Raw genomic sequence first — 57671 nt, forward strand, 5'->3', positions numbered from 1 at the left:
AATAAGCTCTGCCCAGTGGTTAGATGCAGCATGATAGGCAGCGTGACAAGCACCACCAAAAATACGCACAGCGCATGGAATAGAAAGTAGAGGCTGCGCCAGCGGTCGGCAATCTTGAAGTAGATGGGGTCGATAATCGATAGCACCGCCATCGCCACCACTAATAGGGCAAATAGGCTTTGCCCACTGTTCCAAACGGTGGTGATTAAAATAAATGGCAATGTGAAAAACAACGTTTCCTGGTGGATCATTTGGGCAATAAACGCAGCAACTCCTTTGGGGAGCGTTGGATATCCGCGGTTAGCGAGCCAGCGGCCCACTAAACTTTCTGAGAGTAGCAATAGCCAAGCGAACACCAGTCCCAGCGCTAGCACTGCGCCTAACCATTGCTGCCGATCCACGAGAAAGAAGCTACCTAAGCCTGCCGCAAACGCCAAGGGAGGCCATAGCCAAGTCCAAGGTTTTAAACGAATGACGAGTCGTTCAACGAACGATTGTAGTTTGGCGATGCGCGCCTGTGTGAGCAGCGTGCCCATAACAAAATAACCCAGGTGATCAAGGAGCCATGATCCTAACAGTCTGAACGCATAGCGGGGAGCGCTGGTCGAAGAAGTTTACATAATTAGCCGAAAGTCAGGGCTTGACGTTCTTGGGTAACTCAACCAAGCTTACGCAATCAAACGACCGTATGAAATGCGTGGCGTGTCCCAGTGCATGGGCCAGCCCGAACTTGTGGAGAGAGCGCGGATGATCTATCAAGGCAACGCCATCACGGTGGAGCGTCGTGACACCCAAGGTGGCAATGACATCGCAATGCTCACTTTCGATTTGAAAGATGAGTCCGTCAATAAACTGTCCAGCGCCGTAATAACAGAGCTGGCAGACGCGGTAAAAGCACTTCAGGGCGAAAGTGGTTTGCAAGGGTTAGTGATTGGCAGTGCCAAAGAGGCCTTTATCGTCGGTGCCGACATTACCGAATTTCACAGCCTGTTTGATAAAGGTGAAGAGTACCTAGTGGAAATGAACCTCAAGGTACACGATATTTTTAATGCCATTGAAGACCTGCCTTTTCCCACCGTAGCGGCGATTAACGGCTTGGCGCTGGGCGGCGGTTGTGAAGTGCTGCTGACCGCCGATTTTCGCGTGATGAGCGAGAAAGCCAAAATTGGCCTTCCGGAAACCAAACTGGGCATCCTGCCAGGCTGGGGCGGTTGCGTGCGGCTGCCACGCCTTATCGGTGCGGATAACGCAATCGAATGGATTGCTGGTGGCACTGAAAACCGTGCCGACGCTGCGCTAAAGGTTGGCGCGGTAGATGCCGTTGTCGCCCATGAACTGCTTGAAAGCGCTGCGCTGGATATACTTGATCGCGCCAACAGCGGTGAACTTGACTACCAGACACGTCGTGAGGAAAAGACAAGCCCGCTGAAACTCAACGCCATTGAGCAGATGATGGCATTTGAAACCGCCAAGGGCTATGTGGCGGGCAAGGCAGGGCCGCATTACCCCGCGCCCGTTGAAGCCATCAAAGTGATTCAGAAGGGCGCGGGTGAGACCCGTAGCCGGGCTCAAGCAATCGAGGCAAAGGCCTTTGCCAAGCTGGCACTCAGCAGCGTAGCGTTTAATCTTGTCGGCCTGTTCTTGAATGACCAAGTGGTCAAGAAAAAAGGCAGCAAGTACGAAAAACAAGCACAACCGGTGAAGCAGACCGCGGTGTTGGGCGCGGGTATCATGGGCGGCGGTATCGCCTATCAAAGTGCCTCGAAAGGCACGCCCATCCTGATGAAAGATATCAAAGACGATGCCATCGAACTGGGCCTCAAAGAAGCGCGCAAGCTATTTGCCAAGCAGGTTGAGCGTAACAAGCTGACCACCGAGCAGATGGCCGAGAAGCTCACCAATATCCGCCCCACGCTGTCTTACGGTGATTTCGGTAACGTCGACCTGGTTGTCGAAGCGGTCGTCGAGAATCCGAAAGTCAAAGACGCTGTGCTTACGGAGGTCGAGGGGATGGTGGGTGAAAACACCATTCTTACCTCTAATACCTCGACAATTTCGATCAACCGACTGGCGCAGAACCTCAAGCGTCCGGAAAACTTCTGCGGCATGCACTTCTTTAACCCAGTGCATCGCATGCCACTTGTTGAAGTGATTCGCGGTGAGAAAACCTCAGACGCCGCCGTGGCTGCCACGGTCGCCTACGCACGTGCCATGGGTAAAACCCCTATCGTGGTTAACGACTGCCCTGGTTTCTTGGTCAACCGCGTACTGTTCCCCTATTTTGGTGGCTTTAGCTTCCTGGTAGAGCAGGGCGCTGACTTTCAGCACGTTGACAAGGTGATGGAGAAGTTTGGCTGGCCGATGGGCCCTGCGTACCTGCTGGATGTGGTCGGCATGGATACGGCGGTGCACGCCAATGAGGTCATGGCCGAAGGTTTTCCTGATCGCATGGCCCGCGATGGCAAAACCGCGATCCAGGTGATGTACGACAACGAGCGTCTTGGCCAGAAGAACGACAAGGGCTTCTACGCCTACGAAGAAGATAAAAAGGGTAAGCCCAAGAAGGTCAGCGACGATCAGGCTTATGCGCTAGTAAAAGACGTGGTCAAAGAGCAGAAAGCGTTTTCCGACGACGACATCATCGCCCGCATGATGGTGCCGCTGTGCCTGGAGACTGTTCGCTGCCTGGAAGACGGGATTGTCGAGACGCCCGCTGAAGCCGACATGGCGCTGATTTACGGCATTGGTTTCCCGCCGTTCCGCGGTGGCGCACTGCGCTACATCGACGCCATGGGCGTGGCCGAATTCGTCAAGTTGGCCGAAGGCTTGGCCGAGGAGCTGGGGCCTCTCTACGCGCCTACTGAGAAGCTGCGTCAAATGGCTGAAAAAAATGAATCTTTCTATGCCGCTGGCGCCCAGGCCTAAGTCACCACGTACAGGAGAAATATGATGAGTTTGAATCCGAGAGATATCGTGGTGGTCGACGCCGTACGCACCGCCATGGCAAAAGCCAAGAACGGCGCGTTTCGTCACGTGCGGGCAGAAAATCTATCAGCGGCCGCCATGCAGGCATTGTTTCAGCGCAATGCCAACCTGGATGCCTCAGAAGTCGACGATGTGATCTGGGGCTGTGTGAACCAGACGCTTGAGCAGTCGATGAACATTGCGCGCAACGCCGCCATCATGACCGGCATTCCTCGCTCGGTACCGGCACAGACCGTTAACCGTTTGTGCGGCTCTTCAATGAGCGCGCTGCACATCGCAGCGGCCAATATCAAAGCCGGTATGGGTGATTTCTACATCATCGGCGGCGTCGAGCATATGGAACACGTGCCGATGACCCACGGTGTTGATGTTAACCCCGCGGCCAGCAAGCACGCCGCGAAGGCTGCCATGATGATGGGCTTGACCGCAGAGCTGCTGGGCAAGATGCATGGTGTCTCCCGCGAGGATCAGGACAAGTTCGGCGTGCGCTCGCACCAGCGTGCCCAGGCGGCGATGGAAAAAGGCTATTTTGACAACGAGATCATCGGCGTTGAAGGTCACGACCAGCAAGGCTTTAAAGTCATGGTTAAAAACGACGAAGTGATTCGTCCGGATGCCAGCCTGGAGTCAATGGCTAACCTTAAGCCGGTGTTTGACCCGCGCAACGGTACCGTGACTGCAGGCACGTCTTCTGCGCTGTCGGTAGGCGCCTCGGCGATGGCGGTGATGAGCTATGAGCGTGCCCAGGCATTAGGGCTTGAACCCATCGCCAAAGTGCTGTCTACCGGCGTTGCCGGGTGCGATGCGTCGATTATGGGGTATGGCCCGGTGCCTGCTTCCAAAAAAGCCCTAAAAGCCGCTGGTCTATCCGCGACCGATATTCAGACAGTGGAACTGAATGAGGCGTTTGCTGCGCAGGGCATTCCCGTGCTTAAAGATCTGGGCTTCCTGGACGCGATGGACGAGAAGGTCAACCTACACGGCGGCGCCATTGCGCTAGGCCACCCGCTGGGTTGCTCGGGGTCGCGTATCTGTACCACGCTGCTTAACGTCATGCAGCAGCGCGACACCACGCTGGGGCTTGCCACCATGTGTATTGGTATGGGGCAGGGGGTTGCGACGGTGTTTGAGCGTTTGAAGTAAGCATCGCTTAAGTAAGAAAGTAAAAACGGCACCTCTCGGGGTGCCGTTTTCATGTCCGCAGCGTTATTTGAGACGTGGCCTTACTCTGTTTGAAAAGCCGTGCGGTGGAAGTCCGCCGCCGCTTGGACTTCGGCAATACCGCAGGTATCGGGCACCGGCACCGTGTTGCCCGCCAATACCGCAAGGACAGCTCGCGTGCCGTTGGCCAGCGATTCCAGGTTATAGCCGCCTTCTAGCACGAAGACCAAGCGGCCATCGCAGTGCTGTTCCGCAAGTTGTTGTAAAAAGCCGGTTAACGCTCCAAAGCCTTCATAGGAAACATTCAGCGCTAAATCGTGCCAGTGCGGGTCAAATCCGGCGGAGACGAGAATAATGTCCGGCTGAAACCACTCGGCCGCCGGTGCCAGGATGTCGCGAAATGCCTTGAGGAATGCCTCGTCGCCTGCACCCGCGGGCAGCGGGACATTGATGGTGGTGCCTTCACCCAGCCCGGCACCGACTTCTTCCAGATGTCCCGAGCCTGGATAAAAAGGTGCGGCGCGGTGTATATCGAAAAACATCACATTGGGTTCGGCCCAAAAAATATCCTGGGTGCCGTTGCCGTGGTGAGCATCCCAATCAACGATCAACACTTTCTCGCAGCCTAATGCGCTGCGCGCATGGGCTGCTGCGACGGCGACATTGTTAAATAAACAGAAGCCTCGTGCACGAACCGGTTCAGCATGATGGCCAGGCGGCCTTATGAGGGCAAATGCGCTCTTGGTGCGTTTTCCCATGACGGCTTCGACGGCGGCAATCGCCGTTCCGGCGGCGACTTCCGCTGCATCGACGCTGCCGGGTGAGACCGCTGTGGTATCCACATCCAGCCAGGCATTTTTACCCCTTAAGCTAAAAATGTCGCTCAGATAGGAGGTCGTGTGTACCCGGGCTAACTGTTCATGAGTGGCGGCTTTTCCACCCTCGATGATGAGTCCTTCAATGGGTGATTTTTGAAGCAGCTGTTGAATAGCGCCTAGCCGCCCTGGATGTTCCGGGTATTTCCACGGAACGGGCAGTCCGTCGAGTAGGTGGCGTATCCGCTTATCGATCCGATCAGGTAAAAAATCGGCGTCGATGTTAGGTTCGTGGGCAAGAACGCGATCATCATAAAATGCGATGACGTTGTGCATAATAGCTACCTGAAATACATGCGTTGGCTGATAGCAAGTGCACGAGTGGTATGAGGTGTTACCTCACACGACAGGCGCATGCTTTTTTACAGTAAGGCAGGCTTAGCGGCGTTATACAATGCCATTTTCCAGGCTAAGCGCTAAATACAGGCTCAACTCTTCCACCTGCGTTACAAAATCATCCTGCCAATCTCCTTGTAGAATAAGCGGCTCCTGGGCCCACCGCCAGCGCAGCCCGGTTACAATGCTTTCAACCGCTCGCCGCGTGCCGGTACCGTCGAGCCCGGCACGAATATAAAGCGCGCAAGGCAGGCCCTGTTTTTCCTCCAATACGCCGTAGTAGCTGCGGTCGAAAAAGTCTTTGAGTGCACCGCTCATGTACCCCAGGTTTTCTGTGGTGCCTAGTAAAATGCCATCACAGGCCATTACATCGTCTGGCCCGGCCTCAAAAGGTGTCTTGACCACGCAGCGCACGTTTTCAAGGTCGGCATGCGTCGCGCCACGGTAAGCCGCGTCGCAAAGCGTCTGTGTGTTGGGCGAAGGCGTATGAGCAACGATGAGCAGCTGTTTCATGAGAGATAGCCTGCGGGGTTGAGGTTTGCGTCGTATAAGTGACGTGCCACACTAGCTAATAGCTTAGCCAAGAGAGCCTATATGCCGACAAACGCCATGATCAACGTGTATTACGATGCGATTTGCCCAGGCTGTCGCAAAGATCGACGGCGTTTTGAGCGCTGGGCGGGCAAGCGTGCAAACGATATTGCTTGGTGTGATGTGACCGAGCACCAAGCGCAACTGCGGGAAAAGGGGATATCCCCCGAAGCCGCTTTACGCTCATTACATATCGAGCATGCCAATGGTCGTATTATTGAAGGTATTGATGCCTATCGATTACTCATGCAGCGTATACCGTTATTGTACCCCGCCGCGTGGCTAATCGGATTGCCGGGAGTTAAGCACGCACTACGTCGTTATTACGACCACTGGGTGAAGCAGCGCTTGAAGCGTGAAGGACGCTGGCCTCCTCAATAACTCAGTTCACCGCATCGCTCGCCTGACTGTCAGGCCACATTGACAGCGCGGCACTTTTCTACAAGTCTTTTGACACCTCTTCACTAGATGATTAAGGAGAAAAATATGGCGTTTGCCCTATCCTCAATGCTCGTCACCAGTAGCGCCTTTGCCAACCATCAGGCGATCCCCGATAGGCATGCTGCCGAGCATGAAGACGTATCGCCGGCGCTTGCATGGCAGGGTGCTCCGGAAGGCACCAAAGGCTTTGCCGTTGTTTGCCACGACCCTGATGCACCGCTGGTCAAAGAAGGCACCTACGGGTTTGTTCACTGGGTACTTTACAATCTGCCGGGTGATCTCAACGAGCTAAGCGAAAATACCGCGCTAGGCACTGCGGGCACCAATGATTTCGGTAAGCGAGGTTATGGTGGCCCCATGCCTCCGGAAGGCCACGGCAATCATTACTACTATTTTTGGGTGCTAGCGCTTGATCATCAAACGGCCCTACCCGAAGGGCTGACGCTGGCAGAGCTGCTACGCGAAGTTGAGCCGCACCTGCTAGGCATGAATCGCCTGGTTGGCACCTACCAACGCAACTAATACCCCCGCACGACTGGAGCATTTCATTCAGTCCGTGTAGGCTCCATTGCTGTCTTGTTTAAACCCGCGAACCCTCTCGCGGGTTTTTTGTGCTCAGCAACTTGATAGTTTTTTCAAATGATAATGATTGGCTTTTTTGATGTCATCGGCAGCGAACGTGCCACGAAATAACGCAATTTGATAAGGATTTTGCTTAAGGGCTTCACATCAATTTTATACAGGACTAAAATGGTCCCCAATTAAACGGATAGGCCAAATGCAACGGCTAATGGGAGTCGACATGCTTAAGCTTTCTCGGCTGACAGACTACGCCGCTGTGGTGATGGCGCAAATTGCCCGTCAGCCACAAGCATCGCATGCGGCGGCTGATCTGGCCGAAGCGGTTCAGTTGCCTCACCCCACGGTGAGCAAAACGCTCAAAATGCTCGTTAAAGCAGGACTTCTTGAGTCACAACGTGGCGCCCAGGGAGGCTACCGGCTTGCTCGGCCTGCCTCCCACATCACGGCGGCCGATATTATTTCAGCGATTGAAGGGCCTGTGGCAATGACCGAATGCAGCCAGGCGGAAGGTGACTGCGAGCTTGTTGCTACCTGTGGCGTGGCGGATAACTGGCAGCGGGTGTCTCTCGCGATTCGTACGCTGCTTGAAAGTGTGACGCTTGCACATTTGGCCGACACCACACCGATCAAGCTACCCGTACAGCTACCTATTCAAAGTATAAGTCTATCGGCAGTGACTGCATAACCAGCATGACCGATACAGGCACTTATCTCTTATTGACGGCGAGCTAACCTCGCCACCCAACTGCCCGGAGGGTATGACCATGGCAACCGAAGAAATGGAACAGTTGGTTCGTCGCGATTACAAAGAAGGCTTTGTAACAGATATTGAAAGCGACACCCTGCCACCTGGCCTGGATGAAAACACCATCGCCTTTATTTCCAAAAAGAAAGGCGAGCCGGAGTGGATGCTGGAGTGGCGTTTGGAGGCGTTCCACAAGTGGCAGGAAATGAAAGAGCCGTCCTGGGCGCATCTCGATTATCCGCCGATCGATTACCAGTCGATCTCCTACTTCAGTGCGCCAAAGCGTCCTGAGGACCGTCCTCAGAGCCTTGACGAAGTCGACCCCAAGCTGCTTGAGACCTACGAAAAGCTGGGTATCCCTTTGCATGAGCGCGCCGCCTTGGCAGGTGTTGCGGTGGACGCGGTCTTCGACTCGGTGTCGGTGGCCACCACCTTCAAGAAGCAGCTCGGCGAAGCCGGCGTCATCTTCTGTTCGATCTCCGAAGCGATCCGTGACTACCCGGAACTGGTCAAACAGTATTTGGGTACCGTGGTGCCACAGAACGATAACTACTTTGCGGCGTTGAACTCTGCGGTGTTTACCGATGGGTCGTTTGTTTTCGTGCCGGAAGGCGTGACCTGCCCGATGGAGCTTTCGACCTACTTCCGGATCAACGCCGCCAATACCGGCCAGTTCGAGCGTACTTTGATCATCTGTGAGAGCCGTGCCCAGGTGTCTTACCTAGAAGGCTGCACCGCGCCCATGCGTGATGAGAACCAACTGCACGCGGCGGTGGTTGAGCTTGTGGCGCTTGATGATGCCTATATCAAGTATTCCACGGTGCAGAACTGGTACCCAGGCGATGAAGACGGCAAGGGCGGTATCTACAACTTCGTGACCAAGCGTGGCGAGTGCCGCGGTGCGCGTTCGCGGATCAGTTGGACCCAGGTTGAAACCGGCTCGGCGATTACCTGGAAATACCCGTCCTGCATCCTGCGCGGCAAGGATAGTATCGGCGAGTTCTACTCGGTCGCCGTTACCAACGGTCGCCAGCAGGCCGACACCGGCACCAAGATGATCCACGTCGGTGAGGGCACGCGCTCGTATATCGTGGCCAAAGGCATCTCCGCTGGCAGGAGCGACCAGTCTTACCGCGGCTTGGTGAAGATCGGCCCCCGCGCCAAGGGTGCCCGCAATTTCACCCAGTGCGACTCGCTGCTGATCGGTGACAAGTGCGGCGCGCATACCTTCCCGTATCAGGAGATAGGTAATAGCACGGCCAAAATCGAGCACGAGGCGACCACGTCCAAAATTGGTGAAGATCAACTGTTCTATTGCCAGAGCCGGGGTATCACCGAGGAAGACGCGGTCAGCATGATCGTCAATGGCTTCTGTAAGGATGTATTCCAGGAGTTGCCAATGGAGTTCGCGGTCGAGGCTGAAGCGCTCCTGAACGTAACCTTGGAAGGCGCGGTGGGCTAATTGCTCCCGCACAACACCAGATAACTTTTATGAGTGTCGCGCAAGCGGCTCGCAAGCATTTGAAGGGTTTTACTATGTTGGAAGTCAACGATTTACACGTCACCGTCGAAGGCAACGAAATTCTTAAAGGCCTTTCTCTGACGATCAACGAGGGTGAAGTGCATGCCCTGATGGGTCCTAACGGCGCGGGTAAATCCACGTTGTCAGCAGTGATTGCCGGAAAAGATGGCTACGAAGTCACTCAGGGCAGCATTACCTTCAAAGGCCAGGACGTGCTGGAAATGGAAATTGAAGAGCGCGCCCAGGCAGGCCTGCTGCTGGGTTTCCAGTACCCGGTTGAAATCCCGGGGGTGAAAAATATCTATCTACTTAAAGCAGCGCTCAACGCGCAGCGCGCTGCGCGGGGTGAAGAGGAGCTGCCGGCGCCTGAGTTCATCAAGCTGGTAAAAGAGAAGCTTGGCTTGATGAAGATGGACGCCAGCTTTCTTCAGCGTGCAGTTAACGAAGGCTTTTCTGGCGGTGAGAAAAAGCGTAATGAAATTCTGCAAATGCTGGTGCTTCAACCCAAGCTCGCCATGCTCGATGAAATTGACTCAGGTCTCGATATCGACGCCATGAAAGTTGTTGCCGACGGGGTCAACAGCCTGCGCGCCCAAGATCGCGCGATTCTGCTAGTTACCCACTATCAGCGCCTGCTGGATTACATCGTACCGGATAAAGTGCATGTACTGGTCGATGGCCGCATTGTTAAATCCGGTGATGCGGAACTTGCCAAAGAACTGGAAGCCAATGGCTACGAAGGCATTGAGGAGTCTGCGGCATGAGCGATACGCAAACGTTCTTGGACACGCTAAAAGCGCGTAGCCAACAGCGCGAAGCAGAGCCAACCTGGATTGCCGCCCGCCGTCAAGCAGGCGCGGCTCGCTTCGAGGCCATTGGCTTTCCTACGCGCCGCGATGAAGAGTGGAAATATACCGATGTGCGCGCCATTGCTCAGGGTAACTTTGCTTTGGCGGAAAGCGCTGAGTTTTCCCAGGCCCAGGCAGCCGCGCTGACGCTGCCCCTGGATGCCTATCGCCTAACCTTTGTCGACGGCGTGTTTTCTGCCGCGCTTTCCGATCTGGAAGCCCTGCCCGATAGCGTGCAGGTTGTGCCGCTCTCTAAAGCGCTTAATGACAACCATGAAGCTGTTGGTGGTCCGCTTGGCCGCCTAACCAGCGTTGATTTTTCCGCCTTCGCGGCGCTCAATACGGCGTTTATGGAAGAAGGTGCCGTGGTGCGTATTGCACCGGGCACGGTGGTTGAAAAGCCCATCTTGCTGCAGTTTCTTTCCCGTGCGGGTTCGCCGGTCATGAGCCACCCACGCATCCTGGTGGAAGCGGGCGGTCGCAGCGAAGCAACGCTGATTGAGCATTACGCGGGTGAAGCCGATGCGGCTAATTTCACCAATGTGGTGGCTGAATTGATGCTGGATCGTGGGGCTATTTTAAACCACTACAAGCTTCAGGAAGCGCCGCTGGGCGATATGCACGTGGCCAGCATTCACGTGGAGCAAAACCGCGACACTCGTTATAGCTCCTACAACCTGAACCTGGGTGGGGCGCTGGTGCGCAACGACCTGATCAGTGATTTAAATGGCCAGGGTGCAGAAACCAACTTCCTGGGTCTTTTCTTTGGTCAGGGCCGTCAGCACGTGGATAACCACACCAAGGTTAACCATAATGCGCCGCTGACGTTCTCCAACGAGAACTACAAGGGCATTCTGGATGACCGTGCCCATGGCGTGTTTAACGGCAAGGTGTATGTGAAGCGCGACAGCCAGAAGATAGAAGGCTTCCAAAGCAACCAAAACCTGCTGCTTTCCGACCGCGCTCACATCGATGCCAAGCCCGAGCTTGAGATCTATGCAGACGACGTCAAATGTTCGCATGGCACGACCACCGGCCAGCTCGATGAAGAAGCGATTTATGCGCTACGTACCCGTGGCATCGACGAGGCCACGGCCCGCGGTTTGTTGACGCTGGCGTTTGCCGGTGAAGTGCTGGATCAGGTAGCGCTGGATGCCGTGGCCGAGCGCGTAGAGCTTGCCGTCGCCGGTAAATTGCCAGAGCGCTTTAACCTTGCCGGGTTGGTAGAAGCAGCGGTTGCGCTCAACGACTAATCAAGGAGCTATCGATGCCCCATACCGTGATTGAGACGCCCTTGGAGCAGGTTAGCGCACGCTATGACGTGGCCGCCCTGCGCCGGGAATTCCCGGTGCTTGGCCGGGAAGTTAACGGCAAGCCGCTGATCTACCTGGATAACGCGGCGACCAGCCAGACGCCACAGTCCGTAATTGAGGTGTTCAGCGATTATTATTCGCGCTACAACGCCAATATTCACCGTGGCTTGCACACCCTGGCAGATGAAGCCACCGCTGCGTTTGAGGGGACGCGTCAGCGAGTTAAAGGGTTTCTCAACGCGGAAGACGCACGCCAGATTATCTTTACGCGCGGGACTACCGAAGCGATTAATCTGGTAGCGCAAAGCTGGGGGCGTACCCAGTTGCATCCAGGGGATGAGGTGTTGATTTCGATGTTAGAGCATCACTCCAACATCGTCCCCTGGCAACTGTTGGCGGCCGAGCGTGGATTTACCATCAAGGTTATCCCTGTGGACGAGCGCGGTGCGCTGGACATGGGCGCCTACCAAGAGCTATTAAGTGAGCGCACCAAGCTGGTTGCCGTCAACCACGTGTCCAATGCTTTGGGCACGATCAATCCCGTTAAAGAGATGGCATCGCTGGCCCATCAGGCTGGCGCATTGATCCTCATCGATGGTGCTCAGGCCGCGCCGCATCAACCAGTGGATGTACAGGACATCGATGCTGATTTCTATGCCTTCTCGGGGCATAAGGTCTACGGGCCTACCGGCGTTGGTGTTCTGTATGGAAAAAAAGCCCTGCTGGAGGCGATGCCACCTTGGCAAGGCGGCGGTGAGATGATCGATACCGTCTCCTTTGACGTTGGCACTACCTTTGCTGCTATTCCACACAAATTCGAGGCAGGTACACCAGCGATTGCCGAAGTGATCGCTTTAGGCCGCGCCCTTGAGTGGATGGAAAGAGTCGGTGTTGAGGCCATAAGTGCCTGGGAAAGCGTATTGCTTAATCACGCCACCCAGGCAGTCAGCCAAGTCGAAGGGCTGCGTATCCTGGGCACTGCGCCAAACAAAGCGGGAGTGCTGTCTTTCGTGGTAGACGGGGTCCATGCTCAGGATATTGGACTGTTGATCGACCAGTTGGGCGTGGCGATCCGTACGGGGCATCACTGTGCTCAGCCGCTCCTGCATCATTTTGGGGTAGAGGCAACGTGCCGGGCGTCGTTTGCCGCGTATAATACTCTGGAAGAGGTAGATACGTTTGTGGCGGCGCTAAATCGCGTCATCGGTATGGTGCGCTAAGGGAGCTTATGGATATCGAGCAAGTAGCCAGTCTGCAGCGTGGGCAAAGCTTACCGCTTCAACGCGATGTGGAGGCGATCGCAATTCCGTTTGGCAGCACTGAACAGCTTGCGGAAGACAGCGTTGTCAGCGTCATGCAAGCGAAGGGCAGTACGGTCAGTGTTGGCTTTGAAGGGCGGTTGTTTTTAATTGAGGGCAGTAACCTTGATGCGTTAGGGCTCCCGCCGCTGCCTCGGCCGACGCTGCACGAGAACGCTACGGAAGACGAAATCGAACAGTTCGTCTGGGATCAGCTGCGGACGTGCTTCGACCCGGAAATACCGGTCAATATTGTCGATCTGGGGCTGGTTTACGGCTGCCGAATTGAGCGGCTGATCAGCGGAGAGCGTATGGTGACCATTCGCATGACGCTCACCGCCCCCGGCTGCGGCATGGGCGATGTTATCGCCGCCGATGCGCGTAATAAGATTCTAGGCGCGCCGCAAATCAGCAAGGTGCATACCGAGATTGTCTTCAGCCCGCCCTGGAGCCGTGACATGATGAGCGAAGAGGCGAAGCTTGAGCTGGGTATGTTTTAACCGCGGGACGGTACGCTAGATGCGTACACCGCTGATCAAATGGGTGTCGCGCATGTTAATGTCGCTAGGAGCGTTACTGCTGCTGGCGACTTTGCTATTTGTGGGTGGCAATCTGTGGGTGTTGGGACGAACGGCCCCTTACATCCATGAGCAGCTTTCCCAGTGTGTACCCGCCGAGGTGGGGGTGGTGTTTGGTACATCGCACTGGACGCGCAGCGGCATGCGAAATCCTCACTTCCATGCAAGAATGCGCACCGCCGCTCGCTTGGTTGACCAGCAAAAAGTACAACACCTGCTGCTTTCTGGCGACAACCGCACTCAGGCCTACAATGAACCGCGCGCCATGTGGCGTGACTTATCCCGCCGCGGCGTTGCCCCCGAGCAGTTGACCATGGATTTTGCGGGTTTCAGCACCTACGACACCCTGTCGAGAGCGCGCGATGTTTTTCAGTTAGACAAAGCGGTATTGATTACGCAGGACTGGCATTTGCCCAGAGCGATATATATCGCCCAGGCTTTGGGCATGCAAGTCACTGGCTGCGTCGCGGCAGAGCACGACGGAGCGGGTGGCTGGCACGTGCTAATGCGTGAGTGGGCAGCTAGGGTGGCAACGCTCGGTGATTTATATATCTGGGATCGTGAGCCTTACTTTTTAGGCCCACCTGAACCTATTCAAAGCTTGCCCGCCCGCACTGATTAGCTGCGAGTCTTGCGCTTTTGTAGCTCGTATAGCTCGCGGATAAGCTTACGACAGCCTTTCATGCACTCTTCTACAACTGGTTCAATGGGGGCCGGTAATGGATGGGTAAAGAGCGTTGATAGAGCCTGCATTAAGACACGTTCCTGCTCTAATAACTCATTGATCAGCACCTGGCTGTCGTTACCGACAAAGCTTTTTAAGCGACTCCACAGCCATAAAAAATCATCCCGCTCGACGTCGGCGTCGCGGGGCAGCATCTTTAGATGTGTCCGTGCCAGCTCTTGTAGCTGATGCATGGTTTCCAAGCGTGCGGTGTAATGCGGCTTCAATGCCTCGCGCAGGGAAGGGCGCAGGCGTTCGATATTGTCCTGAAAATAATCAATACTGTCGGCGAGCGCTTCCAGTGCGCTGTCCATCGCCACTTGGCGATTGTCGAGAAACATGAGCGTCTACCTCCTTCGGTGACGCAGATTGTGGCGGGGGCGCGTTGGATTTGCCACCCCCCTGGCGAATTATTTTTACGATGACCGATTAACCTTTAGGCTTAGGCGGTGCCTTGCGCGCCGGCATGGCATTTTTTTCAATATGCTCAATAATCATGCTGGCAATGTCTTTGCCTGTAGCGCGCTCTATGCCCTGCAAGCCGGGTGAGGAATTAACCTCCATGATCACTGGGCCATGGTTAGAGCGCAGCAAATCAACACCGGCAACCCGCAACCCCATGGCCTTAGCCGCACGGATGGCCGTCGAGCGTTCTTCCGGTGTGATCCGAATCAAGCTGGCTGTTCCCCCGCGATGTAGGTTCGAGCGAAACTCGCCATCGGCCGCCTGACGCTTCATGGAGGCGACCACTTTATCGCCGATCACGAAACAACGAATATCGGCGCCGCGTGCTTCTTTAATGTATTCCTGAACCATGATGTTGGCCTTCATGCCCATAAAAGCCTGAATGACCGATTCAGCCGCTTGGTTGGTTTCGGCTAATACCACGCCAATCCCTTGGGTGCCTTCCAGCAGCTTGATAACCAGCGGTGCACCTTTCACCATGGTGATGAGATCGGGAATATCGTCGGGGGAGTGAGCAAAGCCGGTAATCGGTAGGCCCAGCCCTTTACGCGACAGCAGTTGCAGGGAGCGCAGTTTATCCCGCGAACGCGTAATCGAGACGTTATCATTAATAACGTAGGTGCCCATCATTTCAAATTGGCGAAGTACCGCACAGCCATAAAAGGTGACGGATGAGCCAATACGCGGAATAACCGCGTCGAAAGGCTCGATCTCTTCGCCCTTATAGTGAATCGACGGGTGGTGGGAGGCAATGCTCATATAGCAGCGCAGCGTGTCGACTACCCGCGCGGTGTGTCCACGACCTTCAGCCGCTTCCACTAGGCGGCGAGTAGAGTAGAGATTGCGATTACGAGAAAGCAAAGCGATGTGCATGCGAAACTCCAGGCCTAGTCGAAGGGGTTAGTGGAAACATTGGTGAAAAAACAGCGTGGTACCTTAGGGTTCGCCGTGTAAAAACGCAGCGCCCGGCGCCACCAGTAAACGCCGCATCGCGCGGCGTCCTAGCAGCATGGGGTGGCGCATATTACTGCGGTCGGTCAGGCTTAACTCAACCGGAAAATTAAGCTCGCCCATGCGCATGGGGGTACGGATAATATAACGCCACTCAGCGTGCCCGTTCGAGCTGGTCACCCGGCGACGATCATGTAAATGCACCTTCAATCGGTGAGCGGGGGTGTCAGGCCCGCCACTATGGGTGGTAAAACTGACCCATAGCTGCCCATGCTCATCTTCATGCGCCTCAATCTCCTCAGCATGAAGTGCTGAGGTACGCGCACCGGTGTCTGCTTTGCAGCATAGATGAAGCGCCAAGTCAGGCAAATAAACCATTTCACGGCGGCCAATTACCGCTTTGGCCAGGTATGGGAGTTCTTTCAAAACCACTCCTTAGGAAGCCGATAATTAACGATCGTGCCCTTCACGTTAATCGGACGTTCCATTGCATCATCAATAATCAACCCAAGGGTTGGCCGCTTCGAGCCGAAAGGTCGGCCACGCGGGCGTGGATCGTTGAGCCGTCGGGCGCGTCACGCAGGGCCATCAGTATTGGTAAGCGTAGCCGGGGAATTAGCGCCAAGTCTCTCACCACGGCAATAAAATCGGTACGCTCGTCATCCGCCAGACGCGACAGAAAAAGCGGCAACCGTTCGCCGTCTTCCAGATGTGGCCAGCCTCGCCCTGCCATCGCGGCCAGCACGTCGGGACCACTGGTCGTCTCATCGCGAAGTAACTGGGTATACCAATTACCTGCCTCGTGAGTGACGGTAGCACCTACTGCGCGCACGCAGGCGCATAGCATTTCAAGGTCACCTGCGATGATGGCCTGTTCGCCCCTTCGACGCAATGCGGCGACCAAACCGCTGGTGAGTGCCTGATGCTCCAGACAGAGACAAAATGCCTGAGCAACCTCTGTGGGTAAATAAGCCAATTGGGTGGCCAGCCGTTCAGCAATGTCGTTATCCATACGGATAACCACGTCGGCGATGCCCTGTAACCCCAACTGCTGCCAGTCTAGCGTCTCTGGGTCGCGTAGGTAGGCGACGACGGGTTCAAAATGTTGGCTCGCAGGCAGCTTAAGGTCATAGGTTGCACGGGCATTGAGCATCGCCTGAAAATGAGCGCTCGGCGTAAAAGCGAGCGGGTTGTCCTTCATCAGGTTATCAACCTCAGGGGCTCGTTCTTGGCCTAGCTGCGAGACATTGCGGCCAAGGGTTTCGATCAACCGGTTTAAAAACGCATCGCGCTGGGCGGGCACCAGATGGCCTTCCTCGTCCAGCGGCAGGGCCAGGAACCAGATCGCCGGCTCCGGCATATCCCCAAGCCGAAACACAATGGCCACGCGCGCTTGGCTTTGCCAAGGGGCGGGCCAAGGGCTCTGCGCGTTTTCTAACTGGCGCAGCGCGTTATCTGAGCACGCCGTTACACGGCGACCCATATGATAAAACGACACGCTGGCCCCGCTGCGCTGAAAGAACTCGTCTAGGGTGCGAATTGGTTGCATAACGTCCTTTCCTGTTGCAAGCCTGCACTCTACCTTGCGGATAGCAGCCTGTCAGCCGTAGGCATTGATAATATCACGCCTTTTTTACTATCTGGTTAAAAATTAGACAGTCACCCGTAACCCGCATGAGAACCGCGGATGCGACACATTTCCATAGCTTATCCACAGTCTCTTGCAAGTTTTCTGTGAGTCTGTGAATAACGGGGGCCGTCGGTGGGTGAGTGGCAACTCGGGGACAGAGTTGGGATAATATATTTAACCCATACGACAGATTTAACTTAGGTGGTTTATGAGCGTCCATCAACAGCTTCACACTGCGCTTCTTGAGCTTGAAGCTACCTTAAAAGCCGCCAATCTATGGCGCATGCCGGCACCAGAGGCTGCGGCCTTTTCCAGCCAGCAGCCGTTCTGTATCGATACGATGTCGCTGCTCCAATGGCTGCGTTTTGTGTTTATTGCTCGGTTAAACACGTTAGCTGAAGCAGGTGGGCCAATGCCGGCCAAATGTGATGTGGCGCCGGCTATAGCGGCGCATCTTAAGCAGGAGAACGTACGAGCCAGCGATTATTTGTTGGTGGTTAGGGCCGTTGAGCGCATTGATCAGCTGGTTACCGATAACTAATGAAATCGCCCCTGACCACTTATCAGAGGGCGATGGCCGTTAGATGTACTGTCTGTCTGCCTATTTAAAAACGATAGCTGATGCCTCCCATTACCACCACGGGATCAATGTCTACGCTACCGGCTGACTCTCCGTTGATGGTGGCATCGCTGTCGATATCGATGTACCAGGCGGCTGCGTTCAACGCCCAGTGATCATCAATCAGCAAGTCAACGCCCACTTGGCCTGCAACTCCCCATGAATCCTCCAAGGACAGCGAAGCTCCGATATCGGTCTTTTCGTCAGAGAAATGTGTGTAATTGACGCCAACTCCCAGGTAGGGCTGAACGCGGGCATTGCTGCCGCCTAATGGGTAATATTGGAAGGTCAGCGTAGGCGGAAGGTGCTTGGTCGACCCGTCTGTAACGCCATCGACCTGTAAGTCGTGCTTAAAGGGCAGGGCAGCTAGCAGCTCGACACCTAAGGTGTCGTGAAAGCGGTAGCCCAGCGTAAAGGCGGGCCCGCTTTCCGAGTCTACGTGTACATCAGCGCCGCCTAGCAGCTCGCCATTATCGCTGGTGGGGGCAACCTTGGCGATGCCAAGGCGGGTGAAAAAATCGCCTTCCCCATAAGCAAAGCTGGCGCCGCTGAAGGTAAGTGTGGCGGTCGATAGGCTGATTGCGACAATGTGACGAGGTTTGATGTTGCGCATGGAGTCACTCCTGATTGCAAGGCGGGCGGCCATTCATTGGCTGCTTAACGGTGCAAACAGTTTATCGAGACGCTGCGAGTGGATTATTGATCTATGGCAAGAGTTATTAGACAACTGTGCTTAGAGTGATTCGGTATCGCTCATGGGTAGACTTTTAAGCAGTTATTGAGGCAGACCAGAGTCGCGCTGAAGGGCTTTAGATATCACCAAGAGTTTTACCGTGTGATGTAAGCTAATGGCGTCACTGAAGTGAATGAGGCCTTCCCGTGACGGTGTACCTGACACGGGAAGGCCTCATGATCAACCTATTGGCTAGGTTGAGTGCGCGGTTCGCACTCGTCTAGCGATCGATATGCTGATATTCACCGGCATCGGCAGTAGCGCTGCTTACTGCCAAAATGGCGATAAACGAAGCGATGAAGCCAGGAATGATCTCGTACACGCCAGGGCCACCCATGAATTCAGCGTTCCAGCCCAATGCAATCCAGATCATAACGGTGGCGGCACCCACCACCATGCCTGCGATGGCACCGGCGCCGTTCGTGCGCGACCACATCAGCGACAGGATAATCAGCGGCCCGAATGCTGCACCGAAGCCTGCCCAGGCGTTGCTAACTAGACCCAGAACCTGAGAGTCTTCATCAGATGCAATGAAAGCGGCAACAATGCCGACTAGTACCACGCAGACACGGCCTACGGCGACACTTTGTTGCTCAGATGCCTTCTTATTCAGGAACAGACGATAGAAGTCTTCAGTCAACGATGAAGATGCCACTAGAAGCTGGCTGGAAACGGTGCTCATGATCGCAGCAAGCAGCGCTGCATAGAGGAAACCGGTGATCAGCGGATGGAACAGTAGATCTGCCAGGACAATAAAGATGGTTTCCGGATCCTCGACATCCATGCCGTTACGGAGCGCATAGGCCCGACCGAAAATGCCCAAAGAAACAGCGCCAATCAGCGAGATAAGCATCCAGCCCATGCCAATGTTACGGGCAATCGGTACATCCTTGAGTGTCCGGATGGCCATGAAGCGCACAATGATGTGCGGCTGGCCGAAATAGCCAAGCCCCCAGGTCACCGCCGACAGCCACCCGATAAAGGTCAATCCGGACGTCCAGGACAGTAGCGTGGGGTCGGCTTCATTTAAGGTTTGTGTTGCCTGGCCGAAACCGCCCCCACCTTCGCCGAATAGCACCACCGCAGGCATGATGATCAGCGCCAGCATCATGATGCAGCCTTGCACGAAGTCGGTCATGCTCACCGCAAGGAAGCCGCCAACCACGGTATAAATAAGCACCACGCCCAGTGTAATAATGACCCCCATGGCATAGTTGCTCATATCACCGACGTTGAAAACGCCAGAGAACGCGCTTTCAAACAGCTTGCCGCCAGCCACCAGTCCCGATGCGGTATAGACCGCAAAGAAGACGACGATCACGATGGCAGACACTGTGCGCAGGGAAAGCGCCCGTGTCGGGAACCGGTTTGCCAGGAACGCCGGAATGGTAATCGCGTTGCCATAGTGAACGGTTTGTTCACGTAGGCGCGGAGCGACCAGAATCCAGTTGAATAACGCCCCCACAAGCAAACCAATCCCGATCCAGGCCGAGCCCAAACCTGAAGCGAACAACGCCCCAGGCAAACCCAGCAGCAACCAGCCACTCATGTCCGATGCGCCGGCCGATAGAGCCGCCACTTTTGGGCTGAGGGTTCGGCCCCCGAGCATATAATCTTCAGATGAAGAAGTGGCTTTGCGCATCGCGTAAATACCGATGGCGATCATTAGCGCAAAGTACGCAATGAGACTTATCCAAACACCGATGGCCATAAAAACGTCTCCTGTTTCTTAGTTATTAAGTCGGGCGTAGTGCCGACAGGTTGGTGCGCTTGCCAACAAGGCGTTGGCAGCGGTGCAGTTTTGTTTTTTTAAACCCCATTCGTATTCACGTGAGGGGCCCCTAGGTCGTCTGGCCGCGATGTCCTCAGTGAGGTTGTTGGAACGGTTGTACGTAGCTTCTCTATATCGAGAACATAACCGGCGATCCCTTTGTTATTTTTCCCCATGAGACGCTTCCTTTTAAGACGTTCAGTTTATTAGTGTGACGAGCGGCTTACTCATCGCCCAGTGCCAATAGCGACGCATTGCCCCCTAGGGCAGCGGTGTTATTGGTAATGGTTTTTTCGGTAACAAAACGCTGTAGGTAATTCGGCCCACCGGCTTTCGGGCCCGTGCCTGACAGCCCTTGGCCACCAAAGGGTTGTACACCCACCACAGCACCGATGATATTGCGGTTGATGTAAACGTTGCCGACTCGCATTTTCTGAGCTATTTCAGCGGCAAAGGATTCATTGCGGCTATGTACCCCAAACGTCAGGCCATATCCCCGTCCGTTGATGTGGTTAATGACTTGGTCGAGTTCACTGGCCTTGTAACGCACGATGTGTAGGATTGGGCCAAACTGTTCGCGGGTGAGTGAGTCGATGCTGTCGATGACGAAGGCAGCGGGGGCCACAAAGGTGCCATTGCGGGTATGCTCAGACGCCATCGGCGTTTCCGCCACAAGGCGGTTCTCAGCCTTGAGTTTTTCGATGTGCTCAAGCAAACCTTTGCGGGCGTCTTCGTCGATGACCGGCCCGACATCGGTACCAAGGTCTCGAGGGTCGCCAATATGCAGTTCGCTCATTGCCCCTTTAAGAATCTCGATAACTCGATCGGCCACATCGTCCTGCAAATATAAAACGCGTAGCGCCGAGCAACGCTGCCCCGCACTCTGGAATGCCGACTGAATCACGTCTACCACGACTTGCTCGGGCAGGGCGGTCGAGTCGACGATCATGGCATTCATTCCGCCGGTTTCAGCGATCAAGGTCGGCAGTGGTGCGTTCTCCCGCGCTGCCAGGGCACGGTTGATGATCTGTGCAGTATCCGTCCCGCCGGTGAATACCACGCCGGTAATCCGTGGGTCAGACGTCAGCACGCTGCCTACTGTTGGGCCATCACCTGGTAGTAGCTGCACCACGTCGCGGGGCATGCCGGCTTCATGCAGTAACTCGATGACACGGTGGGCCACAATGGAGGTTTGTTCGGCGGGCTTGGCCAGTACGGTGTTGCCCGCTACCGCGGCGGCCACAACCTGACCGCAGAAAATAGCCACCGGGAAGTTCCAGGGGCTAATCGCCGCAAACACACCCTTGCCCCCCATCAATAACTGATTAGATTCTCCCGTCGGGCCGGGTAATTCGATTGGCTCGCCAAACGATTCTTCTGCACGCATGGCGTAGTAGCGGCAAAAGTCCACGGCTTCCTTGATTTCATCAACACCGTCGGTCAGCAGTTTGCCGCCTTCCCGGGAACACAGCGTCATAAGTTCCGGCATGTGTTCTTCCATCAAGTCGCCCAGCCGCCGGATAATGGCGGCGCGTTCGACAACCGGTGTGGCGTCCCAACGGGGAAAGGCATTCCAGGCGGCGTCCACTGCCTTGGCGGCTTGCTCTTTACTGGTCCATTGCACGCTGCCTACGGTTTGGCGGCGATCATAGGGCGATGTGACCTTATGCGTGTTGGCGGCGTCATCGCCGACGTCAAACGCCAGCAGCGGTTTGGTCGGGTACTGTTTGTCCATGAAGGTAGCCATTTCCTCCATGAGCGGATAATAGTGACTGCGAATATTCAAATTAACGCCACGAGAGTTAAGCCGTTTTGGGCCGTAGATATCTTTAGGCAGGGGGATAAGCGGGTTGACTAACGACGGTTGCTGGCGAAGCGTATCTACCGGATGTTGGCAGAGGGATTCAACCGGCACGTCGGGGTCGACCAGTTGGTGTACGAACGAGGAGTTAGCGCCATTCTCAAGCAAGCGACGTACTAGATAAGGTAACAAGTCTTTATGGGCCCCCACCGGTGCATAAATGCGGCAGTAGGTCCCTTTGGGAGCGCGCTCAAGAGCAGCCTCGTAAAGCGCTTCACCCATGCCATGTAGGCGCTGGAATTCAAATGGGCGACTGGTGCGATGCGCCAACTCCAAGATGGTGGTGATGGTATGCGCATTGTGAGTGGCAAACTGTGGGAAAATACGCCCTGCGGTGTCATTGGATAGCAAGAACTGGGCGCAGGCCAGGTAAGCCACATCGGTGGCCGCCTTGCGGGTAAAAACCGGGTAGCCTTCCACACCCAACTGCTGGGATTCTTTGATTTCTGTATCCCAGTAGGCGCCTTTCACCAAACGCAACGGAATTTCGTCCCCTTGCTGCTCAGCAAGTCGGTTAATGTAATGCAGCACCGGTAGCGCGCGCTTGGAGTATGCCTGAACCACTAGACCAAAGTGGCCCCAGCCTTTGACGGCGTCGCTTTCATATACCGCGCGAAATACTTCAAGTGACAGTTCTAGACGGTCGATCTCTTCGGCGTCGATGGTAACAGCCACGTTTAGCTCGCGAGCTTTAGAGACCAGCTTTATTACGCTATCGACAAGCTCGACTAAAATCTGCTCACGGCGGCCGAATTCATAGCGAGGGTGAAGCGCTGAAAGCTTAATCGAGACCGATGGGGCCGGGGTTTTGTCGCCTAGGCTTTTACATGTTTTGCCCACTTGCGCAATCGCGCGGGCGTAATCGTCAAAGTAGCGCTGGGCATCATCCCGTGTGCGGGCAGCTTCGCCCAGCATATCGTAGGAATACGTATAGCCTTTATTAAACAATGGTTTCGAACGTTTTAGGGCTTCGTCAATGTCGCGCCCCAGGACAAACTGCTTGCCCATGATCTTCATGGCTTCGTACATCGCACGGCGAATAACGGGTTCGCCCATACGATTAACCATGCGGTTGATGAAGTTGGCTGGCTGTCCTTCCCGAGGATGATCCATATTGAGGACACGGCCGGTCATTAATAAGCCCCAGGTGGAGGCATTGACCATCCAGGATTCGCTTTTACCAATATGCGACTGCCAGTCGGCAGGGCCAAGCTTGTCCTCAATCAGCGCATCAGCGGTGGCTTTATCGGGAATACGCAGCATGGCTTCCGCCAGGCACATGAGCATCAGGCCTTCATGGGTATCCAAACTGTATTGCTGCAGTAACTCATCAATCGTATCAACCGCCGTATCCATTTTACGTACGTCGCGGACGAGCGCAGCAGTGTTGGCTTCGATTCGGGTAAAGTCGTCGCGGTCAACGTCGAGCAGAGTCATCAATTCGCCAACAAAGCTTTCTTCATCCACCACGTAATGGTCGCTGATACGATCCATTAAGGTAGCGAGGTCGGTTTGCCAGATGGCCGGGTCACGCAGTGTCTTGGCGTTGAGCATCGAAGCCCCCAAAGTCGGAACAGATGGGTAACAGGACGTAAAGCCTGAGATAACGCTCGAATGTAGAGCGCACTAGCCGTCGGTGTATGCCGTTTTCGCGGGAAAACGTGTCAAATTCGTGGCAAGTTCACTGTTTTTACGACTTTAGTTGAGTTTGGCAGGCTCTGCCAGCGTCCCAGAGGCGCGTCCTTTTAACGAGCCGAAGGACGAATGGGTTTGGCGAAGCTGGCGGGGAGAGAGACCATAGCCACGGCGAAACGCATGTGACAACGCACTTTGGTTGGCAAAGCCGGTTTGCAGCGCTATGTCGGTCAGCGATAAATGGCTTTGCACCACAAGCTGGTGGGCAGCATGCAACCGTTGGCGCTTGACGTATTGCCAGGGCGAGAGGCCTGTCTGTTGACGAAACCGTTCCGAAAAATGCGCTTCGCTTAAGCACACCAGTTTGGCAAGATCGGCGACGCGCAGGTCATCGGCCATATGTTGCTGAATGAAGCGGTCAAGGTGTCGCATGTTAAGGCGGCGCGAGGGGGGGCTGGGATCATTACCTAAACGCGCCTTAAGCGCGCCTAAAAACGTGGCCGCCAGACGGTCGTGTTGGAAAGGTGTAATAGTGGGAGAGGCGGTTTGGCCCAGTTCACTTTCCATGAACGCAAGGTAATGGCGTAGCGAGTCATCCAGGGCAAAAAAGCGAGGTGCATCGAACAGTGCCACCAGCTCGCGCTGCTCACCGGTTAGCGCGGGGGCATCTTCGGGTAAATCCAAAATCAGCTGTCGGTTATAGCCGCTGCCTGAATAGTAGTGCTCATGATTGGCGGGCACAATACAGCCCGAAAATGCGTTGACCCGGCCGCCTAATCCCTCGATCTCAAACTCCGAGGCACCACACAGGGTAATAACGATCTGATGAAAATCATGGGAATGGTGGCGCGTAGCGCTTTCCAAAGGAATTCGACGAATTGTACTGGGCATAGGAACCTCCGTCGCCACCTGCGTTAATGTGCATGGAGTGCGGTATGGGCGGCTAAGTGATCGCGTAAGGCTTGTAGCTCTGCTTGCCCCTCGTCGTTGAGCAAGGGTTTGCCTTGAGCCAGCTGCCAACGTCTGCCATGTTCTTCCATTAAATGGGATGCCCGTCGCCGCACCCCTTCTAAATAGTCGCTATGTCGGATTGGGTAACCGATTAGTGCGTTCCATTCCGTTTCGCTAACCTGGCTGGCCAGCGCTTTGTCAAACAGCGCTAGCAGATCTTTCGGTTCAGTGCGGTATCTGGGCGTGCGCGAGGTCATCAATACAGCGACGACACTGCCAATCACCACGAAACACACCCCAAAGACCAAAAGATAAAGTGCCATGCAGAGCTCCCTTGGGGTTGAGCGACAAATCACCGGGCGTTAAGTATACCGTTCAGACCTTTCTAAACGAAAATTTTACTTATTTTCGAACTTTTCCAGCACAGCGTGTCATAGAGTGTACAAGCAATGCAGCGATAGCAGTCGTTAATGGTGTTGCTTAGCTTATTGTTTTGATCCCTTGCTTCCGCTGCTCCATGAGTAGCGGTTTTTTTTGCCTCGATTTTATGACGTGACGACGTTGAACCGCCTAGCACATCGCCACGATAGTTGGTTTAGTGGCGGCGAATGGTCAGTAGCGCGACAAGGATATCTCGTCGTGTGACAATTCCCACTAGGCGTCGTTGTTCGACCACTGGGTAGATTTTGGGTTTCGCCCCAAGCATCTCTTGGGCTAAATCGGTAATACTTTTTGCCGGGGTAACGCTGAGCACTTCATTGCGCATCATCTCTCTGACCAAGGGCGCCTCATCGTCATGATAAATGCTGTCGAGAACCCGGCCCAATACATCCTGCTCTGAGATAAATCCGATTAAATTGTCGTGACGATCGACTACTGGCGCACCCGGCAAACGGTGCAACGCAAGCCCCTGGGCCAACGTGGTAATCGACATCTCGGGTGAGACACGGTAGCAATCGCGGGACATGATATCGCGCACGGTGTGAGGCGTAGGTTTTGGCATAGTGACTCTCCTTAAGCGTGAGCGTGACGATTGTTTAACTAGCCGTCGCACTATTTACTCTAGGTGATTCACGTGCAGATGCGATGATCATCCAACTGTATAATTCAACGCTATAAAAGCGCTTGTTAAAGAACAGCGGACGCCGCAATTGTCATATTGAATAGGTCGAATGACCGGGTGGCGTAGCGTAAGGAGGAGAGAATATGGACGCACGTGAATATTTGAACCGCAAAGGCGTACCGTTAGATCGAGATGCCGACCGTCCCAACACGCTGGAAGAAAAAGCCTGGGAGCGCGCGCGCGGGGCTGGGCAAAAACGGCCTAAGTCGGGTACGCCCCATGACTGGGAAGAATGGGAGCGCTATCACGATGATTTGGCACACGATGCTGATACCTTGGCGCAAAAAATCGACAAGGACGCCCATCGCAAAGCGACAGCGAACGATCAGGTCAAAGCAGAAACAGTGCCGTCTGGCGATAACAGCGTTGAATTTTTTACCCCTGAAAACACCGGTGGCAACGAACCCAGCATTCAGCCTCCCCCGGCCAAGGCGCTGCCTGGATCGGTTAAAGCCGCTTATTTTGCGCTGGCCGTGCTATTACCACCGTTAGCAGTGGCCTTGACGGAAGGGGGAGGGCGGCGCGTGTCCATCGCAACGTTACTGACACTGTGTGTATGGGTGCCGGGGGTTGTGTACGCGCTGGCCTGGTTGCGTCGAGAGATTTAAGACCAGCTTTTAAACGTTGCCCCTCTGGCGATCCCACAGTTTTTTGCTTAAAGGTCATTGGCAACGGCGATACGGTACGTATAATTCGCGTCAACTTTTATAAAAGCTGGGGTTTACCATGGCGTATCTCGTCGGTGTCACCGTACTGTGGGCGTTTTCTTTTTCACTGATAGGCGTTTACTTGGCGGGGCAGGTCGACAGCTATTTTGCAGTACTACTCCGGGTAGGGCTTGCCGCCTTGGTTTTTTTACCGTTCTTACGGCCGCGTCTTTTGAAGGGTAAGCAACGTTTGGCGCTTATGGCGTTGGGCGCCATTCAGCTGGGCATTATGTACACGTTCTTTTATCAGTCGTTCCTATTGTTGTCGGTGCCTGAAGTTCTGCTGTTTACCATTTTTACGCCTATCTATATCGCACTGCTTGACGACCTGATGTTTGGTCGTTTCACGCCGATCTATCTGTTAAGCGCTATCCTGGCGGTGATTGGCGCCGCGGTTATTCGCTACGACGGGGTTGATGGTGGTTTTTGGATGGGGTTTTTGGTCGTTCAAGGAGCTAATCTGTGCTTTGCTATTGGCCAGGTTGGTTACCGGCGCCTGGCCGCTGACTTACCCGCCGATTTACCCTGGCATAATGTGTTTGGCTGGTTTTTTATCGGTGCCATGGTGATTGCGCTGCCGGCCTTTTTACTGTTTGGCGATGGCGCTGCTTTACCCACCACTGGCGTACAGTGGGGTGTATTGGCCTGGCTAGGCCTGGTGGCGTCAGGCGTGGGTTACTTTGCCTGGAATCAAGGGGCCACCCGGGTGGACGCGGGTAGCTTGGCGGTTATGAATAACGCGTTGATTCCCGCAGGGCTAGCCGTCAATCTATTGATCTGGAACCGCGAGGCTGATATGTCTCGGTTACTACTCGGGGCGGGTATTTTGGCCGCTTCTTTATGGCTGAATCATTGGTGGCGGCAACGCCAGCGGGTGCACCCTGCCTAAGTCCATTTGCCCGAGCTACTTCCCCTCGCCATAATGGGGGCTGATCTTATCCGAGTCGGCCCATGACCCATCATGTTCAGGAAGCTGCTGTGCCATCGAATATACCAAAGGAGTCGGGTCGGCCATTTAATACCATCGGGTTAATTGGCCGACTGGGCAGCGATAAAGTCATCGACTCGCTGCAGCGCTTAGTCAATTACCTGGTTGAGCATCGCTACCGCGTACTGGTCGAGGATCGTACAGCAACGGTGATCCCGCACCATGGTCAGCCCGAGGCCAGTCGCCGTGCTCTGGGTGAGATGTGTGACCTGGTGATTGTGGTCGGCGGCGATGGCAGTCTGCTGGGCGCGGCCCGGACGCTTTGCCATAGCGGTACGCTGATTTTAGGCGTCAATCGAGGGCGGCTGGGCTTTTTAACTGACATCTCACCGGCCGAACTGGAAACCCGCGTTGGTGAAGTGCTGGCCGGTGAGTTCGAGTTGGAAGAGCGGTTCCTGCTAGACATGGCGCTTTACCGCAATGGCGTGATGGTGGGCTCTGGCGAGGCGCTCAATGAAGTTGTTGTTCACCCTGGCAAAGCGGTGCGTATGATTGAATTTGAGCTGTTCATCGACGGACAGTTCGTCTACAGCCAGCGTAGTGATGGTTTGATTATTGCTACCCCCACGGGCTCGACGGCCTACGCGTTATCCGGCGGCGGGCCAATCATGCATCCCAAGCTGGATGTGGTTACCTTGGTGCCGATGTTTCCCCACACCCTCTCAAGCCGGCCCATCGTGATTGATGCGGCTAGCGAAATTCGCCTGCACATCGGCGAGACCAATCAATCTTATCCTCATGTAAGCTGCGATGGGCAAACGCGGTCGGTCGCCAAGCCAGATGACGTAGTGGTGATTACCCGGAAGCCAGAACGAGTTCAGTTGGTGCATCCCATTGGGCACAATTTTTATGAGGTGCTGCGCAGTAAGCTTGGCTGGAGCAATCGGTTGGGAGACTGAGTATGGTCAACCAAATCGCCGCCAAGCCGGGGTTTGAAGGCTATGATCTGATTGGGGATGTGCATGGCTGCGGGGCAACGCTTGCGGCGCTGCTCGAAAAGCTTGGTTATCGCCAACGCAGCGGAGTATATCGCCACCCGCGTCGGCGGGTTATCTTCTTAGGGGACCTCATTGATCGTGGACCGCGTATCCGGTTAGCCGTGACTATCGCTCGACGTATGGTCGAGGCGGGCGAAGCCCAGATCGTCATGGGCAATCATGAATACAATGCGCTGGCGTATACCCACCCCGCGCCTCCAGGTAGCCATAAACGCTGGCTACGCGAGCATACGCCGCGCCACAACCGCATTATTCAAGACACGCTGGCGCAGTACCGCGACCACACCAACGAATGGGAAGATACGCTTGCGTGGTTCAAAACGATCCCGCTGTTCATTGAGCAGGATGGCATGCGGGTGGTGCACGCCTGCTGGGACAACGCATTGATCGCCAACTTTAAACGGGATCACCCGGACGGCTGCCTGGATGATGCCTTTCTTGTGGCATCTACCGATCCTTCGACCCAGGCGTTTCGCATTTTGGATCGCTTGACGCGGGGCAGCCATCTTCCGCTGCCAGACAACATCGCGATTCACTCGGGAGACGGATTTACGCGGCGTAGCTTCCGCACGCATTTTTGGGCGGCGTCGCCACAATGCTGGGGGGATGTCGCTTTCCAGCCCGATAACTTACCCGGTGATTTAGAGCAGCGACCGCTGAGTCAAGAAGAGCGCAGCACGCTGAGTTATTACGGCCCAGACGAGCCGCCATTATTCATTGGACACTATTGGTGTGAGGGCATCCCCGCGCTTCCTACTGCGAATATTGCCTGTTTAGATTACAGCGCCGTGAAGTATGGCCGATTGGTTGCCTATCGCTGGCAAGGCGAAGAAAAGTTAAATGCCGATCATTTCGTTTGGATTCAAGTGGATAGAGAAGAACAGAGCGTTTTAAATACGGTAGTGGATGACGATGATTAACTTGAATTATTATTTGATACATTACGTTACATAATTTTTGCAAAACATATGAACTAACCCTATCGCCGCCCGTCTGAATAGGTGTTCCCTTGAATGATCCCTTGCTATTTACCCGGCGGCCCCCTCCGCCGGTTTTTTTTGGTGGAAATGATAGCCACCGTATAGGCATGCTAAGACGTGCTCTATCAAGTTGGCCGCGAGGCCTACGCTATTATTACGAAGGAAGCCTATGCACCCAGTGATGCGTTTACCCCCCAACGCGGATACTCAGGCATTACGCAAAGCGCTTTGGCGTTATCGCATTGGGCACCGCATAACCGCTGAAGACAATGCCCAGGTGCTTTGGGTCGCCGATCCAGGTCAACGTGAAGCGCTGCTTGCGCTGGTTGCCCGTTGGCAGCAGGGCGAACCTCTTGAGTTAGCTGAGCAGGCTTCAACGGAACGTTCCCCCGCGCTGCTATCAATCCTCAAGCGTCTACCGGTCACCGTGGCCATGGTGGCGGTGAGTTTGGTCGTCTTTGCGCTGATAGGGATTTTTGGTGACCTGTTTATCGTGGCCCTTACCATCGTGCCGATTGGTATTGCCAACGGTGAGCTAGCTTACGGTTCGCTCTCGGATACACTCTCTAGCTTCCAGATATGGCGCCTGCTTTCGCCAGCATTTCTGCATTTTGGCTGGATGCATCTGATCTTCAACCTGATGTGGGTATGGTATTTCGGCCGTCAGGTCGAAGCCTTGCAAGGTGGACGTACGCTGCTCTTGCTGTTGGTAGTGGCGGGCGTGTTGGCGAATCTGGCCCAATACGCTACAGGCACGGTACTGTTTGGCGGTATGTCGGGGGTGGTTTATGCCTTGCTGGGGCACGTTTGGCTAATGTCGCGCCGGGTGCCGCGAAGCGGTTTTTTTGTCCCGCAAATGCTGGTTGTGTTCATGCTGGGCTGGATGGTGTTTACCATGACCGATATGGCTGGTTTGGTAGGCTTTGGCAACGTTGCCAACGAGGCACATCTTGGCGGATTGATCGTCGGTCTGCTAACGGGCTGGTATTATAGCGCGCGGCGTTTACGGTCTTAACTGAGGAGTTTGGCATGAGTGATATGACCTTCGACAAAATGATCAACCAGATGACCCCGGCCATTTACCAGAGCCTTAAACAAGCGGTGGAGTTGCGCAAGTGGCCAGATGGCCGCTACCTCACTGCCGAGCAAACCGAGCTGTGTTTGGAAGCCGTGATGCGCTTTGAGGTGGAGAACAACGTGCCCGAAGCCAACCGTGTCGGTTACCTGGAACAGCGCACCTGCGGCGCAGGCGCCACGGGGCAGGGTGTCTCGCCAGAGATGGCAGGCCTTGCCAAGGATGCTTCGCGTGACTGATGCGCTAGCACAGGGTTGCCTACGCAAAATGGCGGTAGCACCTGGCTCATCACAGGCTCGGCCTGTCAGCTACCAGCTGCGTGCGGGCGAATATCACATTGATCTGAATGAGCGGATTGGGTCACCGCTAGTGCTGCGCTGGAGTGGCGCTATTGCCTGCACCCATTGCGGTCGGGCGACCAAAAAGAGCTTTGCCCAAGGTTATTGTTACCCCTGTTTTAAGCGACTGGCCCAGTGTGATACCTGCATCGTCAAACCTGAGACTTGCCATTACTTTCAGGGCACCTGCCGTGAACCCGAGTGGGCCCAGCAGCATTGCTTTCAACCGCATATCGTTTACTTGGCTAACTCGTCGGGTTTGAAAGTGGGCATTACGCGTAAAACACAGATGCCAACGCGATGGCTGGACCAGGGCGCTATACAGGCATTGCCAATTCTGGAAGTCGATACTCGCCAGCAGGCAGGCTTTGTCGAGATGCTTTTCAAGGACCACGTAGGCGACCGGACCAACTGGCGGGCCATGCTCAAAGGCGACGTGGTGGAACTTGATCTAAAAGCCGAACGTGATCGTCTCATGGCCGCAACGGCCAGTGGCCTTGGGCAACTGAAAAGCGAGCACGGAGCCGATGCCATTCGCGAGTTGGACGCGCAGCATTATGCATTCCAATATCCGGTCGCGACCTTTCCCAGCAAAATCGTCTCACATAATTTTGATAAGCAGCCCGAGGTAAGCGGCTTACTACAGGGCATCAAAGGCCAGTATTTAATGTTGGATACCGGGGTGATTAATCTGCGTAAATTTACGGGGTATGAAGTACAAGTAATTTAAAATGGTTAGCCAAGGTACGTTTGCTTGACTAAGTTTAGGAAACTATTGCTCCTGACTTAAGTAATGCAAGGAAGCTTTGATGCCCTGGCTTAAACTGCTTCATATTGCCGCGCTAGTGATTTGGTGCGGCTCGCTGCTTTATCTACCTGCCTTGCTTAGTCAAGCCCTGCAGCTACCCAAGGGCTCGGGGTTTGCTAAGGGCACGCCGCCTATGCCCCGATTCTTTTATAACTCGATTGCGACCCCGGCCGCGCTAGTGGCTATCGCCTCTGGAACGCTATTATTTCTGGTTAACGGTTTACTGGGGGGATGGTTAGTCTTAAAACTGGGCTCGGTGGTGGCCATGGTCGCCGCCCACGGCTGTTTTGGCTGGTTAATACTGCGTCTTGAAAGGGGGCATTATCGCTGGGTAAAGCCCGCCAACTGGTCCGCGCTGTGCGTGGCATTGGCGGGTATTCTAAGCGTGCTAGCATTTGTGTTAGCCAAACCGATGGATTGGAGCTAACACCATGGCGCTAATCCTCAACGTCGACCCCCACCGCGTGTTCATACACCAGTTGCCCACCCAGAAGACCCGCCACGGCGATCAAACCAGCGGTGATCAGCGATATGGCCAGCCCCCACGGCCAAACCGCGTTGAGGTCGTTAAAGCGCAACAGCCAGTTCAGCGACGCCAGCGAAAGCATTACTACCGCTACAATGGCATGGCTCCAGCCGGTAATCAGGCGGCGAATACGCGGCACGGTGACCAAGTCAATAATACCTGCCGTACTGGCTATCCAGCCACCAAAAGCGCCCACGCCCGCCAGCCACAAACTGGCGCGCAACCAAAAGGGATCGCCGCTCAGCAAAAAGCCAATATCGCTGGCGACCAGACCCAACAATGCTGCAACGGGAAAATGAATCATCACGGGATGCAGTGGGTGCCCGGCGATAGCCGCGCGGCTAGTGATCGAGCGTTGGCGAGTTTTTGCCATAGTCACTTCCTTTGTGCACGAAAAGCAATTCAAGGGGTAACGCTAAGTATCCAACGCTTAATCCCGCAGCGGGTCAACCGGCTTACCACACCGTTAGCAGCATTGATGGGGATGCTGTTGGTCGGTTGCGCTGGCGATAACTCTATTCTAGACCCTGCAGGCCAGGCAGCGCGAGATGTGGCGCTGGTCTGGTGGGTGATGCTGGGTTTTGGCACCGCTGTATTGATCACGGTCACCAGCTTTTGGCTTTATGCTTTCAAGCGCAAAGAGACAATACGCACGCCTGCTCAGGAGCGCCGTATAGCGCGATGCTGGATCATCGGCGGCGGGATTATACTTCCGGTAGCCAGTATTACCGCGCTGTTAACCTTTGGGGTCCCAACTGGGCAGCGAATGTTAACGCTGCCATTGAGCGATCCACCGGAAGTGATTGAGGTGATGGGTCATCAATGGTGGTGGGAGGTGCGCTACCCCGGGGCGGAAGGAGGCGAGGTGGTGACCTCTAACCAACTGATCATGCCAGCGGGTGAGCCAGTTGATTTTCACGTCACCGGTGCCGATGTGATCCACGCCTTCTGGGTGCCACGGCTGGGCGGCAAAATCGATATGATCCCTGGGCGCGTTAATAAAATCCGCTTGGAAGCAGATGAACCAGCGGTATTTGGTGCTCAGTGCGCCGAGCTTTGTGGCGTAGGCCACGCCCACATGCATCTTCATGTAGAAGCCGTTGAACGCGAAGAATACGAAGCGTGGTTGGCGGCTCGTCAAACGGATGAATTGGCATCGTTAGCGGCAAATGGCCAATCGCATGAATCTGCCAGGGAGGCCTTTACGACCCATTGCGCCAGTTGCCACCGGGTGGCGGGGCTCTCAAACGCTGGAGAAGGGCCTGATCTTTCTGACCTGGGCAGTCGAACTAACTTGGGGGCTGGCGTTATGCCCATGGAAGAAGGCGCGGTGGCCCACTGGCTACAGCATCATCAACGCCTAAAGCCGGGCAACAAAATGCCACCTCAGGATGATATTGAAACGGACACCTTGGAAAACCTGGGTGATTGGCTGGAGACGCTAACCCCATGACGCCTATCAACCGAGACGTTACTCCGCCAGGGGATGTACCTGAAGACCCGCAGGGCTTGCACAATGATTTACATGAAATATGGGGCAATCCGCGTGGTTTGAAAGCGCTGACTATCGTGAACCACACCACCCTCGGCCTGAGGTTTATGGTTACCGGAATGGTGTTCTTTTTGATGGGCGGCATGCTGGCCATGCTGGTGCGTGCCCAGTTGGCACTGCCTGGCCAGGGCTTCATGACACCGGATATTTATAACCAAGTGACCACCATGCATGGCACGGTGATGATGTTCCTGTTTGCTATCCCGGTACTTGAAGGGTTAGCGATTTATATGATCCCTAAGATGATCGGTGCACGTGACCTGGTTTGTCCAAGGCTAACCTCACTCGGCTACTGGTGCTATTTGTTTGGCGGCATCATTGTAACGTTTAGTTTGGTGCTGGAAATGGCGCCTGATAGCGGCTGGTTTATGTATACGCCACTGAGTAGCAGTGAGTATTCACCTGGTTTGGGCTCAGATTTCTGGCTGTTAGGCATCACTTTTGTAGAAATCTCGGCGCTTTCTGCGGGGGTCGAGCTTGTGGTTTCGATTCTACGCACGCGGACCCAAGGAATGGCGTTGCATAAAATGCCGCTATTTGCGTGGTACATCCTCGCCATGGCGCTGATGATTGTCGTCGGTTTTCCACCCTTGATCCTTGGCAGTATTCTTTTAGAGCTTGAGCGTGCGGTAGGCATGCCGTTTTTCGATGTCGCCGGGGGTGGTGACCCGATTCTTTGGCAGCACCTTTTTTGGCTATTTGGTCACCCTGAGGTTTACATTATTTTCTTACCGGCGGCGGGTATTGTCTCTACGCTGATTCCGGTCTTTGCCGGTCGTCCTATTGTCGGCTACGGCTGGGTGGTCTTTGCCATTCTCGTCACCGGCTTTATTAGTTTTGGGCTGTGGGTTCACCACATGTTCACGGTGGGCATCCCTCAGTTGGCTCAAGCGTTCTTTTCTGCAGCCAGTATGTTGGTCGCAGTACCCACAGCGATTCAGGTGTTTGTGTGGTTGGCTACGCTGTGGCTGGGTAAGCCCAAAATGAAACTGCCGATGCTTTGGATTGTAGGGTTCCTGGTGATTTTTGTATGCGGTGGTTTAACCGGGGTGATGCTGGCGCTAGTACCGTTTAACTGGCAGGTACACGATACCCACTTTGTGGTGGCGCACATGCACTATGTTCTGGTCGGGGGGATGTTCTTTCCGCTGATTGCTGGTCTGTACTACTGGCTACCCCTGTTTTCTGGTCGCATGCCGTCTGAAGCACTCGGCAAATGGGGATTTTGGCTCACTTTTATCGGTTTTAATACCACCTTTTTGATTATGCACTGGACCGGCCTAAAGGGCATGCCGCGCCGGGTTTATGCTTATGATACGGGTATGGGTTGGGATGTTTTCAATCTTATATCGTCAATGGGTGGCTTCATTTTGTCTGTCGGTATTGCCATGGTGCTGTTGGATATTGCGCTGCACTTCCGTTTTGGCAAACCTGCAAAACATAACCCATGGAATGCCGATACCTTGGAGTGGGCCAATACTATGCCGCCGAGCGCCTATAACTTTGTCAGCCTGCCCAACGTCGATACGCGCCATCCGCTATGGGATGATCCTGATTTGCCACGCACTATGATGGAGGGTAAGCATGGGTTGGCAGTGGCTAGCCATGGCCGGCGCGAAATGTGGGGTAGCGACCCTCTGACGGGTAAGGTGCGAGAAACCGTCCACCTGCCAGGTAATTCTTGGTGGCCCTTATTCGCTGCGATGGCGCTGGCCGTGGTGTGTTTAAGCTTGCTGACAAAGTTCTATCCATTGGCGGGTTTCGCGGTGGTGGTGGCCGGGGTATTTCTGCTGCGTTGGTCGTGGGAGAACGGGGCGCACCCTAAAGCGGCGCCAGATGCGAAGGTTAACCGTGGTGACCCACCGCTACATTCGCGCACCATGGACGGCCCAGGGCTGTGGGCCATGTCGGTGACGTTGCTCGCTAATGGCTCGTTCTTCCTTGCCTATCTATTTGGCTGGTTTTACCTGTGGACGGTATCACCTGAATGGCGAATGCCTGAGTCATCGCCGCTCTCATTGGTGTGGTTAATCGTTGCCGGATTGGCGCTGACTGTTGGTGCTGGGTTACTGGAAAAGCATGTACGTGGTTTACGTCAGCAGCGCGATGTAGGGCTGGCAGTCGGTATGTATTGCATTAGCGCCCTGGGAGCTTTGCAGGTAACGCTCACGCTATGGGTACTGCTAGCGGCAGATCTCGCGGTTACTGAGACCACCCACGATGCGGTGGTAATGGTGGGGCTGGTTTATGTGTTGCTGCACGGTGGCTTGGGTGCCGTTCTTACGCTGCTTCAGGGGTTACGTGTGGGGTATGGTTATGTAGGGGCTCATGTTCCTTTCGAGCCTATGGTGGTCGCGCAGTGGTGGCGTTATAACGTGGTGACCTTCTGGGTCATCGTGGGCGCGCTTGCCGTGTTGCCACGTGTGATAGGGGGCTAAGCCCGATGACAACCACGATGAAGCGTCTGCATTTAACCCATCCGATACATTTCATTATCGGCTTAACGCTATGGAGCGCTTGGTTTGTGACTGTTTACGGGGGGCATGCGGTGGCCTGCGCTGCCATGCCTCCTGACCCAGAGCAGGGCGTTTTTACGTTAGTTAACGCTATGCTGCTGGTCGTTAGTTTGATGGCAGTTGGTTTATTGGCGGTACTCGCCTTGGGGTGCTGCCGCATCGCCCAGCACCATCAGGGGCGCTTGCGCTTTAATGCTGTGGTTTCCGCTGGGCTCTATCTTTTCTCTGCCTTGGGCGTTGTTTTTACGGCGATGCCCATTGTAGGTATACCGCCATGCCTGTGAGTGGTGCGGCTCAAGAGGACGAACAACTCTATACCCTTCAAGGTATGTGGTGCACCAGTTGTGCTCAGGCGGTAGAAGGCTTCCTCAAACAGCTTGACGGTGTACACGACGTTAGCGTGCATTACCCAAGCGCCACGCTTTGCATTATCGGCACGCCTGCCGCGACCCAGCTTTCAGCACTCGCCCCACAAGTAAAACGCTTAGGCTACCGCCTCAGATCTCTGGAGCCGGTGGTAGATGCGCACGTGCGATTGGAACAGGAGAGCCGCCATCTTACCCTCAGGCTCATGGTGGGCTCGCTGTTTGGCATGTGGACCATGCTCGCCTCAGTGTTGATTTATGCCGGTGCCTTGCCTAGTGAACGAGTTGAAGTGGTGGTGGCATGGATAGCAGGGGCCTTTTCACTGCCCGTTGTGTTGTTTGCAGGCGTGCCTTTTTATCGCGCGGGGTGGCGTACGGTGCTCGCCAAACGTCCCGGCATGGATGTGCTCGTCAGCCTTGGCGTGTTTAGCGCAGTGATCGTATCGATATGGCTTTTATGGCGCGGCTCTGTTGAGGTGTATTTCGATACGGCGGTGATGCTGGTCGTGCTTCTATTAATCGGGCGGCAGGTGGAAACCCTTTGCCGGCACCGAGGACTAAAAGCGTTGGATGCGCTGGCACTGCCCGACGTGAACATAAGGGTTTGGCAAGATGAAACCTGGAAATCGCTACCCGTTGGTGACGTGTCCACGGAAATGCGCATTGAACTATCGCCGGGCGAGTTAGTAGCACTGGATGGCACCCTTGAGACATCAGGTTGGATAGATACGGCTTCGCTCACCGGTGAAAGTTTGCCGCGCCACTTCAGTGCAGGGCAAACGGTATACGCTGGCTGCCGCTACCTTGGCAAAACTCCTATTGTGATGCGGGTAAGTGCTCAAGTGGGCAAGCGCCGATTGGATCGACTGTGTGACGAGATGCGGCGCTATCAAGCGAGAAAAGGCGAACTACAGAAGCTCGCCGACCGCTTTGCTGCCTGGCTAAGCCCTCTAGCGCTGTTGCTCGCAATGCTTACGCTGCCTGGAGCGCTTTTACTGGGGCTGGGCTGGGAAGAGGCGTTCGCGCGGGCACTTTCGGTGTTGGTCGTGGCATGCCCCTGCGCGGTCGGTCTTGCGGTGCCGCTAGCAAGCCTTGCGGGTAGTGGCCAAGCCATGCAGCAAGGCATCGCGCTGCGTGACCCCGTGGCGCTTGAAACCTTGGCGCGGATTCGCTCGGTAGCATTGGATAAAACCGGTACATTGACGACCGGCAGCCATGCGGTGCTGCACTGGCAGGCACGAGATGACGTTGATGAGCCCACCTTGAAGAAGAAGCTTAGCGCCGCAGTGAGTGGAAGCGAACACCCATTGGCACAAGCGTTAGCGCGCTGGTCAGACAGCCAACGTGGACAGTACGATCAACAGAATATTGAAGTAAAAGAGTCACCTGGCGAAGGGCGGCATGTGCAACTCAGTAGCGGTGAGTGGTTAACGGTAGGCAGTGCTCGGTGGTTTGCCAGCCAACACATAACGCTTCCTGCCCAAGCAGAAACCGGCACCATGGCTTTTGCCTCCCAAGTGATGATAGCTGATGGGACAGGCTGGTTAGCGACGTTCTATTTAACCGACCAACCTGTGCAAGATGCTGAACCTAGCGTGAAACGCCTGCTAGCGTCAGGCTATGTGGTGGCCATGATCAGCGGCGATCGGCAGGGCGCGGTTAGTTGGCTAGCTCAACAGGTAGGGCTTACGCGTGAAACTTGCTACGCGCAGTGCTCGCCTGAAGCTAAAGCGCGATTATTGCAGGGGTTGCCATCACCGACGCTGTATGTGGGTGACGGCTTAAACGATACCTTGAGCTTGGCCGCGGCAGATGTCGGTATTGCGCCACTCAGCGCCAGCGAGGCAGCCCGAGAGGGAGCTTCAGCCCAGCTAATGACCACAGGTATTGGTGGCGTAGTGAAGTTGCTAAGTATTGCCAAACGCACGCGGCGAATCATGGTTCAGAATCTGTTCTTTTCAGCGTTCTATAATACGCTGGCGCTGGGTCTAGTGTTGATTATGGCCATACCACCGTTGGTGGCGGTACTCGCCATGGCGGCAAGTTCGCTAAGCGTTACGCTCAATGCCGCGCGGCTGGCATGGGCCGAGCCGGAGGGAAGCGCTTAATCCAGCTCAGCCTTGCGCCACCTTATTTATCCTTCTTTATTGCGAATACCCAAGCGCTTGCTTAAGCCGTTCGGCGTGGCTAGCCACCCAGTGAGGGTCAATCGCGCCCCAGTTTTGAATGCGATAGCGGCCAATGTTGTGTCGCTCGCCTTTGTCTTTCTCGAAAACGCACTCTATGTCCAGCTCGGCAAGCGAGGTGATGGTGTCTTGCGCGGTGCGACGAGGCATGCCGGTGGCCTCTATCAGGGTCGGCACGCTGGCAACCCCCTGGTCAATCAAATATGCCACGTAAAGACGGCGGTAAAAACTCGATTTTGTTTTGCTCAGCGGCGCGGACATTTTGCATCCTTCTACACAGTGAAAATGTTGCCTGCCAGTCTAAATGAATAAATCTCCCTGCGCTCGCGGCGGGCGAAAGTCATGGGTGTTCAATCCCTGCTCGGTGCGTGACTGCATGTTCCATTGGCGGCTGGCGCGTTTAAACCGCTGGCCGATCATCTCGGCAAACACCCCTTCACCGCGAAAGCGCTTGCCAAAGCGCGCATCGTAATCTTTCCCGCCCCGGCACTGACGAATCAGACTCATGACCTTTGCCGCCCGCTCTGGGTAGTGGGCTTCCAGCCATGCTTCGAACAACGGGGCGACTTCATGGGGCAGGCGCAACAGCATCCAGGAGGCGGTGCGGGCTCCCGCTCGGCTAGCGGCTTCCAAAATACGCTCGATTTCATGGTCGGTGAGCCCTGGAATAATCGGCGAGATCAGCGTGCCCACGGGGATACCCGCGGTATTCAGTTCGCGGATTACCTTTAAGCGCGCCTGGGGCGACGCCGTACGCGGCTCCAGCGTGCGTTTTAGATTGGCATCCAGGCTGGTAAGGCTGACAAACACCCTCACCAACCGATGCTCAGCCATTTCTGATAGAAGCTCTAAGTCACGCAATATCAAGCTGCTTTTGGTGACGATAGTGACCGGGTGGCGACATGCCAGTAACAGCTCAAGCAGGCGGCGGGTGGTTTGGTGTTTTGCCTCAAGGGGCTGGTAGCAGTCGGTATTGCCCGAAAGGTTGATCGGTCGGCAAACGTAATGGGGATGGCAAAGCTCCTCGGTAAGCCGTTCCACCAACCCGCTGCGGGCAATCAGTTTGGTTTCAAAATCGAGCCCAGGTGACAAATCCCAATAGGCATGAGAAGGGCGCGCGTAGCAATAAACACAGCCATGTTCACAACCGCGATACGGATTCAGCGAGCGGTCAAACGGCAAATCCGGTGAGTTATTCCAGGACAGCGCGCTTTTGCTCACTTCCTCGCGCACCTCGGTGGCGATAGTCGTCGATGATTCCTCCCGCCACCAGCCGTCGTCTTCCACAACGCTGTGGGTGGGAGCAAAACGGTTATGCGGGTCATACGTCGCCCCGCGCCCTTTATAGGGAGATAGCTGGGAAGGGTGGCCAAGAGATGCCATAGGTTCACCTCTTTAATATGGTTTTATATACAGTAGTGGTGAAATAAACAGAAATCAATAGTAAGTAAATTACGTAATCTGGTAGCAGGCTAAAAGGACGCTACCCAAAGAACTATGGTGGGTTTAATGTGCTAGGTGGGTTTGTGACCAGAGAGTCAGCGAGGAGGCGCTATGTCAAAAGTAGTCATTGTGACAGGAGGAAGCCGGGGTATTGGGGCCGCAACGTCAATGTTGCTTGGTGCCCAAGGCTATGCGGTGTGTGTTAACTATCTTGCTAACAGAGAACGAGCGGATAGTGTGGTGGATTCTGTTGTCCGTGATGGTGGCCAAGCCTTTGCCTGTCAAGCGGATGTCAGCAAAGAGGCTGACGTCATCCGTCTGTTTGATGCAGCAGAAGAGCGCTTTGGCAGTGTCACTCACTTGGTCAACAATGCAGGCATACTGTTTACTCAATCCAAGCTAGCGGATATCGACCTTGCGCGCTTTAACCAAGTGCTGAATAGCAACGTGGTCAGCTGCTTTCTGTGTTCGAGAGAAGCCGTGAGACGTTTTCAACAGGGTAGTGCAATCGTCAATGTCTCGTCGCTTGCCTCGCAAACAGGTTCGCCCTTTGAATATGTTGACTACGCTGCATCGAAAGGTGCCATGGACACCCTAACAAAGGGGTTGTCTCGCGAAGTTGCTGGCTCTGGGATTCGGGTTAACGCCGTTCGTCCCGGTTTTATCTACACTGATATGCATGCCGATGGTGGAGAACCAGGGCGGGTTGACCGTTTAGCTCCCCAGATTCCTATGCAGCGTGGCGGTAGCGCCGAAGAAGTGGCTAATACCATCGCTTGGTTGCTCTCGGACGAAGCCTCTTATGTCACGGGATCATTTATTGATGTGGCAGGCGGGCGGTAATGCTGTTCTTCGCCCATATTCAAACGTTCTAAATGGATGCTGCTTTTGATAAGGAAAGGTCTTAACTCATGACACTTCAACAACACTTCGAGCAGTTAGCCACTTATAACCAGTGGATGAACGCTAAACTCTATGATGCCGCCGGTACGCTGAGCGACTCTGAACTGACGGAAGAGCGTGGCGCGTTCTTCGGCTCGATTTTTGGCACACTAAACCACATCGCGGTAGCCGACACGATTTGGCTCAAGCGGTTTGCAACACACGCCTCCTCTTCCGAAAGAACGCTTGAGGTAATGGGGGCACTACCTACGCCAGCTCGTCTTGATCAGACTCTCTTTGATGGCTTGGAGGGGTTGAAAGCGCATCGCCAATGGCTCGATACCGTGATTATTAACTGGGTAGCGGCGCTGACAGACGACGAGTTGAGTACCACGCTGAGTTATCACAACACAAAAGGAGTGGCATCAAAACGGCGCTACTCAAGCCTGGTCGTTCACTTCTTCAATCACCAAACCCATCACCGCGGGCAGACAACAACGCTGCTCTCCCAAGCCGGTGTGGATGTTGGCGTCACCGATCTGCTGGCGTTGATTCCGGAGGAGGTGGAAATATGATGCTTAACCACCTTTTTAACTTTCTAGTTCGTTGATGTTATGTAGCTGACCGTATATAGGGGCTAGGGGCAGGAATAAACGCCTTGGTTTTCTCAAGCCAAGGCGTTCGTTTTTCTCCCGTTTACCAGACTAGCCTAGCGCTTCTTCTTGGCAGGTTTCTTATCGGCAGCGGCTTGGACGCTCTCCTTCTCGTCGCTGCCGCCATCGGGGAAGTGGGCACGTACCAGTTCCAGCAGGCCCTGGGTGGAGGCGTCGAAATCGGCGGCGTTGGTGTCAATGCGCTCGCTGATTTCGCCGGCGATACGCTTGCCAAGCTGCACGCCCCATTGATCGAAGGAGTTGATGTTCCAGATCACCCCTTGCACGAACACTTTGTGCTCGTATAGCGCGATCAACGCTCCCAGGTTTTTCGGCGTTAGCTCATCCAGCAGTAGGGTGCTGGAAGGGCGATTGCCGGGGCAACTGTAGGGGTCGTGCTGGCTGAGTTCTTTACTATCGCCCTGACTACCTTCCATAAAGGCGTTGGCCTGGGCGAGCATGTTGGTCAGCAGAGCGAAATGATGGTCTTCCACGCCCGGCTCGGGCTTGAGCGAGGCGATAAAGTCGATGGGCACATAGCGGGTGCCCTGGTGCAGTAGCTGGAAGAAGGCGTGCTGACCGTTGGAGCCGGTTTGGCCCCACACAATCGGGCCGGTTTTGTAGTTCACCGGGTGGCCGAAGATATCCACCGACTTGCCGTTGGATTCCATATCCAACTGCTGCAGGAATGAGGGTAACTGGTGCAGGGCCTGGTCGTAAGGCACCACCGCCTGGGTTTCAGCGCCGATGAAATTGATGTACCAGATGCCGATCAGCGCCATCAGCACCGGCATGTTCTCTGAGAAGGGCGCTTCAATGAAGTGATTGTCCATCTCATGCGCGCCTTCCAGCAGCTCGATAAACCCTTCAAAGCCGATGGAAAGGGCGATGGGCAGGCCGATCGACGACCACATGGAGTAGCGCCCGCCGACCCAGGCCCAGAATTCGAATACGTTCTCTTCGCGGATGCCGAACTCCATCGCCGCCTTGCGGTTGGTAGAGGCGGCGATAAAGTGCGCGCCTACGTCGGCATCGTCACCGGCGTTTTCCAGGAACCAGCGCCGCGCCGTTTTGGCGTTGAGCAGCGTTTCCTGAGTAGAGAAGGTTTTGGTTGAGACGATAAACAGCGTGGTGGCCGGGTCGAGCCGGGATAGCACCTTTTGGATATGGGTGCCATCCACGTTGGAAACAAAGTGGAAGTGCAACTCCGGGTGGCGGTATTTGAGCAGCGCGCGAACCGCCATATTGGGGCCAAGATCGGAGCCGCCAATGCCGATGTTGACCACGTCTTTGATGCGTTTGCCGCTGTAGCCTTTCCACTCGCCGCTGCGCACCGCCTCGGAAAACAGCTTGATCTGCTCGCGGGTGCGGGTGATTTCCGGCATGACGTCCTTGCCGTCGACAAACACCGGTTCGTCGCCCAGGTGGCGCAGTGCGGTGTGCAAGACCGGACGGTCTTCGGTGACGTTGATGATATCGCCGGAGAACATCTGCGCGCGCCGCTGTACAAGCGCGGAGTGGTCGGCTAACTCAATCAGCTTGGCCAGCACTTCATCGGAGACATGATGCTTGGAGTAGTCGAGGAAAAGACCGCCCACCCGCAGGCTCATTTTGTCAAAGCGCTGCGGGTCATTGGTGAAATAGTCACGAATGCGGTCGTTAGCGGTTTTGTCGCGCAGGCGTTCAAGTGCCTGCCACGTCACACTGCGGGTTAGCTGGAACATAGAGAGGTCCGTTGTTGTAGGTCGGCGAGTTGCCTTGAGGTTATGTATGTAAAAATACTACATAAAACCCACGCTGTGGCAACCTTACGCGGATAAAAGCATGGCACAAGGTAATAAAACCAATAATACGCCAATGAAAAGGCGGGCAATGGCCCGCCTGACATCCGCTTAGCTGGCAACCGCCACCTGTGCGGCGCCGCGTTTTATCATGGCGTAGCCCAGTCCGGTAATCAGCGAGCCGATCACAATGGCACCCAGGTAGAGAATAACCGGCGTGATGGCGTTGGGAATCAGCAGGACAAAAATGCCGCCATGCGGTGCCATCAGTTTAGCGCCTACCAGCATGGAAAGCGCACCGGTAACCGCACCGCCCAGAATACAGGCGGGAATCACGCGTAGTGGGTCTTTGGCTGCAAACGGAATTGCCCCCTCGCTGATAAAGCACATGCCCAGCACAAATGACGCCTTGCCCGCTTCTCGCTCGGGCGCCGAGAACTTGTGGCGTGCCACGAAGCTGGCAATCCCCATGCCGATAGCAGGCACCATGCCCGCGGCCATAATCGCGGCCATAGGGCCGTAAGTCTCGGATGCCAGCAGGCCTACGCCAAAGGTATAGGCGGCTTTATTGACCGGGCCACCCAGGTCGAAACACATCATCGCGCCTAGCAGAACGCCCAGCAGCACGGCGTTGGTGGAACCCATGGTCTCGAGAAAGCTGGTCAGCGCGTTGAGGATGCCTGCAACAGGTTCGCCGACGATATAGATCATCACCAGGCCGGTGACCAAGCTGGCGATTAGCGGAATAATCAGAATCGGCTTAAGCGATTCGATACTCGAAGGTAGCTTGACGTAGCGAATAACGGCCAAGGCTACGTAACCTGCTAAAAAGCCCGCCAGAATGCCGCCGATAAAGCCGGAACCAATGCTAGAGGCCAACATGCCGCCAATCATCCCCGGCGCGATACCGGGGCGGTCGGCAATCGAGTAAGCGATATAACCTGCGAGCACAGGAATCATCAACGCGAAGGCGGTGCCACCACCAATTTCCATTAGCGCAGCAGGCAGCGAGCCTTCCTCCTCGGCGGCGTTAATGCCAAATACAAACGATAGCGCGATCAATAAGCCACCAGCCACGACCATCGGTAGCATAAACGAGACGCCGGTTAGTAGGTGCTTGTAAACGCCTTTTTCCTTGGCACTTTTGCCTTCACCGCCAGTGCTGGGCTGGTTGCTGTCTTCAACGCTTGCGTAGGTAAGGGCGGCTTCCAGGGTCGGACGCGGTTTTTTCAGTGCATTACCGGTAGACGTGCGATAAATGCGTTTGCCCGCAAAGCGGCTGGGATCAACGTCGATATCGCAGGCGAGTACCACCACATCGGCGTCGGCAATTTCCTGTTCGGTCAGTTGGTCCTGCGCGCCGACGGAGCCCTGGGTTTCCACGCGAATGGCGTGGCCCATGGCCTTGCCCGCTTCGGCCAGCGCTTCGGCAGCCATAAAAGTATGCGCAACGCCCGTCGGGCAGGCCGTCACGGCAACAATCTTTTGGCCTCCAGTGGCCGCTGGCACAGCGGTGCTGGCAGTGGGCCCACTAGCGGGCGTCTGATAAAGCGGCGCATCACGTTTTGCCGTGGTCAAGAAGGTGCTGGGATCGGCGAGCGCCTCGGCAATCGGCGCTCGATACAGGCGCTTACCTTCAAAACGCTCGGGCGCGGGAACATGCTCGGCTGCGACGACAATCAAGTCGGCGTTGGCAATCTGCTCGGCGGTGGCGGCTTCTAGCGGCGCGAGTTCGCCGTGCATTTCCACGTGAACATGCCAGCCCATTCGCTCGGCTGCCTGTTCCAGCCGCTTGGCCGCGAGGAAGGTGGTCGCCATGCCGCTGGGGCAGGCGGTAATCAGGATCAGGTTCATAGCGTAGCTCCCTCGGTGATGGTGTCGTCAAGACGCCGTACCCGGGTCTGTTGTTGGAGTGAATCGAAGTCTGGGGCTTGGGGATTGCCCACGCCCACATGGCGAACGGCCTCGGCTGACAACGCCGTGGCGAAACGAAGGGTGTGCTCGGGGTCGTGGCCGCTAAGCAGGCCGTGGAGCATGGCCGCGACGAAGGTGTCACCGGCGCACACGGTGTTGACAGCAGTGACGGTCGGCGGGGTTGAATGCCAACTGCCCTGGGCGTTAACCCACAGCACGCCATCGACACCTGCAGAGACCAGCGCGTGTTCCACGCCGCTTTGATGTAGGCGGCGCGCCGCCTGGGTGAGCGCGGGACTTGTGTCAAGCGCTGCGCCTGCCCACTCGGCAAGTTCAAGCTCATTGGGTTTGACGGCAGTGGGCTTTGCCTCAATAGCGGCGTTAAGCGCCTCGCCGCTGGTATCCACCCACAGCGGCACGCCGCTGGCCTTCAGGTGTTGGAGGAGGGTGCGAAAGTCATCCAGATTGAGCCCCGGCGGTAAGCTGCCGGCCACCACAACCGCGTGTGGCGGCGTGGTGCTGTGTAGTTGCGTATCCAGCCGCACCGTTAAGCGCTCTAGATCGTCTTGAGTGACCGGCATGCCCGGGCCGTTGATGTCAGTGACGCGGCCGCTGTGTTCGGCCAGCTTGGCATTGATGCGCGTTTCACCCGCTACGCGCACAAAATCGTCACGCAGCGCGGAATGCTGAAAGGCCAGCGCGAAAGGTGCGTCATTATCGGCGCCGAGAAAGCCGCTGACGGTGACCTCGTGGCCTAACCTCGCCAGTACCCGTGCGACGTTGACGCCTTTACCCGCGGCTTCAAGCTGTGCGTGATGGGGGCGGTTTACCGCGCCTAAAGTGAGCTGGTCAAGGCTGAATGCCAGGTCCAGCGCCGGATTGAGGGTAATACATAGCACGCGGGCCATCAGTAAGCCTCCAGCGCGTCGCGCACGTCATCGCTGGTGGCTTGAGCCAGGGCCAACTGAGCGCGGGCTTGGGCATCCGCCAGGTCAAACTCGCGCAGTCGCGCCTTGACCAGCGGGATCTGCCGGGCGCTGACGGAAAGCTCGTCTACGCCCAGGCCGACCAGCACCGGTACTGCCATGGCGTCGGAGGCCAGCTCGCCACATACGCCCACCCATTTTCCCTGGGCGTGGGCCGCATCGACGGTCATCTGAATCAAGCGCAGCACTGCGGGATGTAGGCCGTCAGCCTGGGCGGATAGCTCCGGGTGGCCGCGGTCGATGGCCAGGGTGTACTGGGTTAAATCGTTGGTGCCCACCGAGAAAAAGTCCACTTCGGCGGCAAGCGACGGAGCCAGCAGGGCACTGGAAGGCACTTCGATCATCACGCCGAGCTGCACGTCGGTGGCGCGCTGAGACGGCGAAATTTCACTCAGTAGCCGGTCATAAATCGCCTTGGCGGCGCGGAATTCGGCGATGTCTTTGACCATCGGTAGCATGATACGCAGTGGCTGATGGGCACTGGCCATCAGCAAGGCGCGTAGCTGCGTTTCCAGCACTTGTGGCTGGGTCAGCGCCAGGCGGATGCCGCGCAGGCCGAGGAAGGGGTTGTCTTCCTGAGGCACCGGCCAGTAGGGCAACGGTTTGTCGCCACCGACATCCAGCGTGCGCGCCACCAGCGGGCGGCCATCCAGCGCATCCACTGCTTGGCGGTACTCGGCAATTTGGGTCGCCAGATCCGGCGCGCTGGCGTGCGCCATAAACAGAAACTCGGTGCGCAGCAGGCCAACGCCCTCGGCGCCGCGCTCAACGGCATCTTCGGCGTGGGCGGTGTTGCCCAGGTTGGCCGCCACTTCAACCCGATGACCATCGCGGGTCTGGGCGGTTGCAAAGCGGCTTTCCCAGGCGTCGGCCTCACGTTGCTGCTGGTCAAGCAACTGCTGCTCGGCGCGTTGCAGGCGGTCTTCCGAAGGTTGGTAGGTGACCCGGCCGCGTTCGCCGTCAAGAATCAGCATGCCGCCGTCAGGTAGGGCCATGACCGCTTCACCGGCACCCACCACCGCCGGGATGCCCAGCGCACGGGCCAAAATTGCGCTATGTGCGGTGGCGCCGCCACGAACGGTAAGCAGGCCGTGTACCCGAGTAGTGTCCAGCCGCGCGACGTCGGATGGGCCGATATCGTCCATCACCAAAATATACGGATGGTCGGGAGGCGTCGGCAGTTTGACATCGCAAAGCACGCCCAGCACCCGGCGACCAACGTCGCGCAAGTCGGCGGCGCGTTCGGCCAGTAGCCGGTCGGCGAGCATTTCCTGGGCGTGGGCGGCCGTGTCGATAGCTTCCCACCAGCCGGCTTCCGCAGACGCCCCGTCGCGGATGGCGTCGATGGCAGCCTGGAGTAGCTCCGGGTCGTCGAGCATTTCTTCGTGCATGGAAAGAATATCGGCGACTTCACCGCCCGGTGCATTATGTACCAGCGCTTCCAACTGGGCGGCGCCTTCTTTCAGCGCCTCGCGCAAGCGAGCAACTTCTCGTTCAGGGTCATCGGCGTGCTGCGGGTACTTAAAGATCGGCGGGCGAATGACAAATACCGGGGCAATGGCTAGCCCTGGAGAGGCGGCCACGCCGGTATGCGGCGTATCATTGGCCAATGGCTCAACGGTTGCTTTGGCAGTGCTGTTGGCCGCTGAGATGCTCTCACGCCCGCCGTCAAACGGGGCAACCTTTTCGCCCAGGCCAGACTCAACGGCCTCGCTGACGGCGGCGAGTGCCTGGCTTGCCTGCTCGCCCTCGGCGGAAAATATCAGCCATTGGCCGCGCCGTGCGCCCAAACCAATCACCTTGGTCAGGCTGGCGGCAGAAACCGGCGTGGCGCTGCCTTCCTCAAGGCGGACGTTGATCGGAATACCCTGAGCACGGGCGATTTGTACCAGCTGCTTGACCGGGCGGGCGTGCAGGCCGTGAGGGTTCAATACCCGAGCGCGTTGGGTTTGCGTGCTGGCGGTTTCACCCGCCAAGGTGGCCAGCCACTGCGCGCTGGTGTTGTTCACCAGGCTCTCGCTTTCGTTTCGTGCCAGCAGCGGCAGCAATTGTTCAAGCAGCGGGAGGTGGTTCTCGCCGCTGGCCGCCAGGCAGAACAAGGCGTGAACGGGGTGGTCGCGATGTTTGAGCGATGCATCAGACGGTGTGGCGACGCCAAGAGCGGGCTGGACGACACCGTGAGGGTGACTTGCCAGCCACAGGCCGTTACCCAGCCAGGTGGGTTCAGCAGACGCAATAGCGGTTATGAAGGCATTATCCACGCAGCCGCTTTGGCGCAGTCGCGCGGCGGCGGCCAGGGTTAATTCCTGGAGGTCTTTGGCGGGGAAGCTAACGCACAGCGTGTCGTTATCCAGGCGAGGCATCACGGCCGGCTTAGAGAGCAAGCGGGCAACGTCGGCGGCGGATGCCGCCGTTGCCAACTGTTCAGCAACGCCTTCGCGGTCGAGCACATGGGTCAGTTGGCGTAAAATGTCGAGGTGTTCGTCGTTTTGCGCGGCAATGGTGACCAGCACATGCACCTGCTGGCCATCGTGCCATTTCACACCGTCAGGAAACTGTAAAACACGAACCCCGGTTTGCTTGACGTGCTGGCGGCTTTCCGGCGTGCCGTGGGGAATAGCAATAGCATTGCCCAAAAACGTCGATGATTGCGCTTCCCGGGCGTGGAGGCCGTCGCGGTAGCCGGGCTCGACGAAGCCTGCCTTCACCAGCGCGTCGGCAGCGCCGTCCAGTGCCGCTTGCCAGTCGTCTGCGTGGCAGTCGAGCAAGATGTCATCAGAGCCAAGCGTCAGCATAGGTGTCTCCTGTAGAACGATGGTCGTAGCGCACCGAAGTGAGCTGGATGAATCGTGTCATCTCTGTATAGTTGCTATGCTGAATCGATTCACTTTAGGACACAAGGGCTCTGCGCCTAGACTTTGGTCTGATAGGTGTCTGCTGGCTGTTAAACTGGCGTTAATCAGAGGGGGAATTGCATGACACTTGCCGATATTGCCCGGCTTGCCGGAGTATCACGCACCACCGCCAGCTATGTGATTAATGGCCAGGCTGAAAAACGCCGCATAAGCGAAGCAACCATTGAAAAAGTCATGGCGGTAGTTCGCCAGCACCGTTATCACATCGACCCCCAGGCTGCCGCGCTGCGCCGGGGTGCGAGCCGGTTGCTTGGGCTGATCGTCCCTGACCTGGAAAACATCAGCTACGCCCGGCTCGCCAAACGCATAGAGCGGGGCGCTCGTGAGCGCGGCTATCAGCTGCTCATCGTGAGTTCCGACGATTGCCCGGAGAGCGAGCGGGGCTTGGCGCTGGCGCTGCGCGCCCAGCGCTGTGAAGTGCTTATCACGGCGAGTTGCTTAGCAAGCGACGACCCTTTTTACGCGGATTTGGTAAAAGAAGGCTGGCGTGTGGTGGGGATGGACCGGGGGCTGGACCCTGCGCTCTTCGCCAGCGTGGTCAGCAACGATCGACAAGCGGCGTTAACGTTGACCCAGTCGGTGATTCATCCCGCTACTCAGCGGGTGGCTTGGCTCGAGGCGATGCCCGATTTGTCTATCAGCCGTGAGCGTCGGGCCGGGTTTCAGCAAGCGCTTGCGGGCACGTCGATCACGCCGCTGTATTTGAGTGGTACGCATTACGAACGCAGCGAAGGCGCGCGGTTGGCAGTCAAGTTGCTGGATGAAGAAGGTGGGGCGGATGCGATGGTAACGGCGTCCTATACGCTGTTGGAAGGCGTGTTTGACGTGTTTCTGGAGCGTGGAGGCCTACCCGATGGCTTGAGGCTGGCAACGTTCGGCGACCACCGTCTGCTGGACTTTTTACCTCAGCCGATCAATTCGGCTCTGCAGGATTATGACCGCATCGCCGAATTAACCTTGCGCTGTGCCTTGGCTGCCACGGAGGGTGAGTACGTATGTGGTCAACAGGAAGTCGCACGGCATTTGCGCACCCGCCATGCCGGTGCGCAAATGATTGTTTAACGCCACGTTCGAGCCAGGCAAATTAAACGGTGCGTGCTTCGGCCCAGGCGTTGGCGTCGGGAATCGACATCTCGTAGCGTTCGCCAAGGTAGGGCGAGGAAAGCACAAAGTCGGCGCTGGCTGCATTGCACGCTACCGGTACGTTCCATAGTGCGGCGAGGCGCAGTAGCGCTTTGACATCTGGGTCGTGGGGCTGGGGGGCAAACGGGTCCCAGAAAAAAATCAACACGTCGAGTGCCTGCTCGGCGATACGCGCGCCAATTTGCTGGTCGCCGCCAAGCGGGCCGCTCATCAAGCCTTCCACCGGCAGCCCCAGCTCGCTGCGCAAGCGATTCGCTGTGGTGCCGGTGCCAAGCAGTTCGTGCTGGCTCAACGTGTCCTTCCAGCGCGTCGCCCACTCGAGCATTTCGGTTTTCTTGCCATCGTGGGCGATTAACGCAATTCGCTTGCGGGCCTGAAGCGTACGAAGTGCCTGACGAGGTGGTCGCGCATCATTCATGGCATGGCTCTCCAAGGCATGGTCATTATCACGGCATGAGGGTGTTTACTCGGCCGCAACGGCTAACACCTTCATGGTATTGGTACCGCCATGGGCGTTCATGTGGTCGCCCCGGGTGAGAATGACATGCTCGCCGGGCTCCGCCAAGCCGTGGGCCTTTAGCAGCTTCAGCGCCTCGCCGTTGACCTCTTCTGCCTGCATATGGGTGGTATCAAATGGAATTGACACTACGCCCCGATACAGTGCCATACGGCGTTGCGCGATAGGGCTATGGGCTAGGCCGACAATGGGTAGTTTGGAGCGAATCCGCGAAGCAATCAGCGGGGTGTAGCCCGTAGCGGTCATGCAGGCAATCACGCTTACACCCTCAAGATGGTTGGCCGCGTACATCGCAGATAGCGCGATGGTTTCATCAACGCGCTCAAAGCCTTCGTGGATGCGATGTCCCGATTCCTGTGCAATGCGTTCCCGCTCAGCACCCAGGCACACGCGATTCATGGCTTCAATGGTTTCGACCGGATAATCCCCCGCGGCGGTTTCGGCTGAGAGCATCACCGCATCGGTAGCATCCAGCACCGCATTGGCTACATCAAATACCTCGGCGCGGGTGGGTAGCGGCGACTCGATCATCGATTCCATCATCTGGGTGGCGGTAATCACCGCGCGATTCAGCGTGCGGGCGTGCTTGATGATACGTTTTTGGGTGCCAATCAGCGCTTCGTCGCCAATCTCAACGCCCAGGTCGCCGCGGGCTACCATGACTGCTTCCGAGGCCTGGATGATGCCATCCAGGGTCGCGTCGTCGGCCACGGCTTCCGCGCGCTCGAGTTTGGCGACCAGGCCGATCTCTTTGCCAGCATCGCCCAGCAGTGTACGTGCCTCTTGCATGTCGGCAGCGCTACGCGGGAAGGAAACCGCCAGGTAGTCCACGCCGATGTCCACGGCGGTGATCAGGTCGGCCTTGTCCTTTTCGGTCAGCGCTGGGGCTGATAGGCCGCCGCCTTGCTTGTTGATGCCTTTGTTGTTGGACAGCTTGCCACCCACGTGAACCCGGGTATGTACCTCCTGGTCTACCACTTGGGTGACATCCAGCACCACGCGGCCATCGTCGAGCAGTAAGCGGTCGTCGACGGTGACGTCGTCAATCAACGATTTATAGTCACAGCCGACCCGTTCCTGGTTGCCTTGGTTGGCATCCATCGCCATGTCGAGGATAAACGGCTGGCCTTGAGTGAGATGGATAGCCCCATCCTGGAAGCGCGAAATGCGAATCTTGGGTCCCTGGAGGTCACCCAATGCCGCGACGCTGCGGCCCAGTCGCTGAGCGATCTCGCGTACGTCTTGTAGGCGGCGTCGATGGTCATCGGCAGCGCCATGGGAAAAATTCAGCCGAACGACGTCGACGCCCGCTTTAAGCATTGCCTCCAGCACGCCGGGGCGGTCGCTGGCGGGGCCTAACGTGGCCACAATCTTAGTGCGGCGTAAAGGGAGCGAGAGGGTCTGGCTCGTCATTGCACATTCTCCTGGGTCGGCCATGGTTATTGTTAGCGCCTCGTTGGGCGTTGAAATTGCGGGCAATTAAGTTGTGGACTACGATAGCGTTTATATAGTAATTTTACTACATATTGCTTGATTGACAGCCTTTTTGAAGACTTAAAACACGCCATTAGTCCCAATAAGACGCTTAAGTACGTATTTTTAGTAATTTTATTGATGCGGGCGTAGATGTTTTGCAAACGTTCGCTACCAACAGTTCTCTGCAAAGGTGAGGTGCTTCCATGACAATAAGAGTAGCTATTAACGGCTTTGGTCGCATTGGCCGCAACGTACTTCGCGCCCTGTACGAAAACGGTTACCGCGATCGCCTGCAGGTAGTGGCGATTAACGACCTTGGCGACCCATCGCTGAACTCCCATCTGCTTCGCCATGACACCGTTCACGGCCACTTTCCGTTTGCGGTAGAGCATGATGCCGAGAGTATTAAAGTCGACGGTGACCGCATTGCCATCTCTTCGGAGCGCGATCCTTCCCGGCTGCCCTGGGCGTCGATGAACATCGACATTGTGATGGAGTGCACCGGCCTGTTCACTAAGCGCGAAGCGGCAGCCCAGCATATTGCGGCGGGCGCAAAGCGGGTGCTGATTTCAGCGCCTAGCCCGGATGCCGATGCGACGATTGTGTATGGTGTTAACGACGATGTGCTGACCGCTGAACATACCGTGGTGTCCAATGCCTCCTGCACCACCAACTGCCTGGCGCCGGTGGCAAAAGCATTGAACGATGCAGTGGGTATTGAAAACGGTCTGATGACCACTGTGCATGCTTACACCAACGACCAGAATTTGTCGGATGTTTACCACTCCGACCCCTACCGGGCGCGCAGTGCAACGCACTCGATGATTCCAACCAAAACCGGTGCGGCGGCTGCGGTTGGGCTGGTGCTCCCCGAGTTGGCCGGTAAGTTTGACGGGCTGGCGGTGCGGGTCCCGGTCATCAACGTCTCGCTGGTGGATCTAACGTTTAACGCTGGGCGCGATACCACCAAGGAAGAGATCAACGAGATCGTCGAGAAAGCCGCTGCCAACTCACCGATATTGGCAGTTAATGCCCAGCCCTTGGTGTCCATCGATTTTAACCACGATGCTCACTCGTCCACCTTCGATGCCAATCACACCCGTGTTAATGGCCGCCTGGTGAAAGTTATGGCCTGGTATGACAACGAGTGGGGTTTCTCCAACCGTATGCTGGATACTGCCGAGGCGATGCAGGCAGCGTCCGCCAAGTAATACCCTCCCTCAAGGGCAGGTATCGCCGAGCAGCAGCTCTGTTTTCAGCAACTGCTGTTCGGCGGGCAGATGGCCAAGAATCATCTGCGCCGCGACTCTGCCTTTGCCCACGCTATCCTGGCGCACGGTGGTCAATCGTGGCGCCCGGTACTGGCCCTCTGCAATACCGTCAAAGCCGGTAATGCGTAAGTCCTCAGGCACTCGAATGCCGCGCTGTTCGGCAAGCGTCAGCGCCGTCAAGGCAATACGATCCGACATGCACAGCAGCAGGTCAGGGCGCAGATGCTCGGGCTGATCGAGTATTTCTGCCAATACCGGGCTGCACACGTCGAAAGTATTCTCCTCAATATTCCATAGCGGCACCGCGCCGGGCGTGATGCCGTGTTCTTCCAGCGCCTCATAAAAGCCCGCCAGCCGCGCGCGGCTGATGGTGCTGGTGCTCGGCAGCATGGTATGGGCGGCCGTTACGCGACCGTTGCAGGGCTCGACGGTCAGCCTCAGATTGATGATCGCCGGGCGCTCGGGGCGCTGCTTGAGTGCATAGCAGGCAATTCGGTAGCTGGCCTCGGTGTCGTCGATATGCACCGTCGGGCAACCCTCCACGTCAAAATCCACCGACACAAGCGGGCGCTGATACGGCAAACGTTGCAGTAACTGATTGTTGGGCATCAGGCCGTAGACGATAAAGCCGTCGGCGATATTGGCCGAGCCTGCGGGCTGCGAGTCGTGGCCGCGTCCCGGCAGTAGCAGGAGCGTATGACCATGGGCGTCCAGCACTTCGGCGACGCCGGACAAAAACTCGCTGGCGACCGCATCATTCAGGCTGTAGGTGAGGCTTTCCGCCAGCACCACGGCCACGATGCGTGAGCGCCCGGTACGCAGGCTGCGGGCCTTGGCGTCGGGGCCGCTGTAGCCAAGCCGGGCAGCCTCGCTAAGGATGCGTTCGCGAAGCGTGGGGGAGAGCTGGTCTGGCCGGTTGAACGCGTTGGAAATAGTGGCAGTCGAGACGCCGAGTTCACGGGCAAGGTCCTTGAGCGTCATTCGGCGTGGTGGTGTCACGGGATTTCCTATGCAGGCTAATTGTTATGCGTCCACCCGCAAGAATACCGACCCCCGCCACGTCACGACAAGCCCTATCAAGGGGCCTGTCGTGGGCCGGGGGTTGATGAAAAGGGAGGTACGCTGTTCAGGCGGCGTGTCGTTGGTCAGGCAAGTCTAACGCTGCGCCACGCTCGTCGAACAGGTGAACATGTTGGGTGTCCGGCACCAGGGCGACAAACTGGCCTTGTTGCCAATGGCTGGGGGCCTCGCCGCGATAGATGAGCAGCGTATCACCTTCCTTGGGCTCCAGATAAACGTAAACCTCGTTACCCAGGTATTCGACGTTGACCACTTCAAAACGGTTGTCGCCTGAGGGCTCTGCCAGGCGAAGGTGTTCCGGACGCACGCCCAGCGTCAGTGGCGTGCTTGACGGCAGGCGCTGGGCGTCCTGGGGCAGGGCGAGCTCGCCCACGCCGAGGGCGCTTACCCGGCAGCCCTGGGCATCGCTGCCCTGCAGTTGAGCGGGCATAAAGTTCATCGTCGGCGAGCCCATAAAGCCAGCGACAAACTTGGTGGCAGGGCGCTGGTAAAGCTGATGGGGGCTGCCGACCTGCTCGACGCGGCCACCGTTGAGCACCACGATCTTGTCCGCGAGCGTCATGGCTTCCACTTGATCGTGGGTCACGTAGATCATGGTGGAGCCCAAGCGATTATGCAGGCGGGCGATTTCGTTGCGCATTTGCACGCGTAGTGAGGCGTCCAGGTTGGAAAGCGGCTCATCAAACAACAGAATGCGCGGCTCACGTGCCATGGCGCGCCCCATGGCCACCCGCTGGCGCTGGCCACCGGAAAGCGCCTTGGGCTTGCGATGTAGCAGCTCTTCCAACTGAAGAATTTTGGCGGTGCTCATCACACGCTCGTTAACCGTTTCATCCGTCTCTTTGGCAAGCTTCAAACCAAATGCCATATTGTCGTACACGGTCATATGCGGGTAGAGCGCGTAGGACTGGAATACCATCCCCACACCGCGTTCACGTGGCGGTAAGTCGTTGACCACGGTGTCGCCGATGCGCAAATCGCCATCGGTGATCGACTCAAGACCCGCAATCAGGCGTAACAGGGTGGATTTACCGCAGCCCGACGGACCGACGAAAACGACGAACTCTCCATCGCCCACCTCTAAGTCAACATCGACGATAATGTGGTCGCGGCCAAACACTTTGTTGATTTTTTCAAGTGTAACACTTGCCATGGGTGACTCCTTGCCAACCTCAAGGCCCTATTGCCGTGGGTTGGCCTGTTGTTGTGTTAAAGCGGTGTTGTCTGGGCGATGCGCATAAAGGCCGCCTGGTACGCGGGTAGCGTCAGCTGGTCGCCGTCACGCTGATAGTTAAAACCGTGACCATCAAGGTCCGCCGTTACCGGCACGGGTAGCGTGATATGGTGCGCTTGGTCGGTCAGGTTAAAGACACAAAGCAGGGTGTCGTCGCCACGTTGGCGGGTGAAGCCCAGTAGGTCGTCTCCCACGTTAACCAATGTCAAATCACCATCAAGCAGCGCGGCGTGATCGCGTCGAAACGCCAATAGCCGTCGTGTGGTATTGAGCGTTGACGTAGGGTCGTCCTGTTGCTGGCTGACGGCAAGCTCGCGGTGGCGCGGAGCAACCGGCAGCCAGGGCTCAATGCTTGAGAAGCCCGCCTGGGCCGAGTCATCCCAGGGCATCGGCGTGCGGCAGCCGTCGCGTCCCTTGAACTCGGGCCATAGTACTTTGCCGTAGGGGTCCTGAATGCGCTCGAAAGGCACCTCGGCCTCGGGCAGACCCAGCTCTTCCCCCTGGTACAGACAGACGCTGCCGCGCAGGGAAAAGAGCATCGCCAGGGCGATTTTTGGGTAGGCTTCAGAGTGTTCGTTAGCGCCCCAGCGCGTGGCGCTGCGCACCACATCGTGATTCGACGTGGCCCAGCACGGCCAGGCATCGCCGGCCAGCCGCTGGAAGCGCTCGATCACCTCGCGCAGATACTTGGCGGAATGCGGCTTGTTGAGCAGATCGAACGTATAGGCCATGTGCAGCTTGTCGCCGCCGGCGGTGTACTCGGCCATGCGTTCCAGCGGGTTATCATCGCCAATTTCGCCCACTGTGGTGGTGCCCGGGTATTCGTCCATCAGCGCGCGCAGATCCTTGAGAAAATCCAGGTTCTCGGGACGGCTGAGGTCGTAGACGTGGCGCTGCCAGGTATAGGGATTGCTGTCAGGCGCGCCCAAGGTCTTGGCTTCCCCTTTGGGCACCGGCGGATTATCGCGCAGCTTAGCGTCGTGAAAGTAGAAGTTGACGGTATCCAGACGGAAGCCGTCGACGCCCAGATCGAGCCAGAAGCGCATGTTGTCAAGCTGCGCCTGACGGGCGTCCGGGTGATGGAAGTTGATATCCGGCTGGCTGGTCAGAAAATTGTGCATGTAGTACTGCTGACGGCGCGAATCAAAGGTCCACGCCGGGCCGCCAAAGATCGACAGCCAGTTGTTGGGCGGCGTGCCGTCGGGCTTGGGGTCGGCCCAGACGAACCAGTCGGCTTTCGGGTTGGTGCGATCCTGGCGACTTTCCTGAAACCAGGGGTGCTGGTCCGAGGTATGGCTGATGACCTGGTCGATCATCACCTTCAGACCCAGCTGGTGGGCGCGGGCGAGCAGCGTCTTGAAGTCGTCCAGGGTGCCGAACATCGGATCAACATCGCAGTAGTTGCTGATGTCGTACCCAAAATCGAGCATGGGCGATGTGAAAAACGGCGACAGCCAGATACCGTCGACGCCCAATGAGGCGACATAGTCGAGCTTTTCGGTGATGCCGCGCAAATCGCCAATGCCGTCGCCGCGGCTATCCATAAAGCTACGCGGGTAAATCTGATAGATAACGCCGCCACGCCACCAGGCGTTTGTG

General features: G+C 56.4%; 53 protein-coding genes (2 of these 53 only partly in view). 28 read left to right on the forward strand and 25 right to left on the reverse strand.

The window, feature by feature from the left end; genetic code table 11:
• Window positions 1-536 carry the 5' end (the start) of a DUF5924 family protein gene (locus GA0071314_RS06990; protein ID WP_074395969.1) on the reverse strand. 619 nt of this gene lie to the left of the window's left edge, so 536 of the gene's 1155 nt are visible here — the first part of the coding sequence; the start codon lies at window positions 534-536; its stop codon lies beyond the left edge, outside the window.
• Window positions 537-747: 211 nt separating this feature from the next.
• Here GA0071314_RS06990 and fadB point away from each other — a divergent pair, with 211 nt between their 5' ends.
• Together fadB and fadA are read left to right on the forward strand one after the other, a co-directional pair.
• Entirely contained in the window at window positions 748-2925 is a 2178-nt protein-coding gene (gene fadB / locus GA0071314_RS06995) for a fatty acid oxidation complex subunit alpha FadB (RefSeq protein ID WP_074395970.1), read from the forward strand.
• 24 nt (window positions 2926-2949) lie between these two features.
• Window positions 2950-4128, forward strand: coding sequence for an acetyl-CoA C-acyltransferase FadA (gene fadA, locus GA0071314_RS07000; RefSeq protein ID WP_082934213.1), 1179 nt, complete (start codon window positions 2950-2952; stop codon window positions 4126-4128).
• A gap of 80 nt (window positions 4129-4208) precedes the next feature.
• On the opposite strand, the gene GA0071314_RS07005 is transcribed toward fadA, so the two are convergent.
• Complete coding sequence (locus tag GA0071314_RS07005; protein ID WP_074395972.1) at window positions 4209-5297, reverse strand: histone deacetylase family protein; 1089 nt, start codon at window positions 5295-5297, stop codon at window positions 4209-4211.
• Window positions 5298-5408: 111 nt separating this feature from the next.
• On the reverse strand, window positions 5409-5870 hold the full coding sequence (locus GA0071314_RS07010; protein WP_074395973.1) for a flavodoxin family protein: 462 nt from the start codon (window positions 5868-5870) through the stop codon (window positions 5409-5411).
• Window positions 5871-5951: 81 nt separating this feature from the next.
• Here GA0071314_RS07010 and GA0071314_RS07015 point away from each other — a divergent pair, with 81 nt between their 5' ends.
• From GA0071314_RS07015 to GA0071314_RS07055, 9 genes are all read left to right on the forward strand, one after another.
• Window positions 5952-6329: a thiol-disulfide oxidoreductase DCC family protein gene (locus tag GA0071314_RS07015; RefSeq protein ID WP_074395974.1), complete on the forward strand. Its 378-nt coding sequence runs from the start codon at window positions 5952-5954 to the stop codon at window positions 6327-6329.
• 105 nt (window positions 6330-6434) lie between these two features.
• Entirely contained in the window at window positions 6435-6911 is a 477-nt protein-coding gene (locus tag GA0071314_RS07020; RefSeq protein ID WP_074395975.1) for a YbhB/YbcL family Raf kinase inhibitor-like protein, read from the forward strand.
• A 280-nt stretch (window positions 6912-7191) separates the two neighbouring features.
• Complete coding sequence (locus GA0071314_RS07025; protein ID WP_074395976.1) at window positions 7192-7656, forward strand: SUF system Fe-S cluster assembly regulator; 465 nt, start codon at window positions 7192-7194, stop codon at window positions 7654-7656.
• Window positions 7657-7735: 79 nt separating this feature from the next.
• The gene (gene sufB, locus GA0071314_RS07030; protein ID WP_074398463.1) at window positions 7736-9178 is read left to right on the forward strand and encodes a Fe-S cluster assembly protein SufB; all 1443 of its coding nucleotides are present in this window, start codon (window positions 7736-7738) and stop codon (window positions 9176-9178) included.
• Between the two features lie 74 nt (window positions 9179-9252).
• Window positions 9253-10002: a Fe-S cluster assembly ATPase SufC gene (gene sufC, locus GA0071314_RS07035; protein WP_074395977.1), complete on the forward strand. Its 750-nt coding sequence runs from the start codon at window positions 9253-9255 to the stop codon at window positions 10000-10002.
• On the forward strand, window positions 9999-11339 hold the full coding sequence (gene sufD, locus GA0071314_RS07040; RefSeq protein WP_074395978.1) for a Fe-S cluster assembly protein SufD: 1341 nt from the start codon (window positions 9999-10001) through the stop codon (window positions 11337-11339). The genes sufC and sufD overlap by 4 nt, the downstream gene beginning before the upstream one ends.
• Before the next feature lie 14 nt (window positions 11340-11353).
• Window positions 11354-12619 carry an aminotransferase class V-fold PLP-dependent enzyme gene (locus GA0071314_RS07045; protein ID WP_074395979.1) on the forward strand — a complete coding sequence of 422 codons (1266 nt, stop codon included), beginning with the start codon at window positions 11354-11356 and terminating at the stop codon, window positions 12617-12619.
• Between the two features lie 8 nt (window positions 12620-12627).
• Window positions 12628-13197: a putative Fe-S cluster assembly protein SufT gene (sufT, locus tag GA0071314_RS07050; RefSeq protein ID WP_074395980.1), complete on the forward strand. Its 570-nt coding sequence runs from the start codon at window positions 12628-12630 to the stop codon at window positions 13195-13197.
• A gap of 19 nt (window positions 13198-13216) precedes the next feature.
• Window positions 13217-13897: a SanA/YdcF family protein gene (locus GA0071314_RS07055; protein ID WP_074395981.1), complete on the forward strand. Its 681-nt coding sequence runs from the start codon at window positions 13217-13219 to the stop codon at window positions 13895-13897.
• On the opposite strand, the gene GA0071314_RS07060 is transcribed toward GA0071314_RS07055, so the two are convergent.
• The 4 genes from GA0071314_RS07060 to GA0071314_RS07075 all read right to left on the reverse strand — a co-directional run bounded on the left by GA0071314_RS07060 (window position 13894) and on the right by GA0071314_RS07075 (window position 16964).
• On the reverse strand, window positions 13894-14340 hold the full coding sequence (locus tag GA0071314_RS07060; RefSeq protein ID WP_074395982.1) for a hypothetical protein: 447 nt from the start codon (window positions 14338-14340) through the stop codon (window positions 13894-13896). The two genes, GA0071314_RS07055 and GA0071314_RS07060, sit on opposite strands and share 4 nt — an antisense overlap.
• Window positions 14341-14428: 88 nt before the next feature.
• A complete protein-coding gene (rimK, locus tag GA0071314_RS07065) occupies window positions 14429-15337 on the reverse strand; it encodes a 30S ribosomal protein S6--L-glutamate ligase (RefSeq protein WP_074395983.1) in 909 nt (302 codons plus the stop codon).
• Between the two features lie 63 nt (window positions 15338-15400).
• Window positions 15401-15841 carry an ATP-dependent zinc protease family protein gene (locus GA0071314_RS07070; RefSeq protein ID WP_074395984.1) on the reverse strand — a complete coding sequence of 147 codons (441 nt, stop codon included), beginning with the start codon at window positions 15839-15841 and terminating at the stop codon, window positions 15401-15403.
• A 76-nt stretch (window positions 15842-15917) separates the two neighbouring features.
• The gene (locus GA0071314_RS07075) at window positions 15918-16964 is read right to left on the reverse strand and encodes a DUF3549 family protein (RefSeq protein ID WP_074395985.1); all 1047 of its coding nucleotides are present in this window, start codon (window positions 16962-16964) and stop codon (window positions 15918-15920) included.
• Between the two features lie 289 nt (window positions 16965-17253).
• On the opposite strand from GA0071314_RS07075, the gene GA0071314_RS07080 reads away from it, so the two are divergent.
• Complete coding sequence (locus GA0071314_RS07080; protein WP_074395986.1) at window positions 17254-17586, forward strand: YqcC family protein; 333 nt, start codon at window positions 17254-17256, stop codon at window positions 17584-17586.
• Between the two features lie 64 nt (window positions 17587-17650).
• Here the strand turns inward: GA0071314_RS07080 and GA0071314_RS07085 are convergent, their stop codons facing one another.
• The 6 genes from GA0071314_RS07085 to GA0071314_RS07110 all read right to left on the reverse strand — a co-directional run bounded on the left by GA0071314_RS07085 (window position 17651) and on the right by GA0071314_RS07110 (window position 25618).
• Window positions 17651-18277 carry an OmpW/AlkL family protein gene (locus GA0071314_RS07085; protein WP_074395987.1) on the reverse strand — a complete coding sequence of 209 codons (627 nt, stop codon included), beginning with the start codon at window positions 18275-18277 and terminating at the stop codon, window positions 17651-17653.
• Between the two features lie 340 nt (window positions 18278-18617).
• Window positions 18618-20108, reverse strand: a complete 1491-nt coding sequence (gene putP, locus GA0071314_RS07090; protein ID WP_074395988.1) for a sodium/proline symporter PutP — start codon at window positions 20106-20108, stop codon at window positions 18618-18620.
• 283 nt (window positions 20109-20391) lie between these two features.
• Window positions 20392-23583 (reverse strand): bifunctional proline dehydrogenase/L-glutamate gamma-semialdehyde dehydrogenase PutA, encoded by a 3192-nt coding sequence (putA, locus tag GA0071314_RS07095; RefSeq protein WP_074395989.1) that lies wholly within the window; start codon window positions 23581-23583, stop codon window positions 20392-20394.
• Between the two features lie 144 nt (window positions 23584-23727).
• The gene (locus tag GA0071314_RS07100) at window positions 23728-24555 is read right to left on the reverse strand and encodes an AraC family transcriptional regulator (protein WP_074395990.1); all 828 of its coding nucleotides are present in this window, start codon (window positions 24553-24555) and stop codon (window positions 23728-23730) included.
• 23 nt (window positions 24556-24578) lie between these two features.
• Window positions 24579-24938 (reverse strand): hypothetical protein, encoded by a 360-nt coding sequence (locus GA0071314_RS07105; RefSeq protein WP_074395991.1) that lies wholly within the window; start codon window positions 24936-24938, stop codon window positions 24579-24581.
• A 272-nt stretch (window positions 24939-25210) separates the two neighbouring features.
• Window positions 25211-25618 (reverse strand): CBS domain-containing protein, encoded by a 408-nt coding sequence (locus GA0071314_RS07110; protein ID WP_074395992.1) that lies wholly within the window; start codon window positions 25616-25618, stop codon window positions 25211-25213.
• 203 nt (window positions 25619-25821) lie between these two features.
• Here GA0071314_RS07110 and GA0071314_RS07115 point away from each other — a divergent pair, with 203 nt between their 5' ends.
• The 8 genes from GA0071314_RS07115 to GA0071314_RS07150 all read left to right on the forward strand — a co-directional run bounded on the left by GA0071314_RS07115 (window position 25822) and on the right by GA0071314_RS07150 (window position 32059).
• Entirely contained in the window at window positions 25822-26346 is a 525-nt protein-coding gene (locus tag GA0071314_RS07115; RefSeq protein WP_074395993.1) for a YqaE/Pmp3 family membrane protein, read from the forward strand.
• A gap of 118 nt (window positions 26347-26464) precedes the next feature.
• Entirely contained in the window at window positions 26465-27334 is an 870-nt protein-coding gene (locus GA0071314_RS07120; RefSeq protein WP_074395994.1) for a carboxylate/amino acid/amine transporter, read from the forward strand.
• 89 nt (window positions 27335-27423) lie between these two features.
• A complete protein-coding gene (locus tag GA0071314_RS07125; protein WP_231896526.1) occupies window positions 27424-28332 on the forward strand; it encodes an NAD(+) kinase in 909 nt (302 codons plus the stop codon).
• A 2-nt stretch (window positions 28333-28334) separates the two neighbouring features.
• On the forward strand, window positions 28335-29351 hold the full coding sequence (locus GA0071314_RS07130) for a metallophosphoesterase (RefSeq protein ID WP_074395996.1): 1017 nt from the start codon (window positions 28335-28337) through the stop codon (window positions 29349-29351).
• 229 nt (window positions 29352-29580) lie between these two features.
• On the forward strand, window positions 29581-30426 hold the full coding sequence (locus GA0071314_RS07135) for a rhomboid family intramembrane serine protease (RefSeq protein ID WP_074395997.1): 846 nt from the start codon (window positions 29581-29583) through the stop codon (window positions 30424-30426).
• A 14-nt stretch (window positions 30427-30440) separates the two neighbouring features.
• Window positions 30441-30725: a YeaC family protein gene (locus GA0071314_RS07140; protein ID WP_074395998.1), complete on the forward strand. Its 285-nt coding sequence runs from the start codon at window positions 30441-30443 to the stop codon at window positions 30723-30725.
• On the forward strand, window positions 30709-31554 hold the full coding sequence (locus GA0071314_RS07145; protein ID WP_074395999.1) for a DUF2797 domain-containing protein: 846 nt from the start codon (window positions 30709-30711) through the stop codon (window positions 31552-31554). The genes GA0071314_RS07140 and GA0071314_RS07145 overlap by 17 nt, the downstream gene beginning before the upstream one ends.
• Before the next feature lie 79 nt (window positions 31555-31633).
• Complete coding sequence (locus tag GA0071314_RS07150) at window positions 31634-32059, forward strand: CopD family protein (RefSeq protein WP_074396000.1); 426 nt, start codon at window positions 31634-31636, stop codon at window positions 32057-32059.
• A gap of 10 nt (window positions 32060-32069) precedes the next feature.
• Here the strand turns inward: GA0071314_RS07150 and GA0071314_RS07155 are convergent, their stop codons facing one another.
• Window positions 32070-32531 (reverse strand): DUF2231 domain-containing protein, encoded by a 462-nt coding sequence (locus tag GA0071314_RS07155; protein WP_074396001.1) that lies wholly within the window; start codon window positions 32529-32531, stop codon window positions 32070-32072.
• Window positions 32532-32636: 105 nt separating this feature from the next.
• Here GA0071314_RS07155 and coxB point away from each other — a divergent pair, with 105 nt between their 5' ends.
• From coxB to GA0071314_RS07175, 4 genes are read left to right on the forward strand one after another with little or no spacing between them, the layout of a single operon-like run.
• Window positions 32637-33611 carry a cytochrome c oxidase subunit II gene (gene coxB / locus GA0071314_RS07160; RefSeq protein ID WP_231896527.1) on the forward strand — a complete coding sequence of 325 codons (975 nt, stop codon included), beginning with the start codon at window positions 32637-32639 and terminating at the stop codon, window positions 33609-33611.
• Window positions 33608-36148, forward strand: coding sequence for a cytochrome c oxidase subunit I (ctaD, locus tag GA0071314_RS07165; RefSeq protein ID WP_074396002.1), 2541 nt, complete (start codon window positions 33608-33610; stop codon window positions 36146-36148). The genes coxB and ctaD overlap by 4 nt, the downstream gene beginning before the upstream one ends.
• Window positions 36149-36153: 5 nt before the next feature.
• Window positions 36154-36510, forward strand: coding sequence for a hypothetical protein (locus GA0071314_RS07170; RefSeq protein ID WP_082934215.1), 357 nt, complete (start codon window positions 36154-36156; stop codon window positions 36508-36510).
• Window positions 36501-38699 carry a heavy metal translocating P-type ATPase gene (locus tag GA0071314_RS07175; protein WP_074396003.1) on the forward strand — a complete coding sequence of 733 codons (2199 nt, stop codon included), beginning with the start codon at window positions 36501-36503 and terminating at the stop codon, window positions 38697-38699. Before GA0071314_RS07170 ends, GA0071314_RS07175 begins: the two co-directional genes overlap by 10 nt.
• A 36-nt stretch (window positions 38700-38735) precedes the next feature.
• Here GA0071314_RS07175 and GA0071314_RS07180 read toward each other — a convergent pair whose 3' ends face one another.
• Window positions 38736-39038: a winged helix-turn-helix domain-containing protein gene (locus tag GA0071314_RS07180; RefSeq protein WP_074396004.1), complete on the reverse strand. Its 303-nt coding sequence runs from the start codon at window positions 39036-39038 to the stop codon at window positions 38736-38738.
• A 39-nt stretch (window positions 39039-39077) separates the two neighbouring features.
• A complete protein-coding gene (locus tag GA0071314_RS07185) occupies window positions 39078-40160 on the reverse strand; it encodes a PA0069 family radical SAM protein (protein ID WP_074396005.1) in 1083 nt (360 codons plus the stop codon).
• Between the two features lie 171 nt (window positions 40161-40331).
• Here GA0071314_RS07185 and GA0071314_RS07190 point away from each other — a divergent pair, with 171 nt between their 5' ends.
• On the forward strand, window positions 40332-41063 hold the full coding sequence (locus tag GA0071314_RS07190; RefSeq protein WP_074396006.1) for an SDR family oxidoreductase: 732 nt from the start codon (window positions 40332-40334) through the stop codon (window positions 41061-41063).
• Window positions 41064-41131: 68 nt separating this feature from the next.
• The gene (locus GA0071314_RS07195; protein WP_074396007.1) at window positions 41132-41677 is read left to right on the forward strand and encodes a DinB family protein; all 546 of its coding nucleotides are present in this window, start codon (window positions 41132-41134) and stop codon (window positions 41675-41677) included.
• Between the two features lie 134 nt (window positions 41678-41811).
• Here the strand turns inward: GA0071314_RS07195 and pgi are convergent, their stop codons facing one another.
• The 4 genes from pgi to ptsP form a co-directional block, all read right to left on the reverse strand.
• A complete protein-coding gene (gene pgi, locus GA0071314_RS07200) occupies window positions 41812-43479 on the reverse strand; it encodes a glucose-6-phosphate isomerase (RefSeq protein ID WP_074396008.1) in 1668 nt (555 codons plus the stop codon).
• A 168-nt stretch (window positions 43480-43647) separates the two neighbouring features.
• The gene (locus GA0071314_RS07205; RefSeq protein ID WP_074396009.1) at window positions 43648-45390 is read right to left on the reverse strand and encodes a PTS fructose-like transporter subunit IIB; all 1743 of its coding nucleotides are present in this window, start codon (window positions 45388-45390) and stop codon (window positions 43648-43650) included.
• Window positions 45387-46358: a 1-phosphofructokinase gene (gene pfkB, locus GA0071314_RS07210; RefSeq protein ID WP_074396010.1), complete on the reverse strand. Its 972-nt coding sequence runs from the start codon at window positions 46356-46358 to the stop codon at window positions 45387-45389. The genes GA0071314_RS07205 and pfkB overlap by 4 nt, the downstream gene beginning before the upstream one ends.
• Window positions 46358-49231, reverse strand: a complete 2874-nt coding sequence (ptsP, locus tag GA0071314_RS07215; RefSeq protein WP_074396011.1) for a phosphoenolpyruvate--protein phosphotransferase — start codon at window positions 49229-49231, stop codon at window positions 46358-46360. Before ptsP ends, pfkB begins: the two co-directional genes overlap by 1 nt.
• Window positions 49232-49411: 180 nt before the next feature.
• On the opposite strand from ptsP, the gene cra reads away from it, so the two are divergent.
• A complete protein-coding gene (cra, locus tag GA0071314_RS07220) occupies window positions 49412-50413 on the forward strand; it encodes a catabolite repressor/activator (protein ID WP_074396012.1) in 1002 nt (333 codons plus the stop codon).
• A gap of 22 nt (window positions 50414-50435) precedes the next feature.
• Here the strand turns inward: cra and GA0071314_RS07225 are convergent, their stop codons facing one another.
• Both GA0071314_RS07225 and pyk read right to left on the reverse strand, forming a co-directional pair.
• Window positions 50436-50912, reverse strand: a complete 477-nt coding sequence (locus GA0071314_RS07225; RefSeq protein WP_074396013.1) for a methylglyoxal synthase — start codon at window positions 50910-50912, stop codon at window positions 50436-50438.
• Between the two features lie 45 nt (window positions 50913-50957).
• Window positions 50958-52424 (reverse strand): pyruvate kinase, encoded by a 1467-nt coding sequence (gene pyk, locus GA0071314_RS07230; RefSeq protein WP_074396014.1) that lies wholly within the window; start codon window positions 52422-52424, stop codon window positions 50958-50960.
• A 266-nt stretch (window positions 52425-52690) separates the two neighbouring features.
• Here pyk and gap point away from each other — a divergent pair, with 266 nt between their 5' ends.
• A complete protein-coding gene (gap, locus tag GA0071314_RS07235; protein WP_074396015.1) occupies window positions 52691-53698 on the forward strand; it encodes a type I glyceraldehyde-3-phosphate dehydrogenase in 1008 nt (335 codons plus the stop codon).
• A gap of 9 nt (window positions 53699-53707) precedes the next feature.
• Here the strand turns inward: gap and GA0071314_RS07240 are convergent, their stop codons facing one another.
• From GA0071314_RS07240 to GA0071314_RS07250, 3 genes are all read right to left on the reverse strand, one after another.
• Window positions 53708-54757 (reverse strand): LacI family DNA-binding transcriptional regulator, encoded by a 1050-nt coding sequence (locus tag GA0071314_RS07240; RefSeq protein ID WP_231896528.1) that lies wholly within the window; start codon window positions 54755-54757, stop codon window positions 53708-53710.
• A gap of 127 nt (window positions 54758-54884) precedes the next feature.
• Complete coding sequence (locus GA0071314_RS07245) at window positions 54885-55991, reverse strand: ABC transporter ATP-binding protein (RefSeq protein WP_074396017.1); 1107 nt, start codon at window positions 55989-55991, stop codon at window positions 54885-54887.
• Between the two features lie 56 nt (window positions 55992-56047).
• On the reverse strand, window positions 56048-57671 hold the 3' portion of the coding sequence (locus GA0071314_RS07250; protein WP_074398466.1) for an alpha-glucosidase family protein. It continues 17 nt past the right edge of the window; only the last 1624 of its 1641 coding nucleotides appear in the window; its start codon lies beyond the right edge, outside the window; the stop codon is at window positions 56048-56050.

Origin of the sequence: Halomonas sp. HL-93 (assembly GCF_900086985.1) — a bacterium.
Classification (GTDB): domain Bacteria; phylum Pseudomonadota; class Gammaproteobacteria; order Pseudomonadales; family Halomonadaceae; genus Vreelandella.

Coding starts and splice junctions, on each gene's coding strand:
- fadB (WP_074395970.1), top strand. CDS start 748: ATGATCTATCAAGGCAACGCCATCACGGTGGAGCGTCGTGACACCCAA.
- fadA (WP_082934213.1), top strand. CDS start 2,950: ATGAGTTTGAATCCGAGAGATATCGTGGTGGTCGACGCCGTACGCACC.
- GA0071314_RS07005 (WP_074395972.1), bottom strand. CDS start 5,297: ATGCACAACGTCATCGCATTTTATGATGATCGCGTTCTTGCCCACGAA.
- GA0071314_RS07010 (WP_074395973.1), bottom strand. CDS start 5,870: ATGAAACAGCTGCTCATCGTTGCTCATACGCCTTCGCCCAACACACAG.
- GA0071314_RS07015 (WP_074395974.1), top strand. CDS start 5,952: ATGCCGACAAACGCCATGATCAACGTGTATTACGATGCGATTTGCCCA.
- GA0071314_RS07020 (WP_074395975.1), top strand. CDS start 6,435: ATGGCGTTTGCCCTATCCTCAATGCTCGTCACCAGTAGCGCCTTTGCC.
- GA0071314_RS07025 (WP_074395976.1), top strand. CDS start 7,192: ATGCTTAAGCTTTCTCGGCTGACAGACTACGCCGCTGTGGTGATGGCG.
- sufB (WP_074398463.1), top strand. CDS start 7,736: ATGGCAACCGAAGAAATGGAACAGTTGGTTCGTCGCGATTACAAAGAA.
- sufC (WP_074395977.1), top strand. CDS start 9,253: ATGTTGGAAGTCAACGATTTACACGTCACCGTCGAAGGCAACGAAATT.
- sufD (WP_074395978.1), top strand. CDS start 9,999: ATGAGCGATACGCAAACGTTCTTGGACACGCTAAAAGCGCGTAGCCAA.
- GA0071314_RS07045 (WP_074395979.1), top strand. CDS start 11,354: ATGCCCCATACCGTGATTGAGACGCCCTTGGAGCAGGTTAGCGCACGC.
- sufT (WP_074395980.1), top strand. CDS start 12,628: ATGGATATCGAGCAAGTAGCCAGTCTGCAGCGTGGGCAAAGCTTACCG.
- GA0071314_RS07055 (WP_074395981.1), top strand. CDS start 13,217: ATGCGTACACCGCTGATCAAATGGGTGTCGCGCATGTTAATGTCGCTA.
- GA0071314_RS07060 (WP_074395982.1), bottom strand. CDS start 14,340: ATGTTTCTCGACAATCGCCAAGTGGCGATGGACAGCGCACTGGAAGCG.
- rimK (WP_074395983.1), bottom strand. CDS start 15,337: ATGCACATCGCTTTGCTTTCTCGTAATCGCAATCTCTACTCTACTCGC.
- GA0071314_RS07075 (WP_074395985.1), bottom strand. CDS start 16,964: ATGCAACCAATTCGCACCCTAGACGAGTTCTTTCAGCGCAGCGGGGCC.
- GA0071314_RS07080 (WP_074395986.1), top strand. CDS start 17,254: ATGAGCGTCCATCAACAGCTTCACACTGCGCTTCTTGAGCTTGAAGCT.
- GA0071314_RS07085 (WP_074395987.1), bottom strand. CDS start 18,277: ATGCGCAACATCAAACCTCGTCACATTGTCGCAATCAGCCTATCGACC.
- putP (WP_074395988.1), bottom strand. CDS start 20,108: ATGGCCATCGGTGTTTGGATAAGTCTCATTGCGTACTTTGCGCTAATG.
- putA (WP_074395989.1), bottom strand. CDS start 23,583: ATGCTCAACGCCAAGACACTGCGTGACCCGGCCATCTGGCAAACCGAC.
- GA0071314_RS07100 (WP_074395990.1), bottom strand. CDS start 24,555: ATGCCCAGTACAATTCGTCGAATTCCTTTGGAAAGCGCTACGCGCCAC.
- GA0071314_RS07105 (WP_074395991.1), bottom strand. CDS start 24,938: ATGGCACTTTATCTTTTGGTCTTTGGGGTGTGTTTCGTGGTGATTGGC.
- GA0071314_RS07110 (WP_074395992.1), bottom strand. CDS start 25,618: ATGCCAAAACCTACGCCTCACACCGTGCGCGATATCATGTCCCGCGAT.
- GA0071314_RS07115 (WP_074395993.1), top strand. CDS start 25,822: ATGGACGCACGTGAATATTTGAACCGCAAAGGCGTACCGTTAGATCGA.
- GA0071314_RS07120 (WP_074395994.1), top strand. CDS start 26,465: ATGGCGTATCTCGTCGGTGTCACCGTACTGTGGGCGTTTTCTTTTTCA.
- GA0071314_RS07130 (WP_074395996.1), top strand. CDS start 28,335: ATGGTCAACCAAATCGCCGCCAAGCCGGGGTTTGAAGGCTATGATCTG.
- GA0071314_RS07135 (WP_074395997.1), top strand. CDS start 29,581: ATGCACCCAGTGATGCGTTTACCCCCCAACGCGGATACTCAGGCATTA.
- GA0071314_RS07140 (WP_074395998.1), top strand. CDS start 30,441: ATGAGTGATATGACCTTCGACAAAATGATCAACCAGATGACCCCGGCC.
- GA0071314_RS07145 (WP_074395999.1), top strand. CDS start 30,709: ATGCTTCGCGTGACTGATGCGCTAGCACAGGGTTGCCTACGCAAAATG.
- GA0071314_RS07150 (WP_074396000.1), top strand. CDS start 31,634: ATGCCCTGGCTTAAACTGCTTCATATTGCCGCGCTAGTGATTTGGTGC.
- GA0071314_RS07155 (WP_074396001.1), bottom strand. CDS start 32,531: ATGGCAAAAACTCGCCAACGCTCGATCACTAGCCGCGCGGCTATCGCC.
- coxB (WP_231896527.1), top strand. CDS start 32,637: ATGGGGATGCTGTTGGTCGGTTGCGCTGGCGATAACTCTATTCTAGAC.
- ctaD (WP_074396002.1), top strand. CDS start 33,608: ATGACGCCTATCAACCGAGACGTTACTCCGCCAGGGGATGTACCTGAA.
- GA0071314_RS07170 (WP_082934215.1), top strand. CDS start 36,154: ATGACAACCACGATGAAGCGTCTGCATTTAACCCATCCGATACATTTC.
- GA0071314_RS07175 (WP_074396003.1), top strand. CDS start 36,501: ATGCCTGTGAGTGGTGCGGCTCAAGAGGACGAACAACTCTATACCCTT.
- GA0071314_RS07180 (WP_074396004.1), bottom strand. CDS start 39,038: ATGTCCGCGCCGCTGAGCAAAACAAAATCGAGTTTTTACCGCCGTCTT.
- GA0071314_RS07185 (WP_074396005.1), bottom strand. CDS start 40,160: ATGGCATCTCTTGGCCACCCTTCCCAGCTATCTCCCTATAAAGGGCGC.
- GA0071314_RS07190 (WP_074396006.1), top strand. CDS start 40,332: ATGTCAAAAGTAGTCATTGTGACAGGAGGAAGCCGGGGTATTGGGGCC.
- GA0071314_RS07195 (WP_074396007.1), top strand. CDS start 41,132: ATGACACTTCAACAACACTTCGAGCAGTTAGCCACTTATAACCAGTGG.
- pgi (WP_074396008.1), bottom strand. CDS start 43,479: ATGTTCCAGCTAACCCGCAGTGTGACGTGGCAGGCACTTGAACGCCTG.
- GA0071314_RS07205 (WP_074396009.1), bottom strand. CDS start 45,390: ATGAACCTGATCCTGATTACCGCCTGCCCCAGCGGCATGGCGACCACC.
- pfkB (WP_074396010.1), bottom strand. CDS start 46,358: ATGGCCCGCGTGCTATGTATTACCCTCAATCCGGCGCTGGACCTGGCA.
- ptsP (WP_074396011.1), bottom strand. CDS start 49,231: ATGCTGACGCTTGGCTCTGATGACATCTTGCTCGACTGCCACGCAGAC.
- cra (WP_074396012.1), top strand. CDS start 49,412: ATGACACTTGCCGATATTGCCCGGCTTGCCGGAGTATCACGCACCACC.
- GA0071314_RS07225 (WP_074396013.1), bottom strand. CDS start 50,912: ATGAATGATGCGCGACCACCTCGTCAGGCACTTCGTACGCTTCAGGCC.
- pyk (WP_074396014.1), bottom strand. CDS start 52,424: ATGACGAGCCAGACCCTCTCGCTCCCTTTACGCCGCACTAAGATTGTG.
- gap (WP_074396015.1), top strand. CDS start 52,691: ATGACAATAAGAGTAGCTATTAACGGCTTTGGTCGCATTGGCCGCAAC.
- GA0071314_RS07245 (WP_074396017.1), bottom strand. CDS start 55,991: ATGGCAAGTGTTACACTTGAAAAAATCAACAAAGTGTTTGGCCGCGAC.